Annotated in this window: 45 protein-coding genes, 1 tRNA gene and 2 pseudogenes (1 of these 48 running past the window's edge); 21 read left to right on the top strand and 27 right to left on the bottom strand. The window is 61.1% G+C overall.

Annotation, left to right across the window (positions count from 1 at the left end; genetic code table 11):
* Positions 1-1,766 (bottom strand): S53 family peptidase (locus C8D77_RS24820; protein WP_215732079.1); only part of this gene is annotated, 1,766 nt, incomplete at its 3' end.
* A gap of 148 nt (positions 1,767-1,914) precedes the next feature.
* Here C8D77_RS24820 and C8D77_RS39095 point away from each other — a divergent pair.
* The 4 genes and pseudogenes from C8D77_RS39095 (at position 1,915) to C8D77_RS24805 (ending at position 4,093) form a co-directional block, all read left to right on the top strand.
* Positions 1,915-2,136, top strand: coding sequence for a MucR family transcriptional regulator (locus C8D77_RS39095; protein ID WP_425453752.1), 222 nt, complete (start codon positions 1,915-1,917; stop codon positions 2,134-2,136).
* A 512-nt stretch (positions 2,137-2,648) separates the two neighbouring features.
* On the top strand, positions 2,649-3,107 hold the full coding sequence (locus tag C8D77_RS24810) for a Ros/MucR family transcriptional regulator (protein ID WP_109668925.1): 459 nt from the start codon (positions 2,649-2,651) through the stop codon (positions 3,105-3,107).
* A 214-nt stretch (positions 3,108-3,321) separates the two neighbouring features.
* Positions 3,322-3,433: pseudogene (locus C8D77_RS39090) on the top strand (DUF3363 domain-containing protein); the annotation flags it as partial.
* Between the two features lie 423 nt (positions 3,434-3,856).
* Positions 3,857-4,093, top strand: coding sequence for a helix-turn-helix domain-containing protein (locus C8D77_RS24805; RefSeq protein ID WP_109668923.1), 237 nt, complete (start codon positions 3,857-3,859; stop codon positions 4,091-4,093).
* Positions 4,094-4,377: 284 nt separating this feature from the next.
* On the opposite strand, the gene C8D77_RS24800 is transcribed toward C8D77_RS24805, so the two are convergent.
* Positions 4,378-4,701 carry a hypothetical protein gene (locus C8D77_RS24800; RefSeq protein WP_109668921.1) on the bottom strand — a complete coding sequence of 108 codons (324 nt, stop codon included), beginning with the start codon at positions 4,699-4,701 and terminating at the stop codon, positions 4,378-4,380.
* A gap of 361 nt (positions 4,702-5,062) precedes the next feature.
* Between C8D77_RS24800 and C8D77_RS37685 the strand changes: the two genes are divergently transcribed.
* The 10 genes and pseudogenes from C8D77_RS37685 to C8D77_RS24750 all read left to right on the top strand — a co-directional run bounded on the left by C8D77_RS37685 (position 5,063) and on the right by C8D77_RS24750 (position 15,599).
* Positions 5,063-5,467 (top strand): hypothetical protein, encoded by a 405-nt coding sequence (locus C8D77_RS37685; RefSeq protein WP_170136811.1) that lies wholly within the window; start codon positions 5,063-5,065, stop codon positions 5,465-5,467.
* A 1,188-nt stretch (positions 5,468-6,655) separates the two neighbouring features.
* Positions 6,656-7,018 (top strand): response regulator, encoded by a 363-nt coding sequence (locus C8D77_RS24790; RefSeq protein ID WP_109668917.1) that lies wholly within the window; start codon positions 6,656-6,658, stop codon positions 7,016-7,018.
* A gap of 23 nt (positions 7,019-7,041) precedes the next feature.
* Positions 7,042-9,894 carry a PAS domain-containing hybrid sensor histidine kinase/response regulator gene (locus C8D77_RS24785; protein ID WP_215732078.1) on the top strand — a complete coding sequence of 951 codons (2,853 nt, stop codon included), beginning with the start codon at positions 7,042-7,044 and terminating at the stop codon, positions 9,892-9,894.
* Between the two features lie 269 nt (positions 9,895-10,163).
* Positions 10,164-10,408: pseudogene (locus C8D77_RS24780) on the top strand (JAB domain-containing protein); the annotation flags it as partial.
* Positions 10,409-10,565: 157 nt separating this feature from the next.
* Positions 10,566-11,450, top strand: coding sequence for a cytochrome c oxidase subunit II (locus C8D77_RS24775; protein WP_109668960.1), 885 nt, complete (start codon positions 10,566-10,568; stop codon positions 11,448-11,450).
* A gap of 21 nt (positions 11,451-11,471) precedes the next feature.
* A complete protein-coding gene (ctaD, locus tag C8D77_RS24770) occupies positions 11,472-13,241 on the top strand; it encodes a cytochrome c oxidase subunit I (RefSeq protein WP_109668913.1) in 1,770 nt (589 codons plus the stop codon).
* Entirely contained in the window at positions 13,238-13,942 is a 705-nt protein-coding gene (locus C8D77_RS24765) for a cytochrome c oxidase subunit 3 (RefSeq protein ID WP_109668910.1), read from the top strand. Before ctaD ends, C8D77_RS24765 begins: the two co-directional genes overlap by 4 nt.
* Positions 13,943-13,956: 14 nt before the next feature.
* Complete coding sequence (locus C8D77_RS24760; protein ID WP_109668908.1) at positions 13,957-14,676, top strand: heme-copper oxidase subunit III family protein; 720 nt, start codon at positions 13,957-13,959, stop codon at positions 14,674-14,676.
* A 9-nt stretch (positions 14,677-14,685) separates the two neighbouring features.
* Complete coding sequence (locus C8D77_RS24755; protein WP_109668906.1) at positions 14,686-15,087, top strand: cytochrome C oxidase subunit IV family protein; 402 nt, start codon at positions 14,686-14,688, stop codon at positions 15,085-15,087.
* Positions 15,088-15,125: 38 nt separating this feature from the next.
* Complete coding sequence (locus tag C8D77_RS24750; RefSeq protein ID WP_109668904.1) at positions 15,126-15,599, top strand: aminoacyl-tRNA deacylase; 474 nt, start codon at positions 15,126-15,128, stop codon at positions 15,597-15,599.
* Positions 15,600-15,655: 56 nt separating this feature from the next.
* Here C8D77_RS24750 and C8D77_RS24745 read toward each other — a convergent pair whose 3' ends face one another.
* Positions 15,656-16,468 (bottom strand): DUF2189 domain-containing protein, encoded by an 813-nt coding sequence (locus C8D77_RS24745; RefSeq protein WP_109668902.1) that lies wholly within the window; start codon positions 16,466-16,468, stop codon positions 15,656-15,658.
* A gap of 243 nt (positions 16,469-16,711) precedes the next feature.
* Here C8D77_RS24745 and C8D77_RS38840 point away from each other — a divergent pair, with 243 nt between their 5' ends.
* Complete coding sequence (locus tag C8D77_RS38840) at positions 16,712-16,840, top strand: hypothetical protein (protein WP_281036065.1); 129 nt, start codon at positions 16,712-16,714, stop codon at positions 16,838-16,840.
* 103 nt (positions 16,841-16,943) lie between these two features.
* Here C8D77_RS38840 and C8D77_RS24740 read toward each other — a convergent pair whose 3' ends face one another.
* The 4 genes from C8D77_RS24740 to tig all read right to left on the bottom strand — a co-directional run bounded on the left by C8D77_RS24740 (position 16,944) and on the right by tig (position 20,776).
* Positions 16,944-17,873 carry a heme o synthase gene (locus C8D77_RS24740; RefSeq protein ID WP_109668900.1) on the bottom strand — a complete coding sequence of 310 codons (930 nt, stop codon included), beginning with the start codon at positions 17,871-17,873 and terminating at the stop codon, positions 16,944-16,946.
* A 149-nt stretch (positions 17,874-18,022) separates the two neighbouring features.
* Positions 18,023-18,403, bottom strand: a complete 381-nt coding sequence (locus C8D77_RS24735) for a c-type cytochrome (protein ID WP_109668897.1) — start codon at positions 18,401-18,403, stop codon at positions 18,023-18,025.
* A 195-nt stretch (positions 18,404-18,598) separates the two neighbouring features.
* Positions 18,599-19,123: a hypothetical protein gene (locus C8D77_RS24730; RefSeq protein ID WP_109668958.1), complete on the bottom strand. Its 525-nt coding sequence runs from the start codon at positions 19,121-19,123 to the stop codon at positions 18,599-18,601.
* A 162-nt stretch (positions 19,124-19,285) separates the two neighbouring features.
* Entirely contained in the window at positions 19,286-20,776 is a 1,491-nt protein-coding gene (gene tig / locus C8D77_RS24725; protein ID WP_109668895.1) for a trigger factor, read from the bottom strand.
* A gap of 563 nt (positions 20,777-21,339) precedes the next feature.
* Between tig and C8D77_RS24720 the strand changes: the two genes are divergently transcribed.
* Both C8D77_RS24720 and C8D77_RS24715 read left to right on the top strand, forming a co-directional pair.
* Positions 21,340-22,350 (top strand): zinc-binding dehydrogenase, encoded by a 1,011-nt coding sequence (locus tag C8D77_RS24720; RefSeq protein ID WP_164548682.1) that lies wholly within the window; start codon positions 21,340-21,342, stop codon positions 22,348-22,350.
* A 254-nt stretch (positions 22,351-22,604) separates the two neighbouring features.
* Positions 22,605-22,687: transfer RNA gene (locus C8D77_RS24715), tRNA-Leu, on the top strand.
* A 157-nt stretch (positions 22,688-22,844) separates the two neighbouring features.
* On the opposite strand, the gene C8D77_RS24710 is transcribed toward C8D77_RS24715, so the two are convergent.
* The 3 genes from C8D77_RS24710 to C8D77_RS24700 are packed head-to-tail and all read right to left on the bottom strand — an operon-like array spanning position 22,845 to position 26,019.
* Positions 22,845-24,293, bottom strand: a complete 1,449-nt coding sequence (locus C8D77_RS24710) for an aromatic amino acid lyase (RefSeq protein ID WP_109668891.1) — start codon at positions 24,291-24,293, stop codon at positions 22,845-22,847.
* A gap of 26 nt (positions 24,294-24,319) precedes the next feature.
* On the bottom strand, positions 24,320-24,904 hold the full coding sequence (locus tag C8D77_RS24705) for a GDYXXLXY domain-containing protein (protein ID WP_109668889.1): 585 nt from the start codon (positions 24,902-24,904) through the stop codon (positions 24,320-24,322).
* On the bottom strand, positions 24,901-26,019 hold the full coding sequence (locus C8D77_RS24700) for a DUF2157 domain-containing protein (protein ID WP_109668887.1): 1,119 nt from the start codon (positions 26,017-26,019) through the stop codon (positions 24,901-24,903). Before C8D77_RS24700 ends, C8D77_RS24705 begins: the two co-directional genes overlap by 4 nt.
* A 236-nt stretch (positions 26,020-26,255) precedes the next feature.
* Between C8D77_RS24700 and C8D77_RS24695 the strand changes: the two genes are divergently transcribed.
* From C8D77_RS24695 to trmFO, 3 genes are all read left to right on the top strand, one after another.
* The gene (locus C8D77_RS24695; RefSeq protein WP_013531315.1) at positions 26,256-26,396 is read left to right on the top strand and encodes a DUF1127 domain-containing protein; all 141 of its coding nucleotides are present in this window, start codon (positions 26,256-26,258) and stop codon (positions 26,394-26,396) included.
* A gap of 49 nt (positions 26,397-26,445) precedes the next feature.
* Positions 26,446-26,586, top strand: coding sequence for a DUF1127 domain-containing protein (locus tag C8D77_RS24690; RefSeq protein ID WP_013531314.1), 141 nt, complete (start codon positions 26,446-26,448; stop codon positions 26,584-26,586).
* Between the two features lie 568 nt (positions 26,587-27,154).
* The gene (gene trmFO, locus C8D77_RS24685) at positions 27,155-28,573 is read left to right on the top strand and encodes a methylenetetrahydrofolate--tRNA-(uracil(54)-C(5))-methyltransferase (FADH(2)-oxidizing) TrmFO (protein ID WP_109668884.1); all 1,419 of its coding nucleotides are present in this window, start codon (positions 27,155-27,157) and stop codon (positions 28,571-28,573) included.
* A 6-nt stretch (positions 28,574-28,579) separates the two neighbouring features.
* Here trmFO and C8D77_RS24680 read toward each other — a convergent pair whose 3' ends face one another.
* From C8D77_RS24680 to yajC, 6 genes are all read right to left on the bottom strand, one after another.
* Positions 28,580-29,530 carry a sterol desaturase family protein gene (locus tag C8D77_RS24680; protein WP_215732077.1) on the bottom strand — a complete coding sequence of 317 codons (951 nt, stop codon included), beginning with the start codon at positions 29,528-29,530 and terminating at the stop codon, positions 28,580-28,582.
* Entirely contained in the window at positions 29,530-29,964 is a 435-nt protein-coding gene (locus C8D77_RS24675; RefSeq protein WP_109668880.1) for a hypothetical protein, read from the bottom strand. Before C8D77_RS24675 ends, C8D77_RS24680 begins: the two co-directional genes overlap by 1 nt.
* Before the next feature lie 82 nt (positions 29,965-30,046).
* Positions 30,047-30,889 (bottom strand): phytoene/squalene synthase family protein, encoded by an 843-nt coding sequence (locus C8D77_RS24670; protein ID WP_164548681.1) that lies wholly within the window; start codon positions 30,887-30,889, stop codon positions 30,047-30,049.
* A 1-nt stretch (position 30,890) separates the two neighbouring features.
* A complete protein-coding gene (locus C8D77_RS24665; protein WP_109668876.1) occupies positions 30,891-31,283 on the bottom strand; it encodes an Mth938-like domain-containing protein in 393 nt (130 codons plus the stop codon).
* Positions 31,284-31,311: 28 nt separating this feature from the next.
* A complete protein-coding gene (gene secDF / locus C8D77_RS24660; protein WP_109668874.1) occupies positions 31,312-33,861 on the bottom strand; it encodes a protein translocase subunit SecDF in 2,550 nt (849 codons plus the stop codon).
* A gap of 51 nt (positions 33,862-33,912) precedes the next feature.
* Complete coding sequence (gene yajC / locus C8D77_RS24655) at positions 33,913-34,251, bottom strand: preprotein translocase subunit YajC (protein ID WP_109668872.1); 339 nt, start codon at positions 34,249-34,251, stop codon at positions 33,913-33,915.
* Between the two features lie 277 nt (positions 34,252-34,528).
* Between yajC and C8D77_RS24650 the strand changes: the two genes are divergently transcribed.
* Positions 34,529-35,404, top strand: coding sequence for an ATP-binding protein (locus C8D77_RS24650; protein ID WP_109668870.1), 876 nt, complete (start codon positions 34,529-34,531; stop codon positions 35,402-35,404).
* 120 nt (positions 35,405-35,524) lie between these two features.
* Here the strand turns inward: C8D77_RS24650 and C8D77_RS24645 are convergent, their stop codons facing one another.
* The 11 genes from C8D77_RS24645 to C8D77_RS24595 form a co-directional block, all read right to left on the bottom strand.
* On the bottom strand, positions 35,525-37,045 hold the full coding sequence (locus C8D77_RS24645) for a peptidoglycan DD-metalloendopeptidase family protein (protein WP_109668868.1): 1,521 nt from the start codon (positions 37,043-37,045) through the stop codon (positions 35,525-35,527).
* Between the two features lie 295 nt (positions 37,046-37,340).
* Complete coding sequence (locus tag C8D77_RS24640) at positions 37,341-37,994, bottom strand: protein-L-isoaspartate(D-aspartate) O-methyltransferase (protein ID WP_109668866.1); 654 nt, start codon at positions 37,992-37,994, stop codon at positions 37,341-37,343.
* The gene (gene surE, locus C8D77_RS24635) at positions 37,991-38,749 is read right to left on the bottom strand and encodes a 5'/3'-nucleotidase SurE (RefSeq protein WP_024503850.1); all 759 of its coding nucleotides are present in this window, start codon (positions 38,747-38,749) and stop codon (positions 37,991-37,993) included. Before surE ends, C8D77_RS24640 begins: the two co-directional genes overlap by 4 nt.
* Positions 38,749-40,053 carry a serine--tRNA ligase gene (gene serS, locus C8D77_RS24630; protein WP_109668864.1) on the bottom strand — a complete coding sequence of 435 codons (1,305 nt, stop codon included), beginning with the start codon at positions 40,051-40,053 and terminating at the stop codon, positions 38,749-38,751. The genes surE and serS overlap by 1 nt, the downstream gene beginning before the upstream one ends.
* A gap of 108 nt (positions 40,054-40,161) precedes the next feature.
* On the bottom strand, positions 40,162-41,037 hold the full coding sequence (tatC, locus tag C8D77_RS24625; protein ID WP_109668862.1) for a twin-arginine translocase subunit TatC: 876 nt from the start codon (positions 41,035-41,037) through the stop codon (positions 40,162-40,164).
* Positions 41,034-41,852, bottom strand: a complete 819-nt coding sequence (tatB, locus tag C8D77_RS24620; RefSeq protein WP_109668860.1) for a Sec-independent protein translocase protein TatB — start codon at positions 41,850-41,852, stop codon at positions 41,034-41,036. Before tatB ends, tatC begins: the two co-directional genes overlap by 4 nt.
* A gap of 29 nt (positions 41,853-41,881) precedes the next feature.
* Complete coding sequence (locus C8D77_RS24615) at positions 41,882-42,103, bottom strand: twin-arginine translocase TatA/TatE family subunit (RefSeq protein ID WP_013531295.1); 222 nt, start codon at positions 42,101-42,103, stop codon at positions 41,882-41,884.
* Positions 42,104-42,272: 169 nt separating this feature from the next.
* A complete protein-coding gene (scpB, locus tag C8D77_RS24610; protein ID WP_109668858.1) occupies positions 42,273-43,040 on the bottom strand; it encodes an SMC-Scp complex subunit ScpB in 768 nt (255 codons plus the stop codon).
* Positions 43,037-43,837 (bottom strand): segregation and condensation protein A, encoded by an 801-nt coding sequence (locus tag C8D77_RS24605; protein WP_109668956.1) that lies wholly within the window; start codon positions 43,835-43,837, stop codon positions 43,037-43,039. Before C8D77_RS24605 ends, scpB begins: the two co-directional genes overlap by 4 nt.
* Positions 43,838-43,898: 61 nt before the next feature.
* Positions 43,899-44,918, bottom strand: coding sequence for a beta-N-acetylhexosaminidase (nagZ, locus tag C8D77_RS24600; RefSeq protein ID WP_109668856.1), 1,020 nt, complete (start codon positions 44,916-44,918; stop codon positions 43,899-43,901).
* A gap of 131 nt (positions 44,919-45,049) precedes the next feature.
* A protein-coding gene (locus C8D77_RS24595; RefSeq protein ID WP_109668853.1) for an SPOR domain-containing protein crosses the window boundary here: on the bottom strand, positions 45,050-47,971 show its 3' portion. 450 nt of this gene lie beyond the right edge of the window; only the last 2,922 of its 3,372 coding nucleotides appear in the window; the start codon falls outside the window, past its right edge — the gene reads right to left on this strand; its stop codon occupies positions 45,050-45,052.

Genomic DNA, 47,971 nt, shown 5'->3' with positions numbered 1-47,971 from the left:
GTTGGCGTCGGTGTCGGCGTCGGTGTCGGTGTCGGCGTCGGCGTCGGTGTCGGCGTTGGCGGATGTGGCGTCGGCGGATGCGGCGTCGGCGGATGCGGCGTCGGCGGATGCGGCGTCGGCGGATGCGGCGTCGGCGGATGCGGCGTCGGCGGATGCGGCGCTACCGGCCCACTTACGACGCTGGCAAGCGCCGTCCCTTTTATGCTGCCAAGCCCAGTGCAAGCGTCCCATCCGGCTCCAGCTGCATAAGCTCCGCCGCCCGGGGTGTTGTTGTTATTGCCGGAGACTATATCCCGATAGCCAACTCCCGCCATTTTGGGGCCATAGAGAATCGGATTTACAAATCCGACTTTTGGCTTTCCGGCAGCGCTGCGTGCCTGGTTTAAGCGGGCCATGAGGCCGGCATAGAGAGGCGCTACTGCGCTGGTGCCTCCGAACACGAGATCACTACCGTCAACGCGAACTTGATAACCAGTGCTGGGGTCGGCATTTGCCGCAACATCCGGAACTCCACGTCCGACGTGGCCGTCGTCAGCGGCTGAGGGGACGTGCGCCGAAGCCTGATAGGGAGGAATAGGGAATGCCTTACTGATCCCGCCCCCGGTTGCACCTCGCCCTACACCATTGTTCCAAGTGACCTCCGAGGCTATCGTGCCGCTCGGCTGTGTAGCCAGACTGGTACCACCACACGCAATCACATGCGGACTTGATGCTGGGAAGTCCACATGTAGTGCGCCGTCGTGGAGGCGATCGGTCGAACCGTCGTCTCCCGAGGCGACCAAAACCGTAACTCCGAGCGCCGCTGCGTCCCGAAAAGCCTGGTTCATGACGTTCCGGCTGCTCGGCGTCCAGCCGCTTTCAGCCGACCCCCAGCTTATCGATATGATGGACGGTTTGTTTACCTGATCATGAATCGCCGTCGTGATCGCATCTAGAAAACCGCGATCAGTGTTCGGGGCGTAGTAGACCACAATTCTGGCAGCCGGTGCGATAGCACCCGCAACCTCGATATCAAGCATCACTTCGCCATCGGCGCTATTCGGATCTCCGGTGGGAGAATTCGTCGCGTTGTCAACCGAGATGGCGACAACCTGCGGCGGGCTCAGTCCCAATCCGCTGAAGTAGGTCTGGAGATCTGCCGCTACGTGGCCTCCACCTAATTCGATAAGGGCGATGCACTCGCCCGCTCCGTCGCCGCTTGGAAAGTCATAGGCGGTTGCCAGCTGCAGCGGCGTAAAGGTTTGAGCGGCTGGTCCTGCCAAGGGACGAAACCCGACGCTCGCAAGGCGAAAGTGGGGCCTTGCTTGTGGACGACGATCAAGACCGAATACTCCGGCCACCACACCTGCGATGGCGCGAGGAACCGTGATCATTCCGGTGCGTCCGATGTAGCTTCCCTTCGAGTATTCGAAGTGGCGGAGGTCCACGCCAAAGGCACGGTTCAGGTTTGCTACCGCTCCGGAAAGCACCACCGACCGACGCGGTATACTGATGTGTCCAACATCAAGCCCGTGATTTGCAGCAAACCGCTGAATTCGCTCAATATCTCGCGTATCTGCGCCATGCGCATTATTGAATTGTTGATGGTTTAGATGTTGTCCCCAAACCCGCGGGGCAAGCACCTGCTTTCGGTGCAAATAGACGGTAATATCCAGGCGGAGGTTCGGATCTACTGGCTTGGCAGCAATAGCTCCGACCATAGGCAACCGATTGCTGCCCTTAATGGAGTCTCTCAAGACAGGCATATTCGCGGTCTCCCCAGACAACTTCTTCTCCTGAGTTACGTTATCATGCCATGATAAATACCCTAAGCATTTCACGGAAAATTGATTAAGGCATCAAAGGCAAACAACCGTAAAGTACGATTTTAGTTGACTTTTTTACATTATTTTACCTCTCAACCCATAATAAACAATGGCTTGGGGCAATATTCTTCATATTCTTGGCGAGGTTATCGTCTGCCTCGAAGACGCAAAGACATTCAAATCACCGAAGCGTCATCTTGGCGTCCACGACGGCCTGACGCCCAATGAATATCGCGAGAAGTGGGAGGGTATCCATGGTGGCGCCGAACTAAGCGGTCGAACGATCGGCACTGGCGAAGTCGAACGGGCTCGGGCGCAAGGTCGTGGCTGAACCGTCCAGGAGGGGCTCAGCTAAGCGAAGGTAGGACCTACCTATTTTCCTAAATTGCGTTCCGCCTGCTGGCAAATTCACGATCGATAGGAACCTTTGCACACCTATAGGCTGAACACCGAAAGTGGAAAAGCCTCTCCTCGGGTGTCGGGATATAGCGGTCTTCCGACTCGAACCCCCTAACGGCTTCGATCAAAGTCGCAACACTGCGAATGCAGACCCGCCAATTTCCTTCATCAGCGCGCGCAATTCGGATGGAGGCGCAAGGCACAAAGTTCCAAAAGCTTCCAAGAACCCCAGCCAAACCGGATGCTCGGCAGGCAACTTCGCTCCACAAGCCTCGTTCGCTCTACGGTCGCTACTACTTCTGAAATAACATCAAATGGTTGTCCGAAGACTTTACGAATTCTGCGTCGGCTCCACTGCAGTTCGATAGACCAGAATTAGGCGGGCGGTTGCGTCGTTCATCATCAACCCATAGAGAGGGGATAAATCAGACAAAAGGAACACCAATGACCGACGAATCCGATACCCGCTCCGCCGATCTAGCTGAGTTAACCGCCGACATTGTCTCAGCGTATGTCAGCAACAATCCATTGCCGGTGTCTGGCTTGCCGGACATGATAGCATCGGTTCATGCTTCTCTGTCCGGATTAGGCACGCCGATTCCGCCTGTCGTTGAGCCGCAAACTCCCGCGGTCAACCCGAAGAGGTCGGTGACGCCGGACTTCATTATCTGCCTTGAAGACGGCAAGAAGTTCAAATCCCTGAAGCGGCATCTTAGCACGGACTTCGGCCTGACGCCGGACGCCTATCGCGCCAAATGGAACCTGCCGCACGACTACCCTATGACAGCTCCGAATTACGCCGCTCAGCGCTCGCAATTGGCGAAGTCCATCGGGCTTGGCCGCAAGGCTGAACCCGTCGCACCAGCCAAGAAGGCACCTGCCAAGCGGAAAACCAAAGCGTAGTCCGCCACCACCTGACGCAACGGAAAGACTCAGCTATGTCTGGAGAGCGGCGGACCTGAAAAGGACCGTCTGGCCGGCGCCATTCGGGCAACCTCCCAGCGAGGGCGCCGGCCTTTTTTCCTAGCGGGCGGCAACAGAAGATTACTTCAATTTTCGGTCAGTCAATCTGCGGCAGTGCCGTTTGGTGGTGACTCTAGGAGCTGGTCAGCCTGCGGCTGCCGTCGGCGAACACGTCTCAGGCACCATCGCCAGCGCCTGATACTGTGATCGGTCGCTTCGCGATGATCGACGACGGCCTCGGCTTCCAACTCGTGCCGTGGTCACCGTGCGTTCATCCTCCCAACTCCTCATTGCGACATGGGGATGAGATTTTTGAGAGTAGTTCGCCTCGCGTTTCTTGCGCGAGCCCCGCTCAGCCTTCTCGGCTGGCTCAAACTCGCTGACAAGCGTCGCCTCATTCCAATTCGTCGACTCTGACGTCAACCCCAAGCAGTAACGGGTCGAGGCGATGGTACCGGAGATCGCCCTCCTTATTTTCCGGTTGGCCCGGGTCGACCGACCTTGCACACTTTGTGGGCAGTTGATCCGATTTCTATCCAGACATATCCCCTGCTTCTACTCCCTCACTCAGCGGCTTTGATTTTCCGACGCACATACCCACTCATGGCCGGGCAACTGCATGACCAAGGGTTTGGGAGCATGCTCGAGCCTGCTCACATGTTCCCGACGTCGGACATTTGGAGAGCTTGATGGACAACAGGAAGTTTTTGACAGCTGAGGAAGTGTCGGAACGCTATCGCGGCAGCATCTCTCTTGGAACGCTGCGAAATTGGCGAGCCAAGAGGATTGGACCGGCGTACGTCAAGCTTGGCAAAGCCGTTTTGTACCCAATTGAGGAACTCGAGACGTGGGATCAAAAGAATACGGTGCCGTGCCGTGCGTCAAAGCGATTCAGCATGGACGCGGTGAGCGAGCGTGATTGGTGACGGAGGAGCATCCAATACCGACCCCAGAAGCCGCTCCTCACGTTCTCGGAGATTTAGATTTTTTTCAATACCTTTCAATAAGATAGCGTACGGCGAGAGGAAGTTGCACAATGATCCCGCTCGATACCCCACCGGCACGAGCCGTCACGCGAGGTCCGATTGAGCACCCCACCCAGATTAAAGCAGCACAGACGAAGACGGCCTGGTCGCAATTGACATCGATGTTGGTTGGCCGACCGGGGTTTGAACTCCGGCCAGTATGAGCTTTGGAAGCAGAGCGTGGCCTAGGCTTTTGGCTTTGCCTTTCTAACCTCCTCAATAGCGATGTTTAACGCCGTTTCAAAGGCGTGCCTTAAATCAGCAATCTTGTCTTTCCTTAGCTCAGCGGTCTGTTTTGAAATAGGCGCAAGCTCCCAAATAAGCGCGTTCCCCGTCCCCAGAAGGTGAGCCAGAGCCGCATTCGTGGCCTCCGTCGTTTCCAAAAGATCCCGCGACTTCCCAATGTTCATCTGCAAATGACGCGTGAGCCCTTTTACATTGCCCGCTTCCGCATGGATCGCCTCTCTGCGCAACTTATGCAGGTACTCCACTGCTGCTCCGATTGGCATTTTGTTCCTCCCTTACTGTCGAATCGTCACGGATCATCGTACGCCTCATTCAGAAAGATGGCCGCGCGATATCGTGGACTTGGCGACTTAGGCCGCGGCGTCCCAGCGAGCCGGGGTGAGCGTACGATGACTCAATGGCCCCCTCGCCGCGTGTTTCTTGTCGATGACCATCCGGCCGTGCTGTCCGGTATCCATGTCCGGCACATCGCCACTACAAAGACGTCGTCGGCTCGCGGTATTCTCCAAGCGACGGGTTCGCATTACGCGACCATGCAATCACACCGGCTTGCTTCCCCGCCGCTTCGCTGTTCTCGTTGTCAGATAGGCTTGTGACTATCGGGAAAAGGCGGTTAGATTGGGAATGAACCGGTTGCTCTCCAGCATCTTGACGATAGGCTTTCTGGCACTTGGTATCGTTGCCACCGAGGCAAAGCCGGTTCAACTGACCGCCGATCAAATCGGAGTCGTCGAGCAGACCATAAAATCCCTGCTGAAAGACCAAACGAACGTATCATTCGGTAAACCCGGTGCCATTGCGACTTCAACCGGATCAATCATGGTTTGCGGTCGGTACAATGCAAAGAGCGGCTTTGCCGGGTATTCCGGCGAGACCGCCTACAGGGGCCAGTTCGATAGCGCCGACAGCGAGACAAAATATCTCCCAGCGTTCGACATTATCACAATGCCTGAAAATCAAACTGAAACCGACGACCTTGTAAAATTCTGCACCAATTCCGGCGTCGATCTGCCGCCGATCAGCAAATAGCCTGAAATGCTTCCCACAGCCAGGTGCCGACAGCGCTTGACCGCTTAATCAGTATCGCTGAAAGCCACGACCTTAAGGGCTGTGGCCCACTTAAGTCAGCAGGCCACGTAGCGCGGCATGTAGCCCTTCGCCAACTCGGTACCATCCAAGCAAACCGATGCGGGGTAGGACGGCGCCAATCGCGGCCACGCTGTAGAAAACCTGCCTTCCTCTCCACGACTTCGCGAGGTACGCTCCGCCTGGAGGCGAAGGGCGAGGCTCGATACGGGCGCTACTGTTCCTTCCGCTGGAAGCGGGAGGCGCATGTTCGGAAATACGACCCGCAGAACCTCTTCCGAGTCAATCACAATATCTCACCGGCGATGTAGCGCGACGATCATCCACGCCTCGGATATTCCTATTTAGGGTTTATTGGATTTTGAAGACGCGGTTAACGTGGATGTCGTGCGACAGGCGCAAGTGCCCATGTCGTCCGCACCTTGGTTTTCCAGATCGGGACGAGATGCCAGTGGCTCCTGCTTAGGCTTGAGTAAGGATCCCGTAGACTTCCTCTCCGATCGAAATGGACCGCGAGTGCTTGGTCGACTGCGCACAACACGGCGTAACGCTCAATCTGATCGTCGGACAGAGCGCAATCGGGGACTTTGTCTCGCACAGACTGCACTGCTGAAAAGGTTGAAATGATGCGTCCTGGAGCACAGCAACCGACGTACCCCTGCACAGCGTCTATGACGTCGTCAGAAATAAGAAAGTTAAAATACCGCGAGTTAGGTGTGGTGGAAGCTACGGTCCGGTTTAGCATTTCGCCTTCAGCAAGCCCCAACTCAGGTTAGCAGGTGGACGGATGTATCGGCAAGCGCCGATCGATAGCATGGGGGTCGTTGCTCGCCGAATTCTAACATACTCGCGTAGGGGCCTTCCTACCCCTGGCGAAGTCGTTCGCGCCCCACCCGCATCCCTCACATTTCCACTTCGCTGCGGTTGATACGTCCATGGCATTAGGCACTTTTCGTGCCGGCGGCATGACCCCGCACTTCTTGCACCGAAGCTTGGCGACAGCCTTCGCTCACGAACAATAGTACGACACCTTATGGAACCTTCCCCCGAGACGCGAGTTTTGTGTTGACTGCTAACTCCGCAGTCGGGGACTTCTGATAACATGGCGATCTTGCCGGTCATGGCCCATTGATGGCCGTTATTCTCATCGTCGAAGACGAGGTATTCATCCGGCAAACCGCTGAGTGGACAATTGGCGACCTGGGTCACACCGTCCTCCTGGCTGGCGATCTGGCCGCCGCACTCTTGCACCTGTCGAGGTCTCAACAAATTGACGCGCTCTTTGTCGATATCCGTCTCAGTGCATTGGCCCTCGGCGGATACGACGTGGCGAACCAGGCCATTAAGCTTCAGCCGGGATTGCGGGTGCTATACACGTCCGGCAGCCCCCTCACCGCCGATATGACAGAGATGTTCGTCGGTGGGGGTCAATTCCTCCAGAAGCCCTATTCTCCCGCTCAACTTGAATATTCCGTCCAAGAACTTCTTCACTAACTTGGCTTCGTGGCTTTCAGCATTTGAACGAGTCGCGGCTGAAGATTTTTTTAGAGCTGATCTCGAATTTATCCACGGAGAAGGACATCGAGAACCTACTTGCCCCGTCCCCTGACAACGCAGCACATCATCAGACGGACGAGTCCATCGTTAAAGCGGGCGCCCTGCAGAGCGCGATCTTTAACAGTGCGAACTTTTCCAGCATCGCCACCGACGCCAAAGGCGTGATTCAGATCTTCAACGTCGGCGCCGAGCGGATGCTTGGCTACACGGCCGCCGAAGTAATGAACACGATCACGCCAGCCGACATCTCCGATCCGCAGGAGTTGATTGCGCGCGCTCAAGCCTTGAGCGCGGAGCTTTCGACTTCGATCACGCCAGGCTTCGAGGCCCTGGTGTTCAAGGCCTCGCGCGGAATCGAGGACATCTACGAGCTGACCTATATTCGCAAAGACGGAAGCCGGTTTCCGGCAGTGGTGTCGGTCACAGCGCTGCGCGACGCGCAGGACGGCATCATCGGATACCTCCTGATCGGCACCGACAACACCGCGCGCAAGGAGGCTGAAGAGGCGCTCCTCCAGGCAGGCGCGTTGCAGAGCGCGATCTTCAACAGTGCGAACTTCTCTAGCATCGCCACCGACGCCAAAGGTGTGATTCAGATCTTCAACGTCGGCGCCGAACGGATGCTTGGTTACACGGCGGCCGAGATGATGAACACGATCACGCCGGCCGACATCTCCGATCCGCAGGAGCTGATCCTGCGCGCTCGGACCTTGAGCATCGAACTCGCAACCACGATCGAGCCGGGGTTTGAGGCCCTGGTGTTCAAGGCCTCGCGCGGAATAGAAGACATCTACGAACTGACCCACATCCGCAAGGATGGAACGCGCTTCCCTGCGGTGGTGTCAGTCACGGCGCTACGCGACGCACAGAACGGGATCATCGGATACCTCCTGATCGGCACCGACAATACCGCGCGCAAACTGGTCGAAGAAGAGCAGAAGAAGTCCGACCAGCGTTTGCGCGATCAGCAATTCTACACGCGCTCTCTGATCGAATCGAACATCGACGCCCTGATGACGATCGACCCAGCCGGCATCATTACGGACGTCAACAAACAGACGGAGGCGCTCACTGGCTGCACTCGTGACGAATTGATCGGGGCGCCGTTCAAGGACTGCTTCACGGATCCGGAGCGGGCGGAAGCGGGCATCAAACGCGTGCTCAGTGAAAAGTCGGTGACCGACTACGAGCTTACGGCTCGCGCCCGAGACGGCAAACAGACCGTCGTGTCCTATAACGCCACGACTTTTTACGATCGGGGCCGCACATTGCAGGGCGTCTTCGCCGCAGCGCGCGACGTCACGGAGCGAAAGCGCGTGGAAGTGGAACTACAGCAAGCCAAGGCGGCAGCTGAAAGCGCGAGCCGAACCAAATCAGATTTTCTTGCCAGCATGAGCCATGAGATCCGCACGCCTATGAATGCAATCATGGGCATCGCCGACCTCCTCGCAAAGACTCCGCTTTCACCCGAACAAGACAAGTACGTGCAGATCTTCCGCCGTTCCGGCGACAACTTGCTGAACCTCATCAACGACATCCTGGACCTCTCGAAGGTCGAAGCCTCTCAGCTCGATCTGGAACGAACAGGCTTTTCGTTGAGCGACCACCTGGAAAAGGTGATCGAGATGGTGGCGCCTCGTGCCCATGAGAAAGGACTGGTGCTGGTGTGCGAAATTGAAACCAGTGTCAGCAATGACCTGGTCGGCGATCCGACGCGGCTGCGGCAAGTGCTCCTCAACCTGCTTGGCAATGCGATCAAGTTCACCCAAGCGGGGCGGGTATTTTTAAATGTTGAGCCGGGTGGGGATCGCTTGGTTCCAACCGCCTTACGGTTCACCGTTTCGGATACCGGTATAGGCATTGCAGCAGAGAAATTGGGGCAGGTGTTTGAACGGTTCACGCAGGCCGACTCATCGACCACCCGCAGGTTCGGTGGATCGGGGCTGGGTCTCACGATTTCGAAGCGCCTCGTGGAGTTGATGGGTGGACGCATCTGGGTGGAAAGCGAAGTTGGGAAAGGAAGCGTGTTTGGCTTTGCTCTCCCATTCGAGGTCTGGGCCGAGGCCAACCGGCCGGCGGCCACGCCCGCCGGCATGGGGCCAGAGGTACCGCTGCCCGCGCTGCGGATCCTTCTCGCCGAGGACTCACCCGACAATTGCACGATTGCCCTCGCCTATCTCGAGGATACTCCCTACCGGATCGACGTAGCCGAGACGGGAGTAGTGGCCTGCCAGATGTTCACCGCGGGCCACTACGATCTTGTCTTGATGGACCGACAGATGCCGCTCGTGGACGGTTTGACCGCAACGCGAACCATTCGAGCCTGGGAAAAGGAGAATGATCGGGCGCCAACACCGATCATCGCCCTGACGGCCTCCGCTCTGAAAGGGGATCGGGAGACATGTCTCGCGGCGGGGTGCACGGCCTATCTAAGCAAACCCATCAAACAGCACACGCTGCTGCAAGCGATAAAGGACTATTCCGTGGTGGCAGTGCCGTCGGAACGAAAGGATGGCGAGCCGCTGCGCACGACCTCAAGGGCGGACCGAAGATTGATGGAAAGCACACCCGCCTATCTCAGGAATTGTCGGGAGGGCGTCATTGCGATGGTTGACGCTCTGGATAGGTTTGACTTCGAGGCGGTCTTGATCCTGGGGCACAATATGAGGGGATCCGGTGGCGCGTTCGGATTCCAAGCCATTACAGACATTGGTGCAGGCCTTGAACAAGCCGCAGAAATCGCCGACGCCGAAGCGTCGCGAAAATGGGTAAGCGAATTGTCCAGCTATCTCGATCGTGTCGAGATCATTTGATCGGCCAGCTGGAAAGATCCGTGAAGTCTGCGATTGGCGCCGAGTTGGTATGACTCATGGGGTCGAGGACAAATCGATCCTCATTGTCTTCAGATCAAAACGCGCACTGCCGCTGGTAAAGGCGGCTCGCCAGAGTTAGCAGAGAGGCCGTTCCGACGGGCGCTGGCTATATAGATGAGCGTTCGGAATCCGTGGTTGATCGGGACGTCAGAGTGCTGAGCAAACGCGATCATGCCCAAGCGTGGAAGATCACAAGTGGTCACTCGATACATGCCCCAGTTAACGGCACCACCTTTCCGGAAGAAAGTTCCAAGCGATTGATAAATAACATGAATATGGCCTCAGTGGTTTGATCCACAATCACCCGTCAGGCGACCCGACGCCGTCGCGCGCCGACATCGAGATGACGAAGGAGATCATCGAGACCGGCAAGCGCCTAGGCATTTCCGTGCACGATCACATCATCATCGGGCGGAAGGGACACGCCAGCATGAAGGGCCTGCTGCTGATCTAGGGCCGGCCCTTCTCGGAAGGGTCGCGGCGGCAAAAGCCGGCATTTTTCCCGTCAAGATAGTCGGCTCTGGAATTTCGACCGCAAAAAGAGCATGATGAACTTGGCATTCGACGGGACAGCTTCGCGCGCCCCTTTGGAATGCCGGGAGGAACGGGACATGGCCGTAGCGCTTGTACTCGTTTTGATCGTCGTGGGCTCAGTGTTGTTTCATCTCCTGAGCCCATGGTGGTGGACGCCGATTGCCTCGAACTGGGCCTATATCGACAACACCATCATCATCACCTTCTGGATCACCGGCTTCGTCTTCGCCGCCGTCGTCCTGTTCATGGCCTATTGCGTCTTCCGCTTCCGTCACCGGGAAGGAAACCGGGCGGCCTACGAACCGGAGAACAAGCGGCTCGAATCGTGGCTGACGATCGTCACCGCGGTCGGGGTCACGGCGTTGCTGGTTCCCGGCCTGTTCGTCTGGAGCCGGTTTGTCCACGTCCCGAGCGACGCAACCGATGTCGAAGTCGTCGGCCAGCAGTGGCAGTGGAGTTTCCGTCTGCCCGGCAAGGACGGCAAGCTTGGCACGTCCGACACCCGCGACGTCACCGCTGACAACCCGCTGGGCGTGATTGCCAGCGATCCCAACGGTCAGGACGATGTCGTGGTCGAAGCGGCTGATCTGCATCTGCCGGTCGGCAAACCGGTCAAGATGCTGCTTCGCTCGATCGATGTGCTGCATGATTTCTATGTGCCGGAATTCCGCGCCAAGATGGACATGATCCCGGGCTCGGTCACCTATTTCTGGTTCACCCCGACCAAGACCGGAACCTTTCAGGTCCTGTGCGCCGAACTTTGCGGCCAAGGGCATCCTTTGATGCATGGTGTGGTCATGGTCGACACGCAGCAAGACTACGTGGCCTGGCTTGGCCAGCAGCAGACTTTCGCCCAGTTGTCGGCACCCCAGCAAACAGGCTCGGCAGACCAGGCGCCGGGCAAGACGACGGCGTCAGGTTTGAAAATTGCAGCAAGGCTCGAAACGGTCGGGTCTCGCTGAAAAGGACACGGAGGTGTTCCTATGGTCGACATCACGCCTGCAGATGGCATCCCGCCGGCCGAAGTCGCGGAAGTGGAACTCTACCATCCGCACAGTTGGTGGACGAAATACGTCTTCTCGCAGGACGCCAAGGTCATCGCCATCCAGTATTCGGCGACTGCAACGGGAATCGGCCTGGTCGCCCTGGTGCTATCCTGGCTGATGCGGTTGCAACTTGGCTTCCCCGGTACGTTCGACTTCATCACCCCGGAAGCCTACTACCAGTTCATCACCATGCACGGCATGATCATGGTGATCTACCTGCTCACCGCGCTCTTCCTGGGCGGCTTCGGCAACTATCTGATTCCATTGATGGTCGGCGCGCGCGACATGGTCTTTCCCTATGTCAACATGCTGAGCTACTGGATCTACCTGCTCGCCGTGCTGGTTCTGGTGTCGAGCTTCTTTGCGCCCGGCGGACCAACGGGGGCTGGCTGGACGCTCTACCCGCCGCAAGCCATCATGAGCGGCACACCAGGCGGCCAGGACTGGGGCATCATCCTGATGCTCTCCTCGCTGATCCTGTTCATCATCGGTTTCACGATGGGCGGCCTGAACTATGTGGTGACGGTGCTGCAGGGCCGCACGCGTGGCATGACAATGATGCGCCTGCCGTTGACCGTCTGGGGCATCTTCACCGCGACCGTCATGGCGCTGCTCGCCTTTCCGGCGCTGTTCGTCGCCAGCGTGATGATGCTGCTTGACCGCGTCCTCGGCACCAGCTTCTTCATGCCGGCGATCTCCGAGATGGGCGAGCAACTGCCGCACAATGGCGGCAGCCCGATCCTGTTCCAGCACCTGTTCTGGTTCTTCGGCCATCCCGAGGTCTACATCGTGGCGCTGCCGGCTTTCGGCATCGTATCCGACCTGATCAGCACCCATGCACGCAAAAACATCTTCGGCTACCGGATGATGGTCTGGGCCATTGTCGGCATTGGCGCGCTGAGCTTCGTGGTCTGGGCGCACCACATGTATGTGAGCGGCATGCACCCCTATTTTGGCTTCTTCTTCGCCACCACGACGCTGATCATCGCCATTCCGACCGCCATCAAGGTCTACAACTGGGTGCTGACCCTATGGCGCGGCGACATCCATCTCACCATACCTATGCTCTTTGCCCTGGCCTTCATCGTCACCTTTGTCAATGGCGGGCTGACCGGCCTGTTCCTCGGCAATGTCGTCGTCGATGTTCCGCTGTCCGACACGATGTTCGTCGTCGCCCATTTCCATATGGTCATGGGCGTCGCCCCTATCCTCGTGGTTTTTGGCGCGATCTACCACTGGTACCCGAAGGCTACTGGCCGGATGCTCAACGAGACGTTGGGGCGGTTCCATTTCTGGGTCACCTTCCTCGGCGCCTACCTGATCTTCTTCCCCATGCACTACCTCGGCCTGATGGGTGTGCCGCGGCGCTATGCTGAACTGACCGACATGACGATCATGACGGAGTCGGCCCACCATCTGAATTCGTTCATCAGTATCATGGCCTTCATCGTCGGCTTTGCCCAAATGGTGTTTCTGTTCAATCTGATCTGGAGCATCCGCCATGGCCGCGAGGCCGGCGGCAATCCGTGGCGGGCCACGACCCTCGAATGGCAGACGCCGCAAACACCGCCGGCCCACGGCAATTTCGGCAAGGACCTGCCGATCGTCTATCGCTGGGCCTATGACTACAGCGTACCGGGTGCCAAGGAGGACTTCATCCCGCAGAACATGCCGGGCTCCTTCGGCCCCTCAAGGGAGCCGGCATGAGCGTCATCCTGGTCTTCCTGCTCGTCATCGCCGGCTTTGCCGGATGGTGGCTTTCACACCAGAGGCTGATGACCAAACCATGGCTCGAACAAGGCCTGGCCAGCGATTTTGTCGGCTTCGACCGGTCGGCGCTGCCCACCGCCAAGATCGGCCTCGGTGTCTTCCTCGCCGTCGTCGGCTGCCTGTTCGCGCTCTTCACCAGCGCTTATTTCATGCGGATGGCGGTGTCGGACTGGCAGCCGCTGCCGCTGCCGGGGCTGCTCTGGCTGAACACTGGCGTGCTGGTCTTGAGCAGCGTCGCGCTGCAATGCGCCGTCGTCGCCGCGCGCAAGCGGCAGATCGACATGGTCAGGCTCGGCCTTGCCACGGCCGGGCTAACGGCGCTCGCCTTCCTGATCGGACAGCTCATCGCATGGCGGCAGCTGACCGAAGATGGCTATCTGCTGAGCTCCAACCCAGCCAACAGCTTTTTCTACCTGATCACTGGCATGCATGGCCTGCACATACTGGGCGGGCTAGTAGGCCTCGGCAGAACGACCGCCGGCGCCTGGAATGGAGCGCGGCCGGAGCGGCTTCGTCTCAGCGTCGAACTGTGCGCCATGTACTGGCATTTCCTGCTCTTCGTCTGGCTCGCGATCTTCGCGCTGCTGGCCGGTTGGGCCGCGACGTTCATCGACATTTGCCGACAATTGCTGACCTAAAGGGGATCAAGCGGATGGCAGAGACACTGACGCATATCGGCCAGACGGAGCCACGGCCCACAGGCTGGGAAGGCATTGCAGCCGACTGGTCCTCGGATCAGCGCGCGTTCAAGAACGTGTCCTGGGGCAAGGCCATGATGTGGATCTTCCTGCTCAGCGACACCTTCATCTTCGGCTGCTTCCTGCTCTCCTACATGACCGCGCGCATTTCGACCCGCGTGCCGTGGCCCAATCCGAGCGAGGTCTTTGCGCTTCGTATCGGCGGCTCGGATATCCCACTGATCCTTATTGCCATCATGACCTTCGTGCTGATCTCAAGCAGCGGAACGATGGCCATGGCGGTCAATTTCGGCTACCGCCGCGATCGCCGCAAGACGGCAATCCTCATGCTTCTGACCGCGGCACTCGGCGCGACCTTTGTCGGCATGCAGGCCTTCGAATGGACCAAGCTGATCACTGAAGGGGTGCGCCCCTGGGGCAATCCCTGGGGCGCCGCACAATTCGGTTCGTCTTTCTTCATGATCACCGGTTTCCACGGCACCCATGTGACGATCGGGGTGATCTTCCTGATCATCGTGGCGCGAAAGGTCTGGCGCGGAGATTTCGACACCGGGCGGCGCGGCTTCTTCACCAGCCGCACGGGCCGTTACGAGAATGTCGAGATCATGGGGCTGTACTGGCACTTCGTCGATCTGGTCTGGGTGTTCATCTTCGCATTCTTCTATCTTTGGTGAGAGGCAAACATGGCTGAAGCAACCGCAAACGGCCTCGGACAACACGCACTTCATGCTGGTCATGCACATGAAGCGCCGGCGGCCGCCGCCCATGCCGACGTGCATCAGGAACATCCGATCAAGCTCTATCTGGTGGTCTGGGCATGGCTGTTCATCCTTAGCACATGCTCCTACCTGGTCGACTATTTCGGCCTTCACGGCTATCTCAGATGGTCGCTGATCCTGATCTTCATGATCCTCAAGGCAGGGCTGATCGTCGCCGTCTTCATGCACATGGCCTGGGAACGGCTGGCGCTGGCCTATGCGATCATCCTGCCGCCGATACTGGTTCTGGTGTTCGTGACAATGATGATCTTCGAAGCCGACTACACCCTTTTCACCCGGCTGGCGTTTTTCGGATCCGGGCCCTGACGGCCCATACGTCACGAACTCCGGCAAGGGAGGCCAAGATGACGATCGCAAACAGATTGAAGGACTTCATCGACGGCAAGGGAATTTCCTACGACACCGTCGCTCATCATCGCACTTCAACAAGCCGGCAGTCGGCGATAGCCGCGCACGTGCCCGGCAGCATCATGGCGAAGTCCGTGGTCGTTCACCACGAGCTTGGCTATACGCTAGCCGTGGTTCCAAGCACCCAGAGGATCGAACTCGGCAGGTTGCAAGACGTCATGAACAAGCGTCTCGGACTTGCCTCCGAAGACGAGGTGATTTCGCTCTTCGGTGATTGCGACACCGGCGCCATCCCGCCGATCGGCGCAGCCTACGATGTGCCGGTGATTGTCGATGAAAGCCTCGGCGATGCAGCCGACGTCTACTTCGAAGGCGGCGACCACAGAACGCTGGTGCATGTCAGCGGCAAGGACTTTCGCAGCCTGACCATGGGCGCATACCAAGCCCGCTTCAGTCACCCGGCATACTGACGGCTTCGATCAAACTTGCACCGGCGCCCTCGCCGGTGCGGTGAGGCAGAAAGTCCTCAACTCGCCGGTCTGGCGGGCGACTCCACGACCTTGCGGTAAACATGCCAGGTGGCGTGACCGAGGATCGGCAATACGATGGCCAGCCCGGCGAACACCGGCAGCGAGCCGATGATCAGGGCGACGGCGACAATCAGTCCCCAGACAGCCATGGTGATCGGGTTCGCCAGCACCGCACGCACCGAGGTGTGGATGGCTTCGTACGCACCGACGTCGCGGTCGAGCAACAATGGGAAGGCGACGACCGTTGTGCACAACACCACCACAGCGAAGACGAAGCCGATGGCGTGCCCCAGGATAATCAGCGTCCAGCCGCGTCCGGTGGCAAATATTTCATTGATGAAGCCGGATATCGATTCCGGCGGCGCCGGGCCGAACAGATATTGGTAGAACATCTGCGCCGTCAAAAGCCAGGTGATGAAGATTGCAAACAGCATGATCCCGACCGCCGCGATGGCCGGCAGCGCCGGAGATTTCCTGACGTCGAAAGCGTGCCTCCAGGAGGTGTCGAGTCCGGCTTCCCGTCTGCGGCTGATCTCATAGAGGCCTATCGCCGCGAATGGGCCAATCAGCGCAAAACCGGAAACCAGCGGAAACAACAACGGCAACGCATTGGCGCCAGAAGTCCAGGCGGCGAGCACGACGCCCACGAGCGGATAGATCAGGCAGAGAAAAACGATGTGCGACGGTTTGACCATGAAATCGTCGACGCCCCGCTTGAGCGCGTCGAAAAGGTCGGAAACACCGATTTTTCGAATTTTGGTATGTTCCAGCGTCTCGCTGGCGCCTGCTATCACATGAAAGCTTGCCATGACCGTTCCTCCAGACCTGGTCCGGCAAGGTCGCGGTTTCGCGGTGCTTCCGTTCAGCGTGATGGCCACGCAAAACCGCGACCTGCACCGCAATCAACATACTCTCTTGCCAGAGACTTGTCGCCCTTTGTCAGAAGAGCTCCGGCGGGCCTGGCTAGCTCTGGTGGTCTTTTTTCGATATTCTCGCACAGCGCCGCGCCCTCTTTGGGCGCGTAAAGGACGCTGCACCGCGTTGATTGGCGCATGATCCTGTCCGAAACAGGATCACACGCCAAGTCAAAGGTGAAGATCATGGACGGAAGGACGCTTCTCATCCTCGGCCTTGGCATCGTCGCCCTGCTGATCCTGGGATTCTGTGCAGTACCATCGTGATGTTCGAGCCAATCCTGATCTGCAACGCCTTCAATGCAGAAATTACAGACCGGCCATCTCGACCCCGGCGGGTATTCCGACAACTGCGGTCATGCCGTCAACCTCAGGCTGACATAAACGCTCGCTTTGCGATGGTATCGGCAAGCAGTATGGCAAAGATCGCGAAAAGATAGAAAATCGAGAAGGCAAACAGCGCCTTTGCAGGCTTCGTCTCCTTGTCCGGAGCGACCAGAACCTTCCAGGCCTGCCAGATGAAACCCGCGCCCAATGCAGCCGAAACAACTCCATAGAACCCGCTCGCGAATCCGAACGCCCAAGGCAGCACGCCGACTGGCGCCAGGAGCAGTGAATAGGCGAATATCTGTTTTCTGGTCGAGGCCTGGCCGGCCACGTTCGGCATCATCGGGATGCCGGCAGCGGCGTAGTCGCCGACCTTGAACAGCGCGAGCGCCCAGAAATGGGGTGGCGTCCACAGAAAGATGATCAGGAACAGGATGAGGCTTTCAATGCCGATGGCGCCGGTTGCAGCCGCCCAGCCGATGACCGGAGGAAGGGCGCCCGCCGCGCCGCCAATAACGATGTTCTGCGGCGTCGAGCGCTTCAGCCACATCGTATAGATGACGACGTAGAAGAAGATGGTGAAGGCCAGCAGCGATGCGGCAAGCCAGCCCACCAGCACGCCGAGCATCATGACCGAAAGTGCGGAAAGCACCAGGCCGAAGCCGAGAGCTTCACCCGGCGTGACGCGGCCCGACGGAACCGGCCGCTTTGATGTGCGCGACATCAGCGCGTCGATGTCCGCGTCGTACCACATGTTCAGAGCTCCAGCCGCTCCTGCTCCGATCGCAATCGCACCGATTGCAATCACGGCGATGACCGGATTCATCGCGCCAGGCGCCGCCATCAGGCCAACGAAAGCGGTGAATACGGCAAGCGCCATGACCCGCGGCTTCAAAAGCGCGAAGAAATCACCCGCCGTCGCTTCCGAGAGGCGGATGCCGGTATCCTTGAGGCGGTTTTCCCTAGTCGACATCTCAGACCGATGGAAGCAGGCAACCTAGGCCATGATCCCGAACTGAAGGCTCGAGCGAAAACTGAAACCAGGTCTTTGCTTACGCCGCCCTTCGGTTCGAATAAGATCACAGAAAAACAAGATGTTAGACGGATGGCGTAGGAGCCAGCTCATTTGGAGAACGTTTTCAGATAGGCAATGACGTTGGCCACGTCTGCATCGTTCTTGAGGCCGGGAAACGTCATCTTGGTCCCTTTGACCATGGCCTTGGGATCGTGAAGATAGGTCGTCAGTGTTGGTTCGTCCCATTTGACGCCGGATTTGCCGGCCGCAATCATGGCATCGGAATATTTGAAATCCGGATGCGTACCGGCCGTGCGTCCGATGACGCCGTGCAGCGACGGACCGATCTTGTTCTTGTCCTCGTCTGCGATGTGGCAGACCTTGCATTTGGTGAAGACCTTCTCGCCAGCCGCAGAATCCTGGGCTTGCGATGGATTGGCCACGAAGGTTGCAACAGACACGACGGCGAAAAACGCGACTAAGCGCATGACTTTTCCTCCCTGATCGTCAAATGTGCCTGAGATGATCCGAGCTGCCGCTACCACCAGCAATACGCGCCTTGCACGGCAGAACAGATTATCCGCTTCTACCCCCAAATGGAGTTGCGGCACCTATATACCACCGAATCTGGCCGGTAGGTAGAAGAGGTCGACCGTACAAAGGTTTAGGTGGTCTGCAGCGGCTCAAGGAACATCCGTGTTGCAGCTGCCGGCAACCTGGTTGACCGCTTCGCCGAACCCGGCGAGGTCGAAATCGGCCTCGCCGCGTCCCGACAGCAGCCCGAACCGCCACGAAAGCTGGAGTCGGTTCGCGGCAACAAGGCGCTTGATGCCGTCGACGCCGTCGCGCACCAGCATCCTGCCGCGCGGCCCGACCGACCAGCTTTCATCGAACTTGCTGCCCTGGTCGACCGTGACCGACATGGTGATCTTGCGGCTGGCCGAAACGGTGTCGTTCAGTTGCAGCCATTCGGTCCAATGCGGCTCACCGTTTGCCCGGCAGGCAATCGTCAGGATCGGGCTGTAGCTCAAGGCGCCGCCGCCGGTGATCAGCTTGTTTGTGGCATAGAGCGACGCCGTGACGAGGCCATCCTCGCCCGTGTCGAACCGCCAGTTGTCAAGCACCGTTTCGGCCCGGGCAATGCCGCAGACCGAGACAAGCACTAACGCGATTGCCGCAGCGTGTCCCATTTCGACGAACAGCCTCAACACGCCCTCCAACAGCCAACCGGCTTTCAATAGGAGCGCAGATAATGATCAAAGCTTGGTCGCCACAGGCCATCGCTCGCGAAGCGTGCCGGCTGTTGCAGTTTGGCAACGAAAAAGGCCGCCTCGGAGGGCGGCCTTTCCTGTTTCAGCTGAACGCTTGTGCTATTCGGCGTCCTTGGCGGCCTTCTTCTTCGGCGCGGCCTTCTTCTTGGGCTCTTCCGCGTCGTCGCCAGACTTGGCGTCGCTCGCCTTGTCGTCGGCCTTCTTGGCGGCGGCTTTCTTCGCCGGCTTCGCCTTGACGGCGGTCTCGTCCTCGTCGTCGTCGGCCATCAGCTCTTCCTTGCTGACCTTGACGTCGGTGACCGAAATCTGGCCGAGCAGATGGTCGACCACCTTCTCCTCGAACATCGGCGCCCGCAGCGTGTTCAACGCTTCCGGGTTGTTGCGGTAGAACTCGAAGACTTCCTGCTGCTGGTTACCCGGGTAGCGGCGCACCTGCTCGAACAAGCCGCGCTGCAACTCCTCGTCCGATACGGTGACACCGGCCTTCTCGCCGATTTCAGCCAGCACCAGACCGAGGCGCACGCGGCGCTCGGCAAGCCGCAGATACTCGGCACGCGCCTCTTCTTCCGTCGTCTCTTCGTCGGCGAAGGTGCGTCCGGCTGCTTCCAGGTCACGATTGACCTGCGCCCAGATGTTGTTGAACTCGGCGTCGACGAGCTTCGATGGCGCCTCGAACGAGTAGGCCGCGTCAAGCTGGTCGAGCAGCTGACGCTTGACCTTCTGCCGCGTCATGGCGCCGAACTGGTTCTCGATCTGGCCGCGCACGACGTCGCGCAGGCGCTCCAGCGACTCCAGGCCGAGGTTCTTGGCGGTCTCGTCGTTGATTTCCAACGCGCCGGGCTGGGACACTTCCTTGACGGTGACGTCGAAGGTCGCTTCCTTGCCGGCCAGATGCGCTGCCTGGTAGTTTTCCGGGAAGGTCACGGTGACCTGCTTTTCGTCACCGGCCTTGGCGCCGACAAGCTGATCCTCGAAGCCGGGGATGAACTCCTTCGAGCCCAGCACCAGCGGCTGATCGGTGCCGGCACCGCCATTGAAGGCCTCGCCGTCGATCTTGCCGACATAGTCGATAGAGACGCGGTCGCCATTGGCGGCCTTGCCGGTCTTCGGCTCGTAGCTGCGCGCCGATTCGGCGACGCGCTGGACCTGCTCGTCGATCTCCGTATCCGGCACGTCGAACACCTGGCGCGTCACCTTAATGTCGGAAAAGTCCTTGATCTCGATCGCCGGGATGATCTCGTAGTTGAGGCGGAATTCGAAGTCGGCGCCGCCGGCCAAGATCTTCTCGGCTTCCTTCTCGTCCTCGGTCATGATGACTTCGGGCTGCATGGCAGCCTTTTCGCCACGCCCGGTGATGATCGAACGGGTCGAATCGTTGAGGATTTCGTTGACCACTTCGGCCATGAACGACTTGCCGTAGACCTTGCGCAGGTGCTGCACCGGCACCTTGCCGGGACGGAAGCCGTTGATGCGGACCTTGTTCCTGGCATCCGAGAGCCGCGCCATCAGCTTGGCTTCCATGTCACCAGCCGGCACGGTGATCTTGATCTCGCGCTTGAGACCGGAGTTGAGCGTTTCGGTGACCTGCATCGTAAAACCTTTGTTTTCACCAATGAGACTGCCACGGCCTCTGCCGTTTACAGCCTGCCGGTATATTCTTGCCGGGAATGGCTTTTGGTACGGAACCTGGCGATTTGACCGAAAATACGGCTCAAACTCTCCCAAACTGCGTTCCAAAATGTGAATAAGTTCTTGTTTTTCCTACTTCTTATCACATCCTGTAGAAGCGGATCGTCGCGTCCCGTCACATTTGACACGCCTTTTGTCACAGGCGGGGCTAATTTTCAACAGTCTTCGCATTTCGGCGAACAACCATCATCTTAGCCCTGACCCAACCTTGTTCCCGACATCGACGGAATGATGGCTACATGGGATTGCTGGTCCATGCGGGTATGGCGGAACTGGTAGACGCACCAGATTTAGGTTGCCCCCAGCCAGCTCGCTACGGAGCTGCCACGGTGGCTCGGACACCTCGTGGAGGGTGGACGCACAATATCAGGCATCACCTATGGAATCGAATGTGCTACGGTTCCGCAATGTCTTGGCAACACGTTCGCATATCCCACTTCGGTGGCCCCGAGGTCCTGGAACTGGTGAGCGAGCCAACAATCCCAAATCCGGGTGCTGGCGAGGTACGCATCAAGGTTCTGGCAGCCGGAACCGGTTTCACGGATAGCTTCATTCGGCGTGGCCGTTACCCCGACTTCAAAGGACCGCTGCCGTTTACTCCCGGCTACGACCTCGTAGGTGTTGTGGAGAAGGCTGGTCCCGACGTTGTCTTGCCGCGTGAGGGGCAAATCGTTGCCGATCTCTGCGTAGTCGGTGGTTACGCGCAATATGCGATTCGTCCCGCGCGTTTTCTTGTGCCGGTTCCAGCCGGCGTCGATGCGGCAGAGGCCGTTTGCATACCGCTCGCCTACCTTACAGCCTTTCAGATGCTCACGCGCTATCGGCGCTTATCACCCGGCGATACGATTCTCGTTATCGGCGCATCAGGCTCGGTCGGTACGGCGCTACTCGATCTCTCGCGTCATCTTGGCCTCAAGGCAATCGGCACGTGTTCGGCGGCGAACCTCGCCGCGGTTGAGCGATTTGGCGGTAAAGCAGTCGACTATCGGGCTGGCGACTTCGTTGATGTGGTCCGCAAACTCACGACTGGGCGGATTGGCGGCGCCGGTGTCGATGCGGCATTCGATGCCATCGGAGGGGCGCATTTCAACCGGTCATTCGCCTGTCTCGCGCCGGGGGGCACCCTCATCGGCTACGGCTCCCAGACAATGGCGATCGGGCGCGAAAACTTGATCGCGGCGGGGCTAGGTTTGGCACGCCTGAAGCTATGGGGCGCATTGAGCTTCCTGTTCCGTGGCCGTACGGCGCTTTGGTACAGCATCACAGACCGCCGCTTGTCGCATCCTGAAGAGTTTAGGACTGACATGGCTGCCTTGTTCGAGTTGCTCCGCAACGGCGCCATTCATCCGATGGTTGTCGGTCGCGAACCACTAGCCGCGGCGAAAGATATCCACACACGTATCGACGCTGGCGGGTTCGGCGGCAAAATCGTCATGCTGCCCTGGCTGGCGACGCAGGTGGCTACCGACAAGTAACCGCTTCGCACTGCCAAAAGCCCCGCGCCAGCGCCTGTTGCTCCACCCGCCCATCAGGGCAAAGCCAATGCCTGAAACGAACTCAAAGATGGATAGAAACTGGGGGGCGACGTCAGCGCCCCAGTTCGAACAAACTTTGGGCCATGGGTCGAGCAAGACACGCTGACCAGCCCCACACCCTGTGTCCGTTGGCTTTAGTCGCTTGAACTTGTGTCATGGCTTGTGACATAGACGTGGCACAGGTCACCAGATCGGCGGGTATGGCGGAATTGGTAGACGCACCAGATTTAGGTTCTGGCGTGAAAACGTGGGGGTTCGAGTCCCTCTACCCGCACCACCCTTCGCTCTTCGAGCTTCGGGTGGCAGGCCACCTGAAGCTCTTTGCGCGAAGGAGTGTCCTCCGAAGCCTTGGCGAAAGAGGACCGGTCCAGGTTCGAACCCCATCCGCTCGCGCGCACCACGGCCGCCGGCCGCGACCGTCCCGGCATCGGCGTCTACGCCTCGAACACCCTCCTCGTGAACCACGCGGCCAGCTGTGCCAGCTCCGGCCCCAGCACGCGATCGTCGCCGACTGGCGGCACAATATTTCTGATCTCATCGACGAAGGCCTGAAGCGCCGGCGGTGGCGCGCGTTCGGTGACGTGCAGCGCCTGGGAAGCGATCATCGCCAGCATCGCCATGGCGGCATCGACGCAGCGGCCGGCGGTCGCTTCCTTGGTCCATGCGAAGAACGCCGTCGTGGCGACATCGTCCTGTCCGGCGCCGGCCGACTCCGTTCCGGGAATGAAGGTGCGCTGCGCCCCCAGCTTGGCTTGCTCGAGATAGCCGGTGATCGCCATCGGCACATAGCCGACATTGCCGTGGCCGTCGCTGTCGGCTGAGTGCCGTCCGGCCATCAAGAGATCCGGCAGCAGCGACACCTTGCCGTTCAGGAGTTTTGAGGCGTGGCGATCGCAGAGCAGGCAGATGTCGGCCCATATCGCCGCCAGATCGTCCAGCGCCGGCGTCGCCATGGCATTGTGATAGCCGCCCGTGCTGATACAGCGCCCGAACGGATGCCCATCATCGGGCGGGATATAGACCGGATTGTCCGATATCGAGGCCAGCGACACGGTGGCCGCTTGCTCCGCCGTCGACAACGCTCGATGCGCCTGGCCGAGGACACGCGGCACGATGCGGTAGCTGACCGGCGCCTGGTAGTTGCGTCGCCCATCGCCGGCGCCGACCAGAAATTCCCGCAACCCCTGCAGGGCCGCAGCTTCATGCTCATCGCCCCACAGCGCGTCGAGCGCCGCGTCATAATGTTCGAGCGGCGCGCGAAACGCCTCGATCGACAGCGCGAACACTTTTTGCGCCATGCGGATGCGGCGACGCGCCGCCAGCGCGGCATCAGCCACCAGAGCGGCAGCGCAGGGCGAGCCGTTGATCAGCGAGCCGCGTTCCTTTACCTCGAGGTCGAAGCGCGTCGTAAGCTCGGCAAACAGCGGATAGAGCGCAAGGATCTCGCCGGCGCCGCCCTGGCCCGAAGCCGGTACCGTTGGCATCGGCCGACCATCGAGCATTGCGGCAACGGCAAGCGCGATGCGCGGCGTGGTGGCGGCGTTGCCCTCGACGAAGTTCGTCAGGCGGGCAAGCACGATTGCCCGGACCACACGATCCGACAAGGGATCGCCGAAGGAAGTGGCGGCGGCGAACGCCTTGATGCGCGCATGGCGGTCTCGCTCGTCAGGTTCGAGCTTGCGGCTCGCCAACTCCCCCATGGCGGTGGTGACGCCATAGATGACCGGCGGCGGATCGGTTTCAATGAGCTTGAGGAATGAGGCGCGGCATTCGGCAATGCGCTGCAGGGCCTTCTCGCCGATCGCCACCGTGTCCTTCTCCCAGGCGACGCGGAAAACAGTGTCGAGGTTAATGTCCTCACGCGTCGACAAGGTAACTGGCATGCTTCACACCACGGCAAACAAGGACATTAATAAAGCGGTTCCTCGAACAGCGTCTTGTCGCCGTCCACCAGCGCCTTGATCTGCGCGGTGCCGTCGCCGGCGAGCGCAAGGCGGATGCCGAACGGGCGCACCCGCATGTCGTTCTGGATCGCCATCCCCTCGCCTTCCGGCAGATAGAAGCGCTCGATGCCGTAGTCCGGCGCGATGGTCGCCCCTTCGCTGCGAAGATCCCAGCCCTCTGCGACGTGGCCTGATATATCGGCTTCGTCGGCAGCGGCCGGCATCGGCGCCTTGCCGAACCAGGCGGTCGTCGGCTGCCAATAGCCGTCGGCGCCCTTCTTGAGGCGGACGACAATCGAGGTGTCGTCGCTGGAAAGTTTGTCGGGCGGAATGTTGGCGATCATTTTCGCCGGTATGCGCGAAATCTCGTAGCCCAGGATAATATAGTCGCCGCGCAGGAGGTCGCGCGGATCGACGGGCTCGATCTTCAGCAGCACTTCCTTGCCGTTGCGCAGGATCGCCGCGCGGCCGGCGATGATCCAGCTCAGGAAGCCGATCTGGACAAGTGCCAGCACCAGCGCCGAGACAACAAGTCTTTTTCCGGTCATCATGCCGTGGCTCCCATGGCAACTGGGCCCTTCATGCGTTTTTCCACGCGGATGATGACCAGTGCAAGGATCCCGAGCAGCACCGCGGCGGCAAGGAAGAAGCCGGCCGTATCGAGCATCGATTGCAACGTCACCACATAGATGATGGCGAGTTCGAAGGCGAAGCCGGCATAGGCAAGCCAGCGCAAACCACGGCTCTCCCGTCCTGCCAGCACGATTGCCGCGACGATGCCGGCCAGCGCGACGACCGAAGCGATGGCGAAACCGCTGTTGTAGGTGCTCTCGCCAGCCAGTTCGAACTGGATCATGGCCAGGCCGGTGAGGAAGCCGAGCAGCGCGTGCAAGGGCAAGCGACCGCCGAGCTGCACGATCCTGTCAACCGTATCTGGCGCGAAGACCGAGGCCGCGAACAGCAGCGCCGACGCAACGACCAGCGGGATCGCCACCTGCAGCGTGTCGTGGTTGGTGACCAGCAGCACAAGATAGAACAGCACCGACAGGATGATCAGGTGCCGCGCCGGCTGGCTGCGGGTCCAGAACGAGACGGCAAACAGCACGATCGCCATGACGACGAAGGCATGCGGAAATTCGCTACGGCTGTAATAATCGAAGCCCTTCAGGAACAGCCAGGCATCGGCAATGCCGACCGAAGCCACGGTCAGTGGGTTCGAACGCAGCGCCACAGCCGCGAGTGCCGTGCCGGCACCCCAGGTGACCAGAGCCGACGCCTCGTCGCCGGACAGATGATACATCTGGCCGATCAGCGCGATCGACCCGCCGAAAGCCGCCGCCGCCACGATCCACAACGCCTCGCCGATCGCCGCATGGTCGCGCGTCTTCAACAGCGCGCCGCCGACATAGCCGCCAAGGATGACCGCAAAGAGCGCCAGGACGCGCGCCAGCCGCGGGATCGCGTCCCAGTTGGCGGCGACGAAAATCAGGATGGCGGCGCCGAACAGCAAGGCAGCCATCATCGCCAGGATCGAGCCGAAGCTGAGCGACTTGCGCTCGTTGGCCTCGACATCGCGCGCCAGGGAATCGGCAATGGTGGCGTCGATCAGGCCAGCCTGCTGCCAGCGCGCGATATCCGCCCTGACCCGCGACGAATAACTCGCCATCCCGCTTCTCCCCCAGTTTGGTCTTTTTTTCAGCCGATCCGGTCAAACCGTTGACGCGACGGCATTTTCCGATTCGGGTTTCTTTGTGTCAGGTCCGTGAACGCTCGTTAATGCTGCATTGCACAATTTGCATTGCTGCCATGCAGCCATAGCGCTTTTAAATCGATATGGGTCCGCCTATTTATGCTTCGTACACAAACGGAATGATCCGCAAGAAAGACGAAACGAGAACTACCATGAACCTGATCCGCAACTACCGCAACTGGCGCCGCTACAGGGACACCGTGTCCGAGCTGAGCCGCCTGAGCAACCGTGAACTGACCGACCTCGGCATCAGCCGCAGCGACATTCCTTACGTCGCTCGCAAGGCGGTCTAATTCTTCGGACCGCAAATGGTCCGAACCAGTTTTGAAAAAGAGAACGACAATGAACCTGATCCGCAACTATCGTAACTGGCGCGTTTATCGCGAGACGGTTACCGAGTTGGGTCGCCTTTCGAACCGCCAGCTGCATGACCTCGGTATCGTCCGCGACGAAATCAAGATCATCGCCCGCCAGGCGATCTAACCAGAATTTCGCCAGGGTCGACCTCCTCCCCGACCCTGACGGATCCGGTCAACCTTCACCTCCTCCCGAGGGTTGACCACCAAAACGGCGCCCGCCGCACCTCCTCCCGCGGCGGGCGTTGTTTCCCCAGGGCAAAACGAATTTTGCCCCAGAGGCTTCGCCCTTGTAAAAAAGCGAAAGAGTTTTCGTCAAAGCCGACCTCCTCCCCGGCGATGACGAGTAGGCCCGACCTTCACCTCCTCCCGAAGGTCGGCCACCAAAACGGCGCCCGCCGCACCTCCTCCCGCGGCGGGCGCTGTTTCCCCGGGGCAAAACGAATTTTGCCCTAGAGGTTTCGCCCCTTGTAAATGCAGCGAAAGAGTTTTCGCCAAAGCCGACCTCCTCCCCGGCGATGGCGAATACGGTCGGCCTTCACCTCCTCCCGAGGGTTGACCCCAAAAACGACACCCGCCGGACCTCCTCCCCCGGCGGGTGTTGTTGTTTTCAGGGGTTGATCCCCGAGCTGCTGTTTGCCCCGCACCACGCACGGCAATTGCAATCGCCGCACCAAGCGATTATTCCGGCGCTCATGAGCAAAAATCGCATCCACATCATCGGCGGCGGCCTCGCCGGCTCCGAAGCCGCCTGGCAGGCAGCGCAAGCTGGCGTTCCCGTCATCCTGCATGAAATGCGGCCTGTTCGCGGCACCGATGCCCACAAGACCGATAACCTGGCCGAGCTGGTCTGCTCCAATTCCTTCCGCTCCGACGACGCCGACAACAACGCCGTCGGCCTGTTGCACGCCGAAATGCGGCTGGCCGGCTCGTTGATCATGAGCGCGGGCGACGCCAACCAGGTGCCGGCCGGCGGCGCGCTTGCCGTCGACCGCGACGGATTCGCCGACGCCGTAACGAAAAAACTCGAAGCCCACCCGCTGATCACCATCCAGCGCGAGGAAGTGCCGGGTCTGCCGCCGGCGGATTGGGATCAGGCGATCGTCGCCACGGGTCCGCTGACCGCGCCCTCGCTTGCCCAGTCGATCGCGGAAGCGACCGGCGCCGATGCGCTGGCCTTCTTCGACGCCATCGCGCCTATCGTCCATTTCGACACAATCGACATGGATACCTGCTGGTTCCAGTCGCGCTACGACAAGGTTGGGCCGGGCGGCACCGGCAAGGACTACATCAATTGCCCCATGGACAAGGACCAGTACCTAACCTTCGTGCAGGCGCTGGTCGATGGCCAGAAGACTGAATTCAAGCAATGGGAAGGCACGCCCTATTTCGACGGCTGCCTGCCGATCGAGATCATGGCCGAGCGTGGCGTCGAGACCCTGCGCTACGGGCCGATGAAGCCAATGGGGCTGACCAATGCGCACAATCCGACGGTAAAGGCTTATGCCGTAGTCCAGCTGCGGCAGGACAATGCGCTGGGCACGCTCTACAACATGGTCGGTTTTCAGACCAAATTGAAGCATGCCGAGCAGGTGCGTGTGTTCCGCACCATACCGGGTCTCGAAAACGCCGATTTCGCCCGCCTCGGCGGCCTGCACCGCAACACCTACATCAACTCGCCGACCTTGCTGGACGCCTCGCTGCAGCTGAAGTCGCGCCCTGGCCTGCGTTTTGCCGGCCAGATCACCGGCTGCGAAGGCTATGTCGAAAGTGCTGCGATCGGCCTGCTCGCCGGCCGTTTCGCCGCCGCCGAAAGGCTTGGCCAGGCACCGTCGCTGCCGCCGCTCACCACGGCCTTCGGCGCCTTGCTCAACCACATCACCGGTGGCCACATCGTCTCCGATGACGAACCGGGAAAGCGCTCCTTCCAGCCGATGAATGTCAATTTCGGCCTGTTCCCGCCCGTCGAAGCCCCGAAGATCGAGGGCAAACGCATGCGTGGCAAGGACAAGACTGTCGCCAAGCGCCACGCCATCACATCGCGCGCACGCGCCGATTGCCGGCAATGGCTGGGACTGCCGGTGCAAACGGAGACGGCCGAAGCGGCGGAGTAAAACTCCCTATTCGACTGGCTCGGCACCTGCCATCGGCAGCCCCGGCTTGCCGGCCTCATCTGGATTCCGTCTGACATACGCTGCCTTAAGGCTTTCCGACGTTTCGCGTGAGCCGTCATGGCTCCAGCCGGGGGGCTTGATCAGATAATTCAGGCGATCACTCAAGGTCAGGGCGGGCGCAAAGGCATCGCTGAACATGCCGATCCATTCATGGAACGCCACTTTCAGCGGATTGAAGGTGCCGAGGTTTCTGACGATGCCGTAGCGCGGCCGGTCTTCTTCCAGTTCCCCGACGAAGGTGCCGAACATGCGATCCCAGATGATCAGCGTGCCGGCATAGTTGGCGTCGAGATAGCGCGGATTGGTGGCGTGGTGGACGCGGTGGTGTGACGGCGTGTTGAAGACGAATTCGAACCAGCCCCACATTCTGCCGATGGTCTCGGTGTGGATCCAGAACTGCCACACCAGGTTGAAGCCGAAGGTGAAGGCAATCACCGCCGGATGAAAGCCAAGCAGCACCAGCGGCGCCTGCAGCACGAACATGAAGGTGAACAGGCCCGTCCAGCTTTGTCGCAACGCCGTCGACAGATTGTAGTGCTGGCTGGAATGGTGGTTGACGTGTTCGGCCCACACCCAGCGCACCCGGTGCGCGATGCGGTGATAGACATAGTAGCGCAGATCATCGAGCAGGAAGGCGGCGAGGAACACCCAGACCGACAGGCCGAGATTGAAGACGCGGAATTGCCAGAGCCACAGCAGCGCCCAGTAGGACACGACGCCAAGCAGCAGCCCGGCAACGACATTGCCGGTGCCCATCATCAGGCTGGTCAAGGTGTCGCGCGTCTCGAACGAACCCTTGGCACGGCCGGTGCGCACCAACCAAAGCTCGATCAGGATCGCGACAACGAAGAACGGGATGGCCAGTTGGGTGACTTGCGGGAAATTGTAGCTGTCCATCACGCGGCCTCCCTGGCGGAATTCGGATGTTGCAGCTCAAGCGCTTCCAGCACGCCTTGCGCATCCGCTGCGCTGGCAAAGCGGAAGCGGCCGCCCTTCCAGGTGAAATCGGCGAGCCGGAACGAGACCGTATTCACATCTCCGGCGTTCAAAACTGCGACATCTTGAGGCGTGACGATGCGGGTCAAGAAGCAGTCGCCGATGCTGTGAACGATCCCGATGCGCCCTCGCCCGATATCCAGAAACGCCGTCCTGGCATCCGCCGTCAGGCGCACCACGGTCGCCACCTCGTCGGGAAAATCCTCGGCGAAACGGCTCAGCGCCTGATCCGTTCCGGCAAGCGTGGCCGTCTTGCTGCCGCCGGTGAAATGCACCGCGGCGACCGACAGCGCAATGCCAAGGGCGACGATCGCGACCAGCACAGGCAAGCTCATGGATCGGTATCTCCTCCGGCCGGACTGTTGTCTGCGGCAACAGTTCTGACTCGGAAAGCTCTTAGCATGATTGACGTTTACGTCAAAGTGCCGGCCAGCCCTTGGTCGCACGACGCAGCAGCAGCCAATGCCGGCGCAAAGCCGATAGCCGCGCCACACCATCGAGCGGCGAGCCACTTTCCATTTTTGTCAGGTAGGCGCGCGACAGGGCCAGTGGCAGGAATGCCGGGCGCAGCGAGACAGGCAAGGCCGATGCGCCCTGTTCGAAGGCGGAAAGATGGTCGCGTGCCAGCGCGATCATTGCCGCCACCGCGCGCTTGGCGCCAGGACCGCCATCGCCGGTGATGAACTCCTGCGGCGAAGAGCCAGCCGCAGCAAGGATATCGGCCGGGATAAAACATTGCCCGCGTTTGCGGTGCAGCGGCAACAGGAGCAGCAGGCCGGTCATCGCCTGCGCACAGCCTGCCCTGCCCGCCAGTGCGGCAAAGCGCGGCGCCTCGCCGGGATCGAGTATCATCGCCGCAAGCTGGATGAGCGCGGCGGCCGTCTCGCCGCAATAGCCTTCCAGATCGGTGCGCGACGGCATCGAGTCGTCGTAGAGGTCGAAGATGCGCGCATCGAGCATGTTCTCGAAGGCCAGTTTCGGCAGGTTGAATGTCGCTATGGTGGCATTCAAGGCTTCAGCTGTGGGATGGCCGGCGCCCGCCTCGCCGCCGGCGGCAATGACATCGCGCCACCATTGCAGCCGCACCTCGCCCGGCAGCGCCTCATGGATGCGATCGCGAATGCCTGCGATCTCGGCATTGAAGGCGTAGAGCGAAAACAGCGCGTCGCGCTTGTCCGCCGGCGCATAAAGCGCGGTCAGATAGCGGTCATGATCGGCGGCGCGCACCGCGTCCATGACGATTTTGGCGCTTTGAGACATGTCAATCGACGGCAATGAGCGCGGCAGCCACGGCGCGCTCTTCCGCCAGAAGGACATTGTAGGTCCGTACCGCGGCACCGGTCGACATCGGGTCGGACGCAATGCCGGCGGCCTTCAGCGCGGCCCGCAGCGCGGCGGGCAATGGCCTGAGATCCCTACCCATGCCGACCAGCAGGATCTCGACCTTGTCGGCCTCAGTCAGCAGCCTGTCGAAGTCCGCCACCGTCAGCGCCAGGGGATCCGCCGGCTCCCAGCCATGGATGCCGGATGGCAGACAGAGCAGCGAGCCGCGATGCGACATGTCGGCAAAGCGGAACCCACCATTGCCGTAGGCTTCGATCGGCGCGCGGCCTGGAAAATGCGCCTCGCGGATGACGATGCCTTTGCTGGTCACCGTTTTGTCACCCCTTCGGGGCGGCGCGTCAGGTCGCGACCGCCTTGCCGCCACCGACCGGCTTCTCCTCGTCGGCCGTAGTCTGCGGCCGCAGCTTGAACAGGATCAGCAGCGGTGCGGCGATGAAGATCGACGAATAGGTGCCGAAGACGACGCCGAACAGCATGGCCATGGTGAACGAGCGGATCACCTCGCCGCCGAACAGCACCAGCGCCAGCAGCGCCAGGATCGTCGTCACCGAGGTCAGCGTCGTTCTCGACAACGTCTCGTTGATGGCGTTGTTCAAGAGTTGCGGCAGCGGCATGCGTTTGTATTTTCGCAGATCCTCGCGAACGCGGTCATAGACCACGATCGTGTCATTCAGCGAATAGCCGATAATGGTCAGGATCGCCGCCAGCGATGACTGGTTGAACTCCAGTCCGCTGATGACGAAGAAGCCAAGCGTCATGACCACATCGTGCACCGTCGCCACGATGGCGCCGACAGCGAACTGCCATTCGAAGCGGAACCAGACATAGATCAGGATGCCAAGCAGCGCGATCAGCATGGCGATCGTGCCTTGCTTCGCGAGTTCGCCTGAAACCGTCGGTCCAACCACTTCGACGCGGCGGAAGTCATAACTGTCCTGCAACTCGCCGCGCACCTTGTCGATGACGGTCTGCTCGGCATTCTCGCCACCATCCTGCGTCCCGACGCGGATCAACACGTCGTTCGGCGTACCGAACTGTTGGACCTGGACTTCACCGATGTTGAGTTCGGTCAGCCGCGCGCGAAGGTCGGCGAGATCGGCATTGCCGCTCTTGGCCTGCACCTCGATCAGCGAACCACCCTTGAAATCGATGCCGTAATTGATGCCGACGGTCATGAAAAGTACCACCGACAGGATCGAAAGTGCACTCGAGAGCGTGAACGTCCAGCGACGGATGCCCATGAAGGGGATCTTGGTGCCGGGCGGAACGAAGGTTACCGGGGCACGCGGCAACTCCTTTGGACGTGCCCGGCGCAGCCAGATCGAGACCAGCAGTCGGGTGAAGGTGAAGGCGGTGAAGACGGTTGTCAGGATGCCGATCGCATAAGTGATGGCAAAGCCCTTCACCGGCCCGGTACCGAGATAGAACAGCACCACGGTGGCGATCAGCGAGGTTATGTTGGAATCGACGATGGTCGCCAGCGCCTTGGTGAAACCGGTATCGATCGCCTGGATCACGGAGCGGCCCGCGCGTCGCTCCTCGCGGATGCGCTCGTAGATCAGAACGTTGGAATCGACTGCCATGCCGATGGTCAGCACGATACCGGCGATGCCCGGCAAGGTCAGCGTCGCACCAAGCAGCGAGAGCACGCCGACGATCATCGCCACGTGCACCGCCAGCGCGATGTTGGCGAGGAAGCCGAGGAAGCCATAGGCGACGAACATGAAGGCGACGACGAGGATAGAACCGATGATGCCGGCCACCTTGCCAGCATGGATCGAATCCTGGCCGAGGCCGGGACCCACTGTGCGTTCTTCGATCACCGTCAGCGTCGCGGGCAAGGCGCCGGCGCGCAGCAGCACCGCGAGGTCGTTGGCGCTCTGGGCGGTGAAATTGCCGGAGATCTGGCCGGTGCCGCCGAGGATCGGCTCACGGATCTGCGGCGCCGAAATCACCTGGTTGTCGAGGATGATGGCGAACAGCTTGCCGACATTCTGCGCGGTGGCCTGACCGAAGCGCGCGGCGCCCTTCGAGTCGAAGCGGAACGACACCACCGGCTCGTTGTTCTGCGAATTGTATGTCGCCTGGGCATCGACGAGGTTTTCACCCGAGACGATGACGCGGTTCTCGATCAGATAGGGAACCGGCGGATCGTCCTGCGAATACAGCACCGACGAGCCGGCAGGCGGACGGCCATTGAGCGCGTCCTGCACCGGCATCGACTGGTCGACCATCTGGAAGGTCAGCTTGGCGGTCTGGCCGAGGATTTCCTTCAGCCTTTGCGGGTCCTGGAGACCCGGCACCTGGACAAGGATGCGGTCGTCGCCCTGCCGCTGCACGATGGGTTCGGTCGTGCCGAGTTCGTTGACGCGGCGCTCGACCACCTCGATCGACTGCGTCAATGCGGTCGATGTGCGATACTTGATGCCGGCATCGGTGACGTTGAACTTGAGCAGGCCGGGCTCGGAGTCGTCGAGCGTCATTTCCTGGATGGAGCCGCCGGTGAACAGGCCGGCAGCGACCGGATCGGTCAGCGTCTTCAGCGCCGTCTTGGCGGCAGCGACCTGGGCGGGATCGGTGATGCGGACCTGCAAGGTCCGTCCGGTACCGGCAAGGCCGGTATAGCCGATCTTGGCGTCGCGCAGCAGCGTGCGGATCTCGTCGCGCGTCGTCTCCAGCCGGTCCTTGATCAGATCGTTCTGATTCATCTCCAGCAGGATGTGCGAGCCGCCCTGCAGATCAAGGCCGAGCGTCATCTGACGCTTCGGCACCCAGCTGGGCAGTTGGGCCAAGGTGCTTGCGGGGATGAGGTTGGGCGCGGCGAGGATCACTGTGATGGCCACGGCCACCCAGATCAGGATCATCTTGAAGCGCGAAAAATACAGCATATGGCGTCGTCCGTCAGAGCGTGTCCGCGGATCGCTCCGCCTAAAATTGGATTATTTCTTGGCGTTCTGGTTTGCCACCGGCTCGCCCTTGACGCGCACATCGGCGATCGTCGAACGCAGCGCGGTCACTTTCATGCCGCCGCCGAGGTCGATCTCGAGCTCGTTGTCGTCGATCACCTTGGTCACCTTGCCGACGAAGCCGCCGCCGGTGACGACCGTGTCGCCGCGACGGACCGCGGCCAGCATCTCGCCGCGCTTCTTCAGCTGCGTGCGCTGCGGCCGGATGATCAGAAAATACATGATCACGAAAATCAGGACAAACGGCAAAATGCTGATGAACATGTCGGGAGAGGCGCCGATACCTTGGGCGTATGCCGGTGTCACGAACATCGAGGTACTCCTGAATTTTGAAAACAGCCGCCAATTTGGCGGCCCCTTGAAATTTGGCCGGAATATAGTCGGTAAAGTTGTCAATGCAACTGCGCGGCCGGCCAAATCGGCTGCTTTTCCGGCCTGTTGAGCCGTGTTAGAGCATGATCGCAAAGAGCGCGAGCCGGTTTTCGGAAAAGATCACGTTCGAACAAAAGGTTGCAACCGATTTCGAACCCGACGGAATCGGCCACGTCCACGCTCCCACACGTCAAAAACGCGAAAATAAAAGACAGACATGACCGACAGCAGCATTGAAGCCCTGAACCAGAAACTCGACCGGCTGATCGAGGCGGTGAGCCGTCTCGCCCCGCCACCGGTGCCCGAAACCGACCTCGGCGACGCCGATTGCTTCGTCTGGCAGGCCGATCCGGGCTATCTGGAGCCGGTGCGCAAGGTCAACCGCGTCGACATCGGCCTGATCCGTGGCGTCGACCGCGTCCGCGACATCCTTGTCGACAACACCGAACGCTTCGCGGCCGGCTATCCAGCCAACAACGTGTTGTTGTGGGGCGCGCGCGGCATGGGCAAATCGTCGCTGGTCAAGGCCGTGCATGCCGAAATCAACGCCAAGGCCAAGTCCGACCTGCCGTTGAAGCTGATCGAAATCCACCGCGAGGACATCGACACGCTGCCGAAGCTAATGGGATTGCTGAAGGCGGCCCCTTTCCGCTTCATCCTGTTTTGCGACGACCTCTCCTTCGACCACGACGACACCTCCTACAAATCGCTCAAGGCAGCGCTCGAAGGCGGTGTCGAGGGCCGCCCGGCCAATGTCATCTTCTATGCCACCTCGAACCGCCGCCATCTGTTGCCGCGCGACATGATCGACAATGAGCGCTCGACCGCGATCAACCCGTCCGAAGCGGTCGAGGAAAAGGTGTCGCTGTCCGACCGCTTCGGCCTGTGGCTCGGCTTCCACAAATGTTCGCAGGACGAATATCTCGACATGATCGACGGCTATATCAGCCATCATGGCCTGGCCATCGATCCCGAGCAGTTGCGCACTGAGGCGCTGGAATGGGCAACGACGCGCGGCAGCCGCTCGGGCCGCGTCGCCTGGCAGTTCACCCAGGACCTGGCCGGACGGCTCGGCAAGCCGCTCAAGGATTAAACTAGAGTCGAGCTGAACTGAAAAAGCCCGTTCCTTGCGGAGCGGGCTGAGCCGGCGGGCGGACTGGAGGTCAGACGTCCCGCAAATAGCTTTTTTTCTTCTATTCGAGATAACCCCCGACTATTCGAGATAGCCGGAGGGATCGACCGGGGCGGAGTTCTTGCGCACTTCGAAGTGCAGCTTCGGTGAGTCCGTCGTGCCGCTCATGCCTGACAGCGCGATTTCCTGGCCGCGCTTGACCTTCTGGCCGCGCTGCACCTCGATCGAGCTGGCGTGGCCGTAGACGGTGACCAGGCCATTCTCGTGGCGCACCAGCACCGTGTTGCCGAATTCCTTGAGGCCGTCGCCGGCATAGATGACGACGCCGTTCTCGGCCGCCTTGACCGGCGTTCCCGTCGGCACGGCGATGTCGACACCATCCTTGCCCGAGCCGAAACCGGAGATCACACGGCCGCGCACCGGCCAGCGCATCTTGCCGATGCCGGTGGCGTCGGGCGCGACGGCGTCATCGTCCTCGGCCTGCTGGATGACCTTCGAATCTTTCTTCGGCGGCGTGTAGGACGCCAGCGTTTCCGACGGCGTGGTCTTTGCCGTTGGCTGTGTGGTGGCCGTGGTCACCGGATCGATCTTGGCCGGCTTGGCGCTGGCGACGGTCGCGGTCCCACCCGCCGGCACCTTCAGGGTTTGGCCGATCTTGAGCAGTCCATCCTTCATCCCGTTGGCCTGCTTAAGCGCAACGACGCCGACGCCGGTCTTCCTGGCAATCGAGGACATCGTATCGCCCGACTGGACCGTGTAGGTGCCAGCAGCGCCAGTCGCCTTGGCTGCCGCCACCTGCGGCTTGGGCTCCTTGGGCTGGCTTGCTGCGGCCGACGTGTCGACCTGAGCGGCGGATTTACCTTCCTTGAGCTTCGGCTGCTGCGGCAGAACGGCGACCTTGTCCGGCGCGGTGGCCGGCAGATCGTGCTTGCCGTCCTTCGCCGGCTTGGCATCGGCGACCTTCGCCTCGCCCTTGCTCGAATAGGCATAGGCCGGAATGATCAGCTTCTGGCCGGTCTTCAGCCCCTTGGTCGCGCTCAGCCCGTTGACCTTCATGATCACGTCGGACGGCACCTTGTAGCGCTGCGCCAGGCCGCCGATCGTTTCGCCGTCCCGAACGACAATCTCGGTTGCATGCGGCTTACCAGAGGACGCCACGCGCGGTTCATCGGGCTGCGCAACCTTGAAAGGCGATGCGGCCGGAGCGACGGTGCCGGTCGTGGTCCTGTCGACATGCGGTGCCGGAGCCAATGCGGTGCGCATCGGCTTCGCTGCGGGCGCCAGTGCGGGAGCCGGCTGTGCCTGGGCAACGGGCGGCGGCAGCGGCCGCGTCGAGACAGGCTCGAGGCTGGAACGGCTGACCGATTGTGTGTGGCTGCCATCGAGTGGAGCGGCGGCGACATCGCCCGGATAGGGCTGTTGCACGGCGTCCTGCTTGTTGATGATGGCGCGCTGATTGTTGGTCGAGGATGTAAAGACGTCGTCGACGCCATTGAACCGCGAAACCTGGGAACTGCACCCGGCCGCGGCGCCTGCAATCATGAGGACGGCGCAGCCTCGCGCCAGATTGCGTCCATTTGCCTTCAAAACACTGAGTTGCATCGCACTGACCCGCACATACCCGGTACAAACTAGGCATGATTAAAGCGCGTTAATGTTACTCGACGGTTAACCTCATGGAATCCGGCGCAATTTTCTTAAAATATTAGAGAGCGAGCTGAAGGGTGTTGAGATTCAGGTCAGGCCGAGCCGGAGTCGAAGACGGGCGCGAAGCGACCAAACAAGGTGGCTTCCGGGGTCGCCCTTGCGACGAGCGGAGCGTACTTTTGGTACCTGAGCACCGGAAGCGCAGGAAACTACCGTTTGCAGGCCGGCATCACCGGAATATCGACACCGCCTAAATGACGGCGGCGACACTGCGCAGGATCGGCTGCAGGCGGACAAGGCCGATGTCCTCGCGCTCGAACCGGCTGCCGACCTTGGTCAGCTTGGCCAGCACCTGCTCGCCCTCCTCGGGTCCGATCGGGGCGATAACAATCCCGCCGCTCGACAATTGATCCAGCAGGAAGCGCGGCAGGCTGTCGAAGGCAGCCCAGGCGACGATGCGGTCGAACGGCCCTTCGTTCGGCAGCCCGCCGGACCCATCGGCGTGGCGCACGATCACATTGCCGATGCCGAGCGCCTCAAAGCGCTGCCTGGCCTGCTCGACGAGCGTCTTGTAGCGATCGGTGGTGACGACCCGCGCCGCCAGCCGCGACATCACCGCCGAGGTATAGCCGGAGCCGGTACCGACCTCGAGCACGCGGTTGCCCTGCTCGATGGCAAGCGCCGCGATCACCGCCGCCTGCATGTCGGCGCCCTCGATCGCCTCGCCGCATTCGATCGGCAGCATGCGGTCCGACCAGGCGATCTGATGAAACTGGGCAGCCAGGAAACCGCGCCGTGGTGTCGCCTCGAACGCCGCTATCAGCGCCTTCGGCACCGTCCCCCGGCCGCGCAGGCGCAGCAGAAAGGCAGCAAAACCTTCGCGGTCATCGATCCCCTGGTTCATGCAAGCGCCTTGCTCAGTTGGTCACGGATTTCATGCGCGGTCAGGTCGAGCTGCAATGGCGTCACCGACACCAGCCTGTTGCGCAGAGCGTAGAGGTCAGTACCTTGCTTGCCTTCGACCGGCTCGCGGCCAAAGCGCAGCCAATAGTAAGGCAGGCCGCGCCCGTCGCGGCGCTCGTCGACCCACAGGCTGTGCACGAGCTTGCCTTGCGAGGTGACCACTGTACCGGCGACCTCTTCGGGAGTGCAGTTAGGGAAATTGACATTGAGCAGCACGCCGTCCGGCAGCGGTGTTGCGACCAGCTTCTTCAGCAGCGCCGGCGCCAGCGCCTCGGTCGTCTCATAGGGAACGACGCGATCTTCGCCGACATAGCTGTAGCCCTGGCTGAGCGCGATCGAGCGGATGCCGAGCAGCGCGCCTTCCATGGCGCCGGCGACGGTGCCGGAATAGGTGACGTCGTCAGCGATGTTGGCGCCGGAATTGATGCCGGACAGGATCAGGTCCGGTGCGCCGGGCAGGATCTTCTTGACGCCCATGATGACGCAATCGGTCGGCGTGCCGCGCACGGCAAAGTGCTTCTCGCCGATCTTGCGCAGCCGCAGCGGCTCCGAGATCGACAGCGAATGAGCATAACCGGACTGGTCCTGCTCCGGCGCCACCACCCAGACATCGTCGGACAGCGTACGCGCGACGCGTTCGAGCGACGCCAGGCCCTCGGCATGAATGCCGTCGTCATTGGTCAGAAGAATGCGCATTATTTCGCTTCGATCTTTTCCAGACCGCCCATGTAAGGCCGCAGCACTTCAGGAATGGTTACGCTGCCATCCTCATTCTGGTAGTTTTCGATGACAGCGATGAGCGCGCGGCCAACCGCGGTGCCCGAACCGTTGAGCGTGTGGACGAAACGGTTGCCCTTGCCGTCTCTGTCCTTGTAGCGGGCATCCATGCGGCGCGCCTGGAAATCGCCGCACACCGAGCAGGACGAAATCTCGCGATAGGCGTTCTGGCCGGGTAGCCAGACCTCGATATCGTAGGTCTTGCGCGCGCCAAAGCCCATGTCGCCGGTGCACAGCGTCATGGTGCGGAACGGCAGCCCGAGCCGCTTGAGCACTTCCTCGGCGCATTGCGTCATCCGCTCATGTTCGGCAAGTGACGATTCCTGGTCGGTGATCGACACCAGCTCGACCTTGTAGAACTGGTGCTGGCGCAGCATGCCGCGCGTATCGCGCCCGGCCGAACCCGCTTCCGAACGGAAGCATGGCGTCAGCGCGGTGTAGCGCAGCGGTAGCTTTTCATGCGCGGTGATTTCCTCACGCACCAGATTGGTGAGCGGCACTTCGGCGGTCGGAATCAGGCCAAGCCTGCCCTCCCCGTGCGGCGTGAAGAACAGATCTTCCTCGAACTTCGGCAACTGGTTGGTGCCGAAGAGAACGTCGTCCTTGACCATCAGCGGCGGGATGACTTCTTCGTAGCCATGCTCGGTCGTATGCAAATCGAGCATGAACTGGCCGAGCGCGCGCTCCATCCGCGCCAGCCCGCTCTTCAGCACGGTGAAGCGCGAGCCTGACAGCTTCGCGGCGCGCTCGAAATCCATCATGCCGAGCGCTTCGCCGATCTCGAAATGCTCCTTCACCCAATTGGGCCGCGTCGGCACCTGGCCAACGATATGCTTGACGACATTGTCGTGCTCGTCTTTGCCGACAGGCACGTCATCGAACGGCACATTGGGCAGCACCGCCAGCGCATCGTTCAGCGCCTTGTCGAGATCGCGTTCCCGCGCCTCGCCGTTCTGGATGAAGGTTTTTATCTCGCCGACTTCAGCCTTCAGCCTTTCGGCAAGTGCCGCGTCGCCCGAACGCATGGCATTGCCGATCTCCTTCGAGGCGGCGTTGCGGCGCTCCTGCTTGGTCTGCAGTTCGGTGACGTGTTCGCGCCGCGCCTCGTCCGAGGCGATCAGTCCGTCGACCGTGGACTGCGCCTCACCCGCCGACCACGAGCGCTTCACCAGCGCCTCGACTAGGGCCTTCGGGTTGTCGCGAATCCATTTGATGTCAAGCATGTTTGAACGCTCCTGAGCTAGGCCAGAGGGCGTAAACCGCATCTGAGATCGATGCAAGATGGGCGGGGCGGCGACTGTCTTTTTCCGCCGCTGCCGCCGCTCTGTTGCCTACGAGGCAGCCGGCGCCGGAGGCTCGTCCGGGGCTTTGTCCGCCACGGTCTCCGCCGCGTCCTGCTTCTCGCGCGCCACACGCTGCTTTTCCTGATCGCGCTCGATCAGCCGGGCAGCCCAGATGGAGACCTCGTAGAGAAGGATGGTCGGAATGGCCAGGCCGATCTGGCTCATCGGATCTGGCGGCGTCAGCACGGCCGCGACGACGAAGGCAATGACGATCGCCCATTTGCGCTTCTCGGCCAGCCCCTTGGACGACAGCATGCCGACCCGTGTCATCAGGCTGGTCACCACCGGCAGCTGAAACACCAGGCCGAAGGAGAAGATCAGTGTCATGATCAGGCTGAGATATTCCGACACTTTCGGCAGCAGCGAAATCTGCACCTGATCGTCGGTGCCGGCCTGCTGCATGGCGAGGAAGAACCACATCACCATCGGCGTGAAGAAGAAATAGACCAGCGACGCGCCCATCAGGAACAGGATGGGCGATGCGATCAGGAACGGCAGGAAGGCGTTGCGCTCGTTCTTGTAGAGGCCGGGCGCGATGAACTTGTAGATCTGCGTGGCGATCAGCGGAAAGGCGATGACCATGCCGCCGAACATGGCGAGCTTGACCTGGGTGAAGAAGAACTCCTGCGGCGCGGTGTAGATCAGCTCGACTTTGTGCGGATCGAGCCCTGCCCACTTCGTTGCCCATTTGAACGGGATCACAAGCAGGTTGAACAGCTTCTTGGCGAAGAAGAAACAAACCAGGAAGGCGACAAAGAAGCCGCCGATCGACCAGATCAGCCGCCGGCGCAACTCGATCAGATGCTCCATCAGCGGCGCCGACGATTTCTCGATCTCGTCCTTTTCCTTGTCCGAAACACTCACTTGGCGGCTCCAGCCGTCTTCTTGGCAACCGGCTTCTTCGCCGCAGCAGGCTTCGGTTCGGCTTTCGCCCCCGTCTTGGTTGCTACGGTCTTGGTCGCGATCACCTTGGCCGCAGCAGGCTTGGCGGCCTTGGGCGTTTCAGGCTTTGCCGCGGGCACCGCTTTCGCCGGCACCTTGGAGACCGGCGTGGCTTTGGTGGTCACGGTTTTCGCCGCCGCAGGAGCCTTTGCGCCATGTACCGAAGCCTTGGCCGGTGCCTTTGCAACCGGCGTCGCTTTTGCCGGCGCAGGCTTGGCTGCTTTCTTCGCAGCGGACGCCTTCGACGCCGCAACAGGTGCCGTCGGCAGTGACGACGTCACCACCGATTCGTCGGTCATCGCCGGGAAAATCGGCGCTGCTGGCGCTGCTTCCGGCCCGTTGACGCCAGGCATGGTCGTTGCACCATTCTTCAACGGCTCGGCCGCCTGCGGGGTCGAGGCGGCAGGTGTTGCCGGATCAGCCGCCGGCTTCGGCTTCATCGCCGCGTCGACGCCGGAGCGAACGTCGGCCGCAGCCTGTTCGAACGGATTGAGCTGCTTCCTGATCTCGGCCATCGGGCTGAGACCCCTGAGCTCGTCGACCGACTTCTTGACGTCGTCGAGCTCGGCTTCCTTAAGCGCCTCGTTGAACTGTTTCTGGAAATCGGACGCCATAGCGCGCAGCTTCGCCGTCGTGCGGCCGAAGGTGCGCAGCATATTGGGCAAATCCTTAGGCCCGACGACCACGATCATGACGATCGCGATGACCAGCATTTCGGTCCAGCCGACTTCAAACATGGCACTCTGTTCCGACTAGAACCTTTGGCTCAGCTCTTGCTGGCTTTTTCCTTCGCGGCCGCAACGGTCTCGTCGGCGCGGTGTTCGACAGTGCGCTTGTCTTCGGCAACGTCGTCGTCGGCCATGCCCTTCTTGAAGCTCTTGATGCCCTTGGCCATGTCGCCCATCAGCTCGGGAATCTTGCCGCGGCCGAACACCAAAAGCACGATCACCAGCACGATCATCCAGTGCCAAATCGAAAATGAACCCATAGCAAATCTCTCTCGAATGTTTTCCCTGGCGATGATCTATGCGTTTTCGCGTTGGGATTCAAACACAACTGCGACAGAGTTTATGAAAGGGTGGCGGATGTCACGCATTTTCAACGTGATGGCCCGCTACGAATCCGCGCATCCTCGACAGATCGGCGGCCAATGCCAGTCAATCTTCCGTGACGCGCGGCGTCAACAGGCCGAGTTCCTCGAGATCGATGTCGGTCAGCGCATCCTCATCGTCGGTCAATGCATCGGGATCGGACGGCGGAACCGGAATGGCGAAATTCGACGGCATACGGCCCGAAAGCAGCCCCGCCCCCTTCAGTTCCTCCATGCCGGGAAGATCGCGGATCTCCTCCAGGGCGAAATGGTCGAGGAAGGTGTCCGTGGTGCCGTAGGTGACAGGGCGTCCCGGCGTTTTGCGCCGGCCGCGCATGCGCACCCATTCCGTTTCCAGCAACGTGTCGAGCGTACCCTTCGAGGTTTCGACGCCCCGGATATCCTCGATTTCGGCGCGCGTCACCGGCTGGTGATAGGCGATGATCGCCAGCACTTCGAGGGCCGCGCGGGAGAGCTTCCTTTGTTGGACGGTATCCCGGCTCATCAGGAAAGCGAGATCACCGGCCGTGCGGAACGCCCAGGCGTCGCCGATACGCACCAGATTGACGCCGCGCCGGGCATAGATCTGCTGCAGCTCGGCCATGGCCAGGGCAATGTTGATGCCATCTGGAAGGCGGGCCGCAAGCTGCTTTTCGCTGACAGGCTCAGCGCTGGCGAACACGATCGCCTCGGCCATGCGCACGGCTTCCCCCAGATGCAGCCGCTCCGCCGGATTGTGTACCTTTTGCTCAGTCCGGTCCTGGGAAAGCGACTCCTCTTCGGCTTCATCGCCGACCTTGAATGGGATAACCGAAGCGTTGGCGCGTTCGCTCATGATGCCACCTCGACTGCCTTGATTGCCTGCGTGCGGCCGCGCAGATAGATCGGCGCGAACACTTCATCCTGCCGCATGTCCATCGTGCCCTCACGCACCAGTTCCAACGTAGCCGCAAACGAGCTGGCGATCGCCGTGCGCCGCTCCTCGGGGCTGGTCATGTACACGATCAGAAAACTTTCCAGCGTCGCCCAGTCGTGCAGAGCCCCGACCAGACGGGTCAGGATATCGCGCGCATCCTTGAGCGACCAGACACCGCGCCTGGCGATCGTGACATTGTTGATCGCCTGCTTCTGCCGCTGCTGAGCGTAGGCGGTCAGCAGGTCGAAGAGCGAGGCCGAATAGGCGTTGCGCTTTTCAACGATGACCATTTCCGGCATGCCGCGCGCGAACACGTCTCGGCCGAGCCGGTTGCGGTTGACCAGGCGCGCCGAGGCGTCTCGCATCGCCTCCAGCCGCTTCAATCGGAATTGCAGCACCGCCGCCAGTTCCTCGCCGCTTTCGCCCTCGTCGCCCGGCTGCTTGGGGATCAGAAGCTTCGACTTGAGGAAGGCCAGCCACGCCGCCATCACCAGATAGTCGGCGGCAAGCTCGAGCCTGAGCGCCCGCGCCGTCTCGACAAAAGTCAGATATTGCTCGACCAGCGCCAGGATCGAAATGCGCGCCAAATCGACCTTCTGGGTGCGGGCAAGATGCAGCAGAAGATCGAGCGGACCTTCGAAGCCGGCCACGTCGACGACCAGCGACGGGTCGCCGGTGACGCGTGAATCGTCATTCTCGGCCCACAGACGGTCCATCGGTGCGGCCTTCGCGGCCTTGCTTTCCAATGTTTCCGCCACTGCCCGCCACTTCCCTTTGCTATGCCACCGCATCGAAGTAGGTGGCGAATTCGGCACGTATTTCGGTTTCTTCAACCGTGTCACGGTTCTTTATATAGGTCAGCGCCCGCTTTGCGCGCTCCAGCGACGTGCCCTCAAGCCCCGTGGTGCGCGATGCAATGCCGGCCATCTCCTCGAAAACGCCATTGCAGTGAAGGACCAGATCGCAGCCCGCTGCAAGGATCGAGGCCGCCTTTGTCGGGAAATCCCCAGAAAGTGCCTTCATCGACGTGTCGTCACTCATCAGTAGCCCGTCAAAGCCGATTTCGCGCCGGATGATCTCGTCGATAACCTTGCCGGACGTGGTCGCCGGATTGTTGGGGTCGATCGCGCTGTAGACGACATGCGCCGTCATTGCCATCGGCAGATGGTTGAGCTCCCGGAACGGGGCGAAATCATGCCGCTGCAGATCGCTGAGCGAGGCATTGACGACAGGCAATTCGAAATGCGTGTCGGCAAAGGCACGTCCATGGCCCGGAATATGCTTCATGACAGGCAGCACGCCGCCTGCCATCAGCCCTTCCGCGGCGGCACGGCCAAGTTCGATCACCGGTCGTGGGTCCTTGCCATAGGCACGCGCGCCGATGACATCGCTGGCGCCTTGGATCGGCACGTCGAGCACCGGCAGGCAATCGGCGGTGATGCCGTAGCGCAGCAGGTCGAAGGCGTGCAGCCGCGCCATCAGCCAGGCCGCGCGGGCGCCGGCATCATGGTCGTCGCGCCACAGCGCGCCAAGCGCACCACCGGCCGGATAATTCGGCGCCAGCGGCGGCCGCAGGCGTTGTACACGGCCGCCTTCCTGGTCGATGAACACCAGCGCGTCCGGACGCCCGATACAGTCGCGCATCGAGGCAACCAGATCGCGGATCTGTTCGGTCTCGCCGATGTTGCGCGCAAACAGGATGAAGGCCCATGGGCATTCATTGCGATAGAAATTGATTTCTTCGCGGGTGAGCGATTTCCCGGCACAGCCGAGGATCATGGATTTTGATTCGGTCATGTCACGAGTCTAAAGCTTCGCGCGATCAAAGGGAATCATCCGGATCACAAGCGGTCGAACGCCAGATCTGCTTTCCCCATGAAAAAAGCCGGCGCGGTGACCGCGCCGGCTTTTATCGGTTGGCTCCGGCTCTAGCGCGAGACGAAACAGTTGCCGCCGGCGGCCTTGTAGCTGGTGCACAAATTGATCGCGTCGTTGCGCGACTGGGCAGGGACGCGCACGCGGTAGAACGTGCCCTTGCCGGCGATCTCGGCCTTGACGATGTTGGCGGTACGCCCGGCGAGCACGCTGCCGTAGCGGCGCTGCAGATCCTGGTAGCTGGACTGGGCGCTTTCGACCGTCGGCTGTGAAGCGATCTGCATCGACCACGAACCACCGCCGGTCGCGGTCGATGCCGGATCGATGGATGCAACCTGATCGGGCTTGACCTCGCCGACGACGTCGACCGGCTGGTCGGACGGGCGTTGCGGCGCGAGCGGAACCTTGGCCGGCGTGTTGGCCGACTGCGCCTTGGCCTCAGCCTTGGGCTTGGCCGCCGGCTTGAGGGCCGGCTCGTCGTCCGCCTGGGCGGCTGCGGGCGCCACGGTGCCGGTCTGGTCCGCATCGGCCTGCGCCGACGGGGCAACATGCTGCGGCGCCGGGTCGACCGGCTCCGTTGCGGCCACTTGCGGGGCGACGGGCGCCGGATCTTCACGCGGCACCAGCGAACCGTCCGACTTGACCACCATGGTCCTCACCTTGCGCGGCGCAACAGCCACGACATCGGCATTGGTGCCCTTGTCGGCTTCCTGCAGCACCTGCGCGATGCGATCCTCGGACTTGGGCGCGGCCGCCATGTTGTCGGCCGAAGCGTCGCCGGCCGTTGGCGCGGCATTGCCGGCCGCTGGCGCGGCGTTGCCGACATCGGTGCCAACGGCACCTGCGTTCTGGTCCGGTGAAAGATCGATGGCGCGGGCCGGATCCTTCGCCTGGACGTCCACCGGCTCTTCGGTGTTGGTGACCAGTTTTTCCTGGATCGGCTCGGCAGGCTTGGCGCCTCTGACCGCGTCGTAGACCTTGTTGTCCTGGTTCGGCACCACGGCGCCGCCCGGATTTTCCGGCTTGACCTTGATCGGCGCGTTGTCGGCCTTGACGATCACGGGCGCATCGCTGCCGCCCTTGCCGCCGAACGACAGCGCAAAGGCACCGAGGCCGCCTGCGACCGCCACCGCGCCGACAATCGCGGCGATGAACAGGCCACGTCCGCGCGAAGGCCTCGCGGCCTCGCGCTCGCCGAGCCCCGGAACAGCCATCGCCTCGTCGAGTTCGGGATCGTAGTCCAGTTCATCGACGGTGAAATCATCCGCCTGTGAAACCGGCTGGCTGCCGGGCAGACTGTCGAGATCGAATCCATCGGAGGCATCGGCATAACCCGTGGGCGCCGCCGCGCGGGCAGACATGTCCATCGGCCGCGCCGCATATGTCCGCGCTTCCGGCTCATAACCCGGCTTGATCCCGTCATGGCCCGGCTTGACGCTGTCGTAGCCAGTGCTGACGCTGTCATAGCCCGGCTTGAAGCCCGTGGCGTAGGAGTCATCATCGTAAGATGCGCCGGCAACGCTGCCTGCGGGAGCGGCAGCGACCTCCACCGCGTTCATCTCGGAGAGAAGGCTGGAGAACTCGGCGTCGAGATCGTCATAGCCAGACGTCGCCGGCTGATCTTCCTCGAAGTGCAGTTCCGGAATATCGAGATCGTCCGCCAGCGCAACGACACGCTCGGGCACATCGACGGTCTCGACATCGGGCATGTCTTCGTAACGCGCGGGCTGGCGGGATTGCGGCGCCCATACAGGGGCTGCGGGCGTGACGGTCTCGACCGGCTCGGCCGAACGGTAGGCAGTCGCCGCGGCGACTGCCGGCGCTGCGGCCATGGATGCCATCGAAGCGGCCGGCTGAGCGCTAAACGCAGGCTGAGCGCTGAATGACGGCTGCTGCGGAACCGGCGTCACGCGGCTCCACGAACGGGCCGGCTCTGGCGGCGTGGAACGTTCCGCCAGCCAATCGAGAGAATCCGCCGAATTGTCCCGGGCCACCTCACGCGGGTCAAGGCTTTTGGCCAAAGCCGCGTCGAACGCATCGTTGTCGAAATCGACATCACCTTGCCCGGCAGCCTCCGAGCCCGAATCCAGGCCCTCAACTTCATCAAGCAGAAGATCGTCGAGATTCACGTCGGCCGCTTGCGCATCACCAAGGTGCTGAGGCTGCTCAGGCGAAGATTCATCAAGATCCCAGTGGAGGTCGCCGACAAGTTCGGCAGGTTCTTCCGCGGTCTCTGCTGCTTCGGCAGGCGGCGGGGCGGCGACAGCTGGCTGAGCAGTGGCGGGCTCGCTGGCCATGGGCACTGTGCGCGCCGTCATGGCGCCCAGCAGCGCATTCAACTCGTCTTCCAGGCTTCGTTCGTCCGCGATCGGGGCTTGCACCGGCTCGGCCACATCAGCGGCTGGCGCCACCGGCTGGACCGTAGCGGTGGCAACCTCTGTGACCGGCTCTTCGATCGCGTCGGCAAACGAGACGTCGAAATTCAGGTCGAAAGCATCATCCGACGCGCCTTCAGGGCTGGAAATCTCGCCCTTCGCGTCAGCGGAATCGGCAGGCATGTCATGCGCTTGCGGCTCATCGAATGCGACCGGCTCATCCGAGCGACTATCGAAATCCATGTCGACATCAGCCATGGCGTCGTCGAAGTCGCCGGCAAGATACTCACCGGAGATTGCCTGGGCATCACGCGCAGCCGCCTGCTCCGGCATGGGATACTCGACGGGATCGGCAGCCGTGTGGGACTGTTCCACCGCCGAATGGTCGTCGAGCATCAGCTCGTCTTCGAGCGAGATCGCAACCGCATCGTCGAATTCATGATTGGAAGCCGTCTCGACTGAAGCTGGCGCGTTGGCGACGGCAACCGGGTGCCGGGCCTCTTCGGCTTCCTCATCGATCCGGAAGTCCTGGTCGAGCGACGCGGCAAGCTCGTCCGCCATCGGCTGATCGTCCTCGAAGGGCGAGACATCCTCAAGTGA

It is taken from the genome of Mesorhizobium loti (genome assembly GCF_003148495.1).
Classification (GTDB): Bacteria; Pseudomonadota; Alphaproteobacteria; order Rhizobiales; family Rhizobiaceae; genus Mesorhizobium; species Mesorhizobium loti.
Note: the sequence above shows the minus strand (reverse complement) of the source record. Positions and strands in the feature narration are given on the sequence as shown.

What these genes read in the sequence shown, in the direction of transcription:
- C8D77_RS39095 (WP_425453752.1), top strand. Translation starts at nt 1,915, where the DNA reads ATGGCTTGGGGCAATATTCTTCATATTCTTGGCGAGGTTATCGTCTGC.
- C8D77_RS24810 (WP_109668925.1), top strand. Translation starts at nt 2,649, where the DNA reads ATGACCGACGAATCCGATACCCGCTCCGCCGATCTAGCTGAGTTAACC.
- C8D77_RS24805 (WP_109668923.1), top strand. Translation starts at nt 3,857, where the DNA reads ATGGACAACAGGAAGTTTTTGACAGCTGAGGAAGTGTCGGAACGCTAT.
- C8D77_RS24800 (WP_109668921.1), bottom strand. Translation starts at nt 4,701, where the DNA reads ATGCCAATCGGAGCAGCAGTGGAGTACCTGCATAAGTTGCGCAGAGAG.
- C8D77_RS37685 (WP_170136811.1), top strand. Translation starts at nt 5,063, where the DNA reads ATGAACCGGTTGCTCTCCAGCATCTTGACGATAGGCTTTCTGGCACTT.
- C8D77_RS24790 (WP_109668917.1), top strand. Translation starts at nt 6,656, where the DNA reads ATGGCCGTTATTCTCATCGTCGAAGACGAGGTATTCATCCGGCAAACC.
- C8D77_RS24775 (WP_109668960.1), top strand. Translation starts at nt 10,566, where the DNA reads ATGGCCGTAGCGCTTGTACTCGTTTTGATCGTCGTGGGCTCAGTGTTG.
- ctaD (WP_109668913.1), top strand. Translation starts at nt 11,472, where the DNA reads ATGGTCGACATCACGCCTGCAGATGGCATCCCGCCGGCCGAAGTCGCG.
- C8D77_RS24765 (WP_109668910.1), top strand. Translation starts at nt 13,238, where the DNA reads ATGAGCGTCATCCTGGTCTTCCTGCTCGTCATCGCCGGCTTTGCCGGA.
- C8D77_RS24760 (WP_109668908.1), top strand. Translation starts at nt 13,957, where the DNA reads ATGGCAGAGACACTGACGCATATCGGCCAGACGGAGCCACGGCCCACA.
- C8D77_RS24755 (WP_109668906.1), top strand. Translation starts at nt 14,686, where the DNA reads ATGGCTGAAGCAACCGCAAACGGCCTCGGACAACACGCACTTCATGCT.
- C8D77_RS24750 (WP_109668904.1), top strand. Translation starts at nt 15,126, where the DNA reads ATGACGATCGCAAACAGATTGAAGGACTTCATCGACGGCAAGGGAATT.
- C8D77_RS24745 (WP_109668902.1), bottom strand. Translation starts at nt 16,468, where the DNA reads ATGGCAAGCTTTCATGTGATAGCAGGCGCCAGCGAGACGCTGGAACAT.
- C8D77_RS38840 (WP_281036065.1), top strand. Translation starts at nt 16,712, where the DNA reads ATGATCCTGTCCGAAACAGGATCACACGCCAAGTCAAAGGTGAAGATC.
- C8D77_RS24740 (WP_109668900.1), bottom strand. Translation starts at nt 17,873, where the DNA reads ATGTCGACTAGGGAAAACCGCCTCAAGGATACCGGCATCCGCCTCTCG.
- C8D77_RS24735 (WP_109668897.1), bottom strand. Translation starts at nt 18,403, where the DNA reads ATGCGCTTAGTCGCGTTTTTCGCCGTCGTGTCTGTTGCAACCTTCGTG.
- tig (WP_109668895.1), bottom strand. Translation starts at nt 20,776, where the DNA reads ATGCAGGTCACCGAAACGCTCAACTCCGGTCTCAAGCGCGAGATCAAG.
- C8D77_RS24710 (WP_109668891.1), bottom strand. Translation starts at nt 24,293, where the DNA reads ATGCCAGTTACCTTGTCGACGCGTGAGGACATTAACCTCGACACTGTT.
- C8D77_RS24705 (WP_109668889.1), bottom strand. Translation starts at nt 24,904, where the DNA reads ATGATGACCGGAAAAAGACTTGTTGTCTCGGCGCTGGTGCTGGCACTT.
- C8D77_RS24700 (WP_109668887.1), bottom strand. Translation starts at nt 26,019, where the DNA reads ATGGCGAGTTATTCGTCGCGGGTCAGGGCGGATATCGCGCGCTGGCAG.
- C8D77_RS24695 (WP_013531315.1), top strand. Translation starts at nt 26,256, where the DNA reads ATGAACCTGATCCGCAACTACCGCAACTGGCGCCGCTACAGGGACACC.
- C8D77_RS24690 (WP_013531314.1), top strand. Translation starts at nt 26,446, where the DNA reads ATGAACCTGATCCGCAACTATCGTAACTGGCGCGTTTATCGCGAGACG.
- trmFO (WP_109668884.1), top strand. Translation starts at nt 27,155, where the DNA reads ATGAGCAAAAATCGCATCCACATCATCGGCGGCGGCCTCGCCGGCTCC.
- C8D77_RS24680 (WP_215732077.1), bottom strand. Translation starts at nt 29,530, where the DNA reads ATGGACAGCTACAATTTCCCGCAAGTCACCCAACTGGCCATCCCGTTC.
- C8D77_RS24675 (WP_109668880.1), bottom strand. Translation starts at nt 29,964, where the DNA reads ATGAGCTTGCCTGTGCTGGTCGCGATCGTCGCCCTTGGCATTGCGCTG.
- C8D77_RS24670 (WP_164548681.1), bottom strand. Translation starts at nt 30,889, where the DNA reads ATGTCTCAAAGCGCCAAAATCGTCATGGACGCGGTGCGCGCCGCCGAT.
- secDF (WP_109668874.1), bottom strand. Translation starts at nt 33,861, where the DNA reads ATGCTGTATTTTTCGCGCTTCAAGATGATCCTGATCTGGGTGGCCGTG.
- yajC (WP_109668872.1), bottom strand. Translation starts at nt 34,251, where the DNA reads ATGTTCGTGACACCGGCATACGCCCAAGGTATCGGCGCCTCTCCCGAC.
- C8D77_RS24650 (WP_109668870.1), top strand. Translation starts at nt 34,529, where the DNA reads ATGACCGACAGCAGCATTGAAGCCCTGAACCAGAAACTCGACCGGCTG.
- C8D77_RS24645 (WP_109668868.1), bottom strand. Translation starts at nt 37,045, where the DNA reads ATGCAACTCAGTGTTTTGAAGGCAAATGGACGCAATCTGGCGCGAGGC.
- C8D77_RS24640 (WP_109668866.1), bottom strand. Translation starts at nt 37,994, where the DNA reads ATGAACCAGGGGATCGATGACCGCGAAGGTTTTGCTGCCTTTCTGCTG.
- surE (WP_024503850.1), bottom strand. Translation starts at nt 38,749, where the DNA reads ATGCGCATTCTTCTGACCAATGACGACGGCATTCATGCCGAGGGCCTG.
- serS (WP_109668864.1), bottom strand. Translation starts at nt 40,053, where the DNA reads ATGCTTGACATCAAATGGATTCGCGACAACCCGAAGGCCCTAGTCGAG.
- tatB (WP_109668860.1), bottom strand. Translation starts at nt 41,852, where the DNA reads ATGTTTGAAGTCGGCTGGACCGAAATGCTGGTCATCGCGATCGTCATG.
- C8D77_RS24615 (WP_013531295.1), bottom strand. Translation starts at nt 42,103, where the DNA reads ATGGGTTCATTTTCGATTTGGCACTGGATGATCGTGCTGGTGATCGTG.
- scpB (WP_109668858.1), bottom strand. Translation starts at nt 43,040, where the DNA reads ATGAGCGAACGCGCCAACGCTTCGGTTATCCCATTCAAGGTCGGCGAT.
- C8D77_RS24605 (WP_109668956.1), bottom strand. Translation starts at nt 43,837, where the DNA reads ATGGACCGTCTGTGGGCCGAGAATGACGATTCACGCGTCACCGGCGAC.
- nagZ (WP_109668856.1), bottom strand. Translation starts at nt 44,918, where the DNA reads ATGACCGAATCAAAATCCATGATCCTCGGCTGTGCCGGGAAATCGCTC.